Annotated in this window: 53 protein-coding genes, 1 tRNA gene, 1 pseudogene, 1 riboswitch and 1 other annotated feature; of the genes and pseudogenes, 51 read left to right on the forward strand and 4 right to left on the reverse strand. The window is 38.8% G+C overall.

Annotated elements, in window-relative coordinates; all coding sequences use genetic code 11:
• The 34 genes and pseudogenes from cpu_RS13610 to cpu_RS05655 form a co-directional block, all read left to right on the forward strand.
• Positions 1 to 181 (forward strand): flagellar basal body rod protein FlgB (locus cpu_RS13610; RefSeq protein ID WP_369688855.1); only part of this gene is annotated, 181 nt, incomplete at its 5' end.
• Positions 182 to 185: 4 nt separating this feature from the next.
• Positions 186 to 602, forward strand: coding sequence for a flagellar basal body rod protein FlgC (gene flgC / locus cpu_RS05495; protein ID WP_075859040.1), 417 nt, complete (start codon positions 186 to 188; stop codon positions 600 to 602).
• 11 nt (positions 603 to 613) lie between these two features.
• On the forward strand, positions 614 to 901 hold the full coding sequence (gene fliE, locus cpu_RS05500; protein ID WP_075859041.1) for a flagellar hook-basal body complex protein FliE: 288 nt from the start codon (positions 614 to 616) through the stop codon (positions 899 to 901).
• A gap of 24 nt (positions 902 to 925) precedes the next feature.
• Positions 926 to 2,512, forward strand: coding sequence for a flagellar basal-body MS-ring/collar protein FliF (fliF, locus tag cpu_RS05505; protein WP_075859042.1), 1,587 nt, complete (start codon positions 926 to 928; stop codon positions 2,510 to 2,512).
• 21 nt (positions 2,513 to 2,533) lie between these two features.
• Positions 2,534 to 3,551 (forward strand): annotated as a pseudogene (gene fliG / locus cpu_RS05510) (flagellar motor switch protein FliG).
• Positions 3,535 to 4,242, forward strand: a complete 708-nt coding sequence (locus cpu_RS05515) for a FliH/SctL family protein (RefSeq protein ID WP_075859043.1) — start codon at positions 3,535 to 3,537, stop codon at positions 4,240 to 4,242. Before fliG ends, cpu_RS05515 begins: the two are co-directional and overlap by 17 nt.
• A 1-nt stretch (position 4,243) precedes the next feature.
• A complete protein-coding gene (gene fliI / locus cpu_RS05520; protein ID WP_075859044.1) occupies positions 4,244 to 5,545 on the forward strand; it encodes a flagellar protein export ATPase FliI in 1,302 nt (433 codons plus the stop codon).
• Positions 5,546 to 5,548: 3 nt separating this feature from the next.
• Entirely contained in the window at positions 5,549 to 5,971 is a 423-nt protein-coding gene (locus cpu_RS05525; protein WP_075859045.1) for a flagellar export protein FliJ, read from the forward strand.
• A gap of 38 nt (positions 5,972 to 6,009) precedes the next feature.
• Positions 6,010 to 7,425, forward strand: coding sequence for a flagellar hook-length control protein FliK (locus cpu_RS05530; protein ID WP_075859046.1), 1,416 nt, complete (start codon positions 6,010 to 6,012; stop codon positions 7,423 to 7,425).
• A 12-nt stretch (positions 7,426 to 7,437) separates the two neighbouring features.
• A complete protein-coding gene (locus tag cpu_RS05535) occupies positions 7,438 to 7,839 on the forward strand; it encodes a flagellar hook capping FlgD N-terminal domain-containing protein (protein ID WP_075859047.1) in 402 nt (133 codons plus the stop codon).
• A 1-nt stretch (position 7,840) separates the two neighbouring features.
• Entirely contained in the window at positions 7,841 to 8,215 is a 375-nt protein-coding gene (locus cpu_RS05540) for a TIGR02530 family flagellar biosynthesis protein (protein WP_075859048.1), read from the forward strand.
• Positions 8,216 to 8,292: 77 nt separating this feature from the next.
• Positions 8,293 to 9,078 carry a flagellar basal-body rod protein FlgF gene (gene flgF / locus cpu_RS05545; protein WP_075859049.1) on the forward strand — a complete coding sequence of 262 codons (786 nt, stop codon included), beginning with the start codon at positions 8,293 to 8,295 and terminating at the stop codon, positions 9,076 to 9,078.
• 20 nt (positions 9,079 to 9,098) lie between these two features.
• Positions 9,099 to 9,569 carry a flagellar basal body-associated FliL family protein gene (locus cpu_RS05550; protein ID WP_075859050.1) on the forward strand — a complete coding sequence of 157 codons (471 nt, stop codon included), beginning with the start codon at positions 9,099 to 9,101 and terminating at the stop codon, positions 9,567 to 9,569.
• A 13-nt stretch (positions 9,570 to 9,582) separates the two neighbouring features.
• Complete coding sequence (locus tag cpu_RS05555; RefSeq protein WP_159433972.1) at positions 9,583 to 9,957, forward strand: FliM/FliN family flagellar motor switch protein; 375 nt, start codon at positions 9,583 to 9,585, stop codon at positions 9,955 to 9,957.
• Positions 9,950 to 10,297, forward strand: coding sequence for a flagellar biosynthetic protein FliO (locus cpu_RS05560; RefSeq protein ID WP_075859052.1), 348 nt, complete (start codon positions 9,950 to 9,952; stop codon positions 10,295 to 10,297). Before cpu_RS05555 ends, cpu_RS05560 begins: the two co-directional genes overlap by 8 nt.
• 88 nt (positions 10,298 to 10,385) lie before the next feature.
• Positions 10,386 to 11,048 carry a flagellar type III secretion system pore protein FliP gene (gene fliP / locus cpu_RS05565; RefSeq protein WP_439951471.1) on the forward strand — a complete coding sequence of 221 codons (663 nt, stop codon included), beginning with the start codon at positions 10,386 to 10,388 and terminating at the stop codon, positions 11,046 to 11,048.
• A gap of 24 nt (positions 11,049 to 11,072) precedes the next feature.
• Positions 11,073 to 11,342, forward strand: a complete 270-nt coding sequence (gene fliQ / locus cpu_RS05570; protein WP_075859054.1) for a flagellar biosynthesis protein FliQ — start codon at positions 11,073 to 11,075, stop codon at positions 11,340 to 11,342.
• A gap of 13 nt (positions 11,343 to 11,355) precedes the next feature.
• On the forward strand, positions 11,356 to 12,123 hold the full coding sequence (locus cpu_RS05575) for a flagellar biosynthetic protein FliR (protein ID WP_075859055.1): 768 nt from the start codon (positions 11,356 to 11,358) through the stop codon (positions 12,121 to 12,123).
• Positions 12,113 to 13,183 carry a flagellar biosynthesis protein FlhB gene (flhB, locus tag cpu_RS05580; protein WP_075859056.1) on the forward strand — a complete coding sequence of 357 codons (1,071 nt, stop codon included), beginning with the start codon at positions 12,113 to 12,115 and terminating at the stop codon, positions 13,181 to 13,183. The genes cpu_RS05575 and flhB overlap by 11 nt, the downstream gene beginning before the upstream one ends.
• A gap of 4 nt (positions 13,184 to 13,187) precedes the next feature.
• Positions 13,188 to 15,239 carry a flagellar biosynthesis protein FlhA gene (gene flhA / locus cpu_RS05585; RefSeq protein ID WP_075859057.1) on the forward strand — a complete coding sequence of 684 codons (2,052 nt, stop codon included), beginning with the start codon at positions 13,188 to 13,190 and terminating at the stop codon, positions 15,237 to 15,239.
• A gap of 1 nt (position 15,240) precedes the next feature.
• Positions 15,241 to 16,293 (forward strand): flagellar biosynthesis protein FlhF, encoded by a 1,053-nt coding sequence (locus cpu_RS05590; protein ID WP_075859058.1) that lies wholly within the window; start codon positions 15,241 to 15,243, stop codon positions 16,291 to 16,293.
• A 2-nt stretch (positions 16,294 to 16,295) separates the two neighbouring features.
• On the forward strand, positions 16,296 to 17,159 hold the full coding sequence (locus tag cpu_RS05595) for a MinD/ParA family protein (protein WP_075859059.1): 864 nt from the start codon (positions 16,296 to 16,298) through the stop codon (positions 17,157 to 17,159).
• 10 nt (positions 17,160 to 17,169) lie between these two features.
• Entirely contained in the window at positions 17,170 to 17,814 is a 645-nt protein-coding gene (locus cpu_RS05600) for a flagellar brake protein (RefSeq protein ID WP_075859060.1), read from the forward strand.
• Entirely contained in the window at positions 17,804 to 18,571 is a 768-nt protein-coding gene (locus tag cpu_RS05605) for a sigma-70 family RNA polymerase sigma factor (protein WP_159433973.1), read from the forward strand. The genes cpu_RS05600 and cpu_RS05605 overlap by 11 nt, the downstream gene beginning before the upstream one ends.
• Positions 18,571 to 19,305: a flagellar hook-basal body protein gene (locus cpu_RS05610; protein WP_075859061.1), complete on the forward strand. Its 735-nt coding sequence runs from the start codon at positions 18,571 to 18,573 to the stop codon at positions 19,303 to 19,305. Before cpu_RS05605 ends, cpu_RS05610 begins: the two co-directional genes overlap by 1 nt.
• A gap of 24 nt (positions 19,306 to 19,329) precedes the next feature.
• Positions 19,330 to 19,809, forward strand: coding sequence for a chemotaxis protein CheD (locus tag cpu_RS05615; protein WP_077177191.1), 480 nt, complete (start codon positions 19,330 to 19,332; stop codon positions 19,807 to 19,809).
• Positions 19,809 to 20,573, forward strand: coding sequence for a CheR family methyltransferase (locus cpu_RS05620; RefSeq protein ID WP_075859063.1), 765 nt, complete (start codon positions 19,809 to 19,811; stop codon positions 20,571 to 20,573). Before cpu_RS05615 ends, cpu_RS05620 begins: the two co-directional genes overlap by 1 nt.
• Positions 20,574 to 20,588: 15 nt before the next feature.
• Positions 20,589 to 21,191 (forward strand): chemotaxis protein CheC, encoded by a 603-nt coding sequence (locus cpu_RS05625; RefSeq protein ID WP_075859064.1) that lies wholly within the window; start codon positions 20,589 to 20,591, stop codon positions 21,189 to 21,191.
• Between the two features lie 23 nt (positions 21,192 to 21,214).
• Entirely contained in the window at positions 21,215 to 21,580 is a 366-nt protein-coding gene (locus tag cpu_RS05630; protein ID WP_075859065.1) for a response regulator, read from the forward strand.
• 19 nt (positions 21,581 to 21,599) lie between these two features.
• On the forward strand, positions 21,600 to 22,607 hold the full coding sequence (gene fliM / locus cpu_RS05635; RefSeq protein WP_075859066.1) for a flagellar motor switch protein FliM: 1,008 nt from the start codon (positions 21,600 to 21,602) through the stop codon (positions 22,605 to 22,607).
• Positions 22,600 to 23,646 carry a flagellar motor switch phosphatase FliY gene (fliY, locus tag cpu_RS05640; protein WP_075859067.1) on the forward strand — a complete coding sequence of 349 codons (1,047 nt, stop codon included), beginning with the start codon at positions 22,600 to 22,602 and terminating at the stop codon, positions 23,644 to 23,646. The genes fliM and fliY overlap by 8 nt, the downstream gene beginning before the upstream one ends.
• 7 nt (positions 23,647 to 23,653) lie before the next feature.
• A riboswitch (cyclic di-GMP riboswitch) is annotated at positions 23,654 to 23,741 on the forward strand.
• A gap of 60 nt (positions 23,742 to 23,801) precedes the next feature.
• A complete protein-coding gene (locus cpu_RS05645; RefSeq protein WP_159433974.1) occupies positions 23,802 to 25,328 on the forward strand; it encodes a FapA family protein in 1,527 nt (508 codons plus the stop codon).
• A gap of 19 nt (positions 25,329 to 25,347) precedes the next feature.
• Positions 25,348 to 26,007 carry a DUF2225 domain-containing protein gene (locus tag cpu_RS05650; RefSeq protein ID WP_075859069.1) on the forward strand — a complete coding sequence of 220 codons (660 nt, stop codon included), beginning with the start codon at positions 25,348 to 25,350 and terminating at the stop codon, positions 26,005 to 26,007.
• Positions 26,008 to 26,068: 61 nt separating this feature from the next.
• Positions 26,069 to 27,928 (forward strand): methyl-accepting chemotaxis protein, encoded by a 1,860-nt coding sequence (locus cpu_RS05655; protein WP_075859070.1) that lies wholly within the window; start codon positions 26,069 to 26,071, stop codon positions 27,926 to 27,928.
• A 536-nt stretch (positions 27,929 to 28,464) separates the two neighbouring features.
• Here cpu_RS05655 and cpu_RS05660 read toward each other — a convergent pair.
• Positions 28,465 to 28,540: transfer RNA gene (locus cpu_RS05660), tRNA-Ala, on the reverse strand.
• A gap of 140 nt (positions 28,541 to 28,680) precedes the next feature.
• Positions 28,681 to 29,007 (forward strand) — a binding site (T-box leader).
• 36 nt (positions 29,008 to 29,043) lie between these two features.
• On the opposite strand from cpu_RS05660, the gene cpu_RS05665 reads away from it, so the two are divergent.
• The 4 genes from cpu_RS05665 to cpu_RS05680 all read left to right on the forward strand — a co-directional run bounded on the left by cpu_RS05665 (position 29,044) and on the right by cpu_RS05680 (position 31,613).
• Positions 29,044 to 29,475, forward strand: a complete 432-nt coding sequence (locus cpu_RS05665; RefSeq protein WP_439951470.1) for a hypothetical protein — start codon at positions 29,044 to 29,046, stop codon at positions 29,473 to 29,475.
• An 11-nt stretch (positions 29,476 to 29,486) separates the two neighbouring features.
• Positions 29,487 to 30,023, forward strand: a complete 537-nt coding sequence (locus cpu_RS05670; protein ID WP_075859071.1) for a prephenate dehydratase domain-containing protein — start codon at positions 29,487 to 29,489, stop codon at positions 30,021 to 30,023.
• 92 nt (positions 30,024 to 30,115) lie between these two features.
• Positions 30,116 to 31,201: a fructose-1,6-bisphosphate aldolase/phosphatase gene (gene fbp / locus cpu_RS05675; protein WP_075859072.1), complete on the forward strand. Its 1,086-nt coding sequence runs from the start codon at positions 30,116 to 30,118 to the stop codon at positions 31,199 to 31,201.
• A gap of 79 nt (positions 31,202 to 31,280) precedes the next feature.
• On the forward strand, positions 31,281 to 31,613 hold the full coding sequence (locus tag cpu_RS05680; RefSeq protein ID WP_077177190.1) for a helix-turn-helix transcriptional regulator: 333 nt from the start codon (positions 31,281 to 31,283) through the stop codon (positions 31,611 to 31,613).
• Here the strand turns inward: cpu_RS05680 and cpu_RS05685 are convergent, their stop codons facing one another.
• Positions 31,614 to 32,744: a glycosyltransferase family 4 protein gene (locus cpu_RS05685; protein WP_075859073.1), complete on the reverse strand. Its 1,131-nt coding sequence runs from the start codon at positions 32,742 to 32,744 to the stop codon at positions 31,614 to 31,616.
• Positions 32,719 to 33,435, reverse strand: a complete 717-nt coding sequence (locus cpu_RS05690; RefSeq protein ID WP_075859074.1) for a 2-phosphosulfolactate phosphatase — start codon at positions 33,433 to 33,435, stop codon at positions 32,719 to 32,721. The genes cpu_RS05685 and cpu_RS05690 overlap by 26 nt, the downstream gene beginning before the upstream one ends.
• Before the next feature lie 86 nt (positions 33,436 to 33,521).
• On the opposite strand from cpu_RS05690, the gene cpu_RS05695 reads away from it, so the two are divergent.
• From cpu_RS05695 to cpu_RS05705, 3 genes are all read left to right on the forward strand, one after another.
• Positions 33,522 to 34,625: an MGDG synthase family glycosyltransferase gene (locus tag cpu_RS05695; RefSeq protein ID WP_075859075.1), complete on the forward strand. Its 1,104-nt coding sequence runs from the start codon at positions 33,522 to 33,524 to the stop codon at positions 34,623 to 34,625.
• A 1-nt stretch (position 34,626) separates the two neighbouring features.
• Positions 34,627 to 34,773, forward strand: coding sequence for a DUF1540 domain-containing protein (locus tag cpu_RS05700; RefSeq protein WP_075859076.1), 147 nt, complete (start codon positions 34,627 to 34,629; stop codon positions 34,771 to 34,773).
• A 136-nt stretch (positions 34,774 to 34,909) separates the two neighbouring features.
• Positions 34,910 to 35,728 carry a methyl-accepting chemotaxis protein gene (locus tag cpu_RS05705; RefSeq protein WP_075859077.1) on the forward strand — a complete coding sequence of 273 codons (819 nt, stop codon included), beginning with the start codon at positions 34,910 to 34,912 and terminating at the stop codon, positions 35,726 to 35,728.
• On the opposite strand, the gene pabB is transcribed toward cpu_RS05705, so the two are convergent.
• Positions 35,711 to 37,072, reverse strand: coding sequence for an aminodeoxychorismate synthase component I (gene pabB / locus cpu_RS05710; RefSeq protein WP_075859078.1), 1,362 nt, complete (start codon positions 37,070 to 37,072; stop codon positions 35,711 to 35,713). The two genes, cpu_RS05705 and pabB, sit on opposite strands and share 18 nt — an antisense overlap.
• A 210-nt stretch (positions 37,073 to 37,282) precedes the next feature.
• Between pabB and cpu_RS05715 the strand changes: the two genes are divergently transcribed.
• The 10 genes from cpu_RS05715 to cpu_RS05760 all read left to right on the forward strand — a co-directional run bounded on the left by cpu_RS05715 (position 37,283) and on the right by cpu_RS05760 (position 47,802).
• Positions 37,283 to 37,663 carry a hypothetical protein gene (locus cpu_RS05715; protein WP_075859079.1) on the forward strand — a complete coding sequence of 127 codons (381 nt, stop codon included), beginning with the start codon at positions 37,283 to 37,285 and terminating at the stop codon, positions 37,661 to 37,663.
• A 453-nt stretch (positions 37,664 to 38,116) separates the two neighbouring features.
• The gene (locus cpu_RS05720; protein ID WP_075859080.1) at positions 38,117 to 39,154 is read left to right on the forward strand and encodes a glycosyltransferase family protein; all 1,038 of its coding nucleotides are present in this window, start codon (positions 38,117 to 38,119) and stop codon (positions 39,152 to 39,154) included.
• A gap of 22 nt (positions 39,155 to 39,176) precedes the next feature.
• On the forward strand, positions 39,177 to 39,950 hold the full coding sequence (gene rfbF / locus cpu_RS05725) for a glucose-1-phosphate cytidylyltransferase (protein WP_075859081.1): 774 nt from the start codon (positions 39,177 to 39,179) through the stop codon (positions 39,948 to 39,950).
• 25 nt (positions 39,951 to 39,975) lie between these two features.
• On the forward strand, positions 39,976 to 41,064 hold the full coding sequence (gene rfbG / locus cpu_RS05730) for a CDP-glucose 4,6-dehydratase (RefSeq protein ID WP_075859082.1): 1,089 nt from the start codon (positions 39,976 to 39,978) through the stop codon (positions 41,062 to 41,064).
• Positions 41,051 to 42,385 (forward strand): lipopolysaccharide biosynthesis protein RfbH, encoded by a 1,335-nt coding sequence (gene rfbH, locus cpu_RS05735; RefSeq protein ID WP_075859083.1) that lies wholly within the window; start codon positions 41,051 to 41,053, stop codon positions 42,383 to 42,385. Before rfbG ends, rfbH begins: the two co-directional genes overlap by 14 nt.
• A 68-nt stretch (positions 42,386 to 42,453) precedes the next feature.
• A complete protein-coding gene (locus cpu_RS05740; protein ID WP_075859084.1) occupies positions 42,454 to 44,250 on the forward strand; it encodes a thiamine pyrophosphate-binding protein in 1,797 nt (598 codons plus the stop codon).
• 47 nt (positions 44,251 to 44,297) lie between these two features.
• The gene (locus tag cpu_RS05745; RefSeq protein ID WP_075859085.1) at positions 44,298 to 45,113 is read left to right on the forward strand and encodes an aldolase/citrate lyase family protein; all 816 of its coding nucleotides are present in this window, start codon (positions 44,298 to 44,300) and stop codon (positions 45,111 to 45,113) included.
• A gap of 14 nt (positions 45,114 to 45,127) precedes the next feature.
• On the forward strand, positions 45,128 to 46,006 hold the full coding sequence (locus cpu_RS05750) for an NAD-dependent epimerase/dehydratase family protein (protein ID WP_075859086.1): 879 nt from the start codon (positions 45,128 to 45,130) through the stop codon (positions 46,004 to 46,006).
• A gap of 17 nt (positions 46,007 to 46,023) precedes the next feature.
• Positions 46,024 to 46,806 (forward strand): HAD-IIA family hydrolase, encoded by a 783-nt coding sequence (locus cpu_RS05755; protein WP_075859087.1) that lies wholly within the window; start codon positions 46,024 to 46,026, stop codon positions 46,804 to 46,806.
• A gap of 15 nt (positions 46,807 to 46,821) precedes the next feature.
• Positions 46,822 to 47,802, forward strand: a complete 981-nt coding sequence (locus cpu_RS05760; protein ID WP_075859088.1) for a glycosyltransferase family 2 protein — start codon at positions 46,822 to 46,824, stop codon at positions 47,800 to 47,802.
• Positions 47,803 to 49,002 lie beyond the last annotated feature (1,200 nt).

Raw genomic sequence — 49,002 nt, forward strand, 5'->3', positions numbered from 1 at the left:
ACCGGTGGCGGAAGTTACGCGCGAAAGTTCTACAGCCCTGAGAATCGATCAAAACAACGTTGATATCGAAACCGAAATGGTAGATTTAGCCTATAATCAACTTTATTATGAAACGGCTGTGGAGCGGCTAAAAGGAACCTTTGCTTCATTAGAAACGGTAATAACCGGTGGAAGGAGGTAAATAAATGGCATTTTTTAGTTCCTTTCAAATTACTGCTTCCGCTCTTACCGCCCACCGTTTATGGCTGGATACCATTGTCGATAATATGGCCAATGTCAATACTACCCGGACCCCAGCCGGCGGTACCTACAATCGCCGGGAAGTGGTATTTGAAGAAATCTTGGATGCTAAAACCGGGTTTACCGGGGCCGGGGTTAGGGTTAGCCGGATAATTGAAGATACCAAGACTCCCTATCGCTACGTTTTTAACCCCAATCACCCCGATGCCGATCCTAATACTGGGTTGGTAAAGTATCCCAATGTTAATATCAACGATGAGATTGTTAATTTACTTGCGGCCCAAAGGGCTTATGAAGCAAATGTAACGGTATTTAATACGGCAAAAGCAATGTACGCTAAAGCTCTTGAGCTTAGCCGTTAGGAGGGGTAAAAGTGGAAATTACCGGTATCTCTTTACCAAATACTATTTTACTTAATAATTCGGAACAAACTGCAAAAACTTTAGATTTTGAAAAGAAACTTGCTGAGGCTTTAGATAAAGTTAATGAAAAACAGTTGAATTCCGAGCAAGTAACCCAGGATTTTTTAGCAGGGAAAGTGGATGATATTCATCAGGTTTTAATTTTAGCTCAAGAAGCGAAGTTAAGTTTAGAATTAGCAGTGGAGGTACGCAACAAAATAGTTGAAGCTTACCAGGAAATTAGCCGGATGCAGATTTAAATGGCTTAGGATAGGAGGAATTAAATGGATTTTCAAAGCCTCCTGGCAAACTTAAAACAACGTTATAAAAATTTAAACAGTTTTCAAAAAAGAGTATACGGAATTTTACTGTTTACGGCAGTATTGACGTTAATTTTAAGCTATATTTTTTTTGGTCGACCCAGCTACACACCTCTTGCGACCGGTTTGGATGCCAAAGAAGCCGGCGCGATTGTTGAAAAATTAAAAGAATGGAAGATAAGTTATAAACTCGGGGATGAGGGAACAACGATTTTGGTCCCTAAAAACCAGGTTTATGAAGCTCGGATTAAACTCGCCAGCGCCGGGGTTTTAGAAACTAACAGCGGCATTGGTTTTGAACTTTTTGATCAGACCAAACTGGGGGCCAGCGATTTCGAGAACCAGGTCAATTACCAGCGGGCGTTACAGGAAGAGTTAAGAAGAACCATTGTGCAGTTAGAGGCGGTAGAAGATGCCCGGGTCCACTTGGTTCTTCCGGAAAAAAGCGTATTTATTTCCGAAGAAAAGCCAGCAACTGCCAGCATATTACTTAAATTAAAACCTCTTAAAAAATTAACACCCGAAGAGATAAAAGGTATTATTTATCTGGTAGCCAATAGTGTAGAAGGTTTAAAACCGGAAAATGTTCAAGTGGTAGATACATACGGGAATGTGCTTTCCGATCAGGTGGATTTAAGCTCAAGTTTATCGGCGCAATCCGGACGTCAGCAAGAAATGAAAAGGCAGTTTGAAACGGAGTTAACAAATCGAATTAATAACCTGCTCACCACTATTTTAGGTCCGGGGAAGGCAGTGGTGAGTATTAATGCCGATCTGGATTTTAACCAGGAGGAAAGTACTACTCAGGTGGCACTTCCCGGACCGCTGGTCAGCGAGCAGGGGAGCAAAGAAGTGGTTTACGGTAGTCCGGGGGCTTCGGGAGTGGTAGGAAGTGGACCCAATACTAATCCAAATTACACCTACATAACTGGCAATGTGTACGGAGAAGTGCAGTCGAAAGAAGATTTTACCCGCAACTATCAGGTTGGACAAACAGTCTATAAATTGGTCAAGGCACCGGGAGCGGTGAAGCGGTTATCCGCAGCTATTGCTATCGACTCGGGAGTGCCGGCAACGGACGTAAATAAAATTCGGGATATTGTAGCTGCAGCCATGGGTTACGATCAAAATCGCGGCGACCAAATTGTAATAAACACTATTACTTTTGACAAATCTCTTGAAAAACAAATGGCTGCTCAACAGGCTCAACTACAAAAAGAGCAACAGTTAAGGCAAAACCTTTATAAATGGATTGCAATAGGCGTTGGAGCCCTGCTAGTGTTAAGTATGTTGGTGTTTTTAGGAGTGCGCAAATTTCGGAAAAAACCGGCAGAGATGTTGGGGGTTGCTCCTAAAACCCCCATGGAGCTTAGTAAATTAGAAGCAGCGGTGGCCGCTGAAGGAAGACCGGGAATCAAAATTCAAGAATTACCAGAGGAAGACCTTGCGGTCAATAAAGTTCAATTAGAAATTGAAACAATCAAATCGTTGGTAGAGCAAAGACCCGATGAGGTAGCCATGGTTTTGCGTGCCTGGATGTCGGAAGAGTAGGATAGATGAGGGGGGGCGGCAATGGCCCGGGAAGAAACGAGAAAAAAAAATATCAATAAAATAGCCAAGTTGTTAATTGCTTTAGGACCAGAACATTCAGCAAAGATTTTGGCAAAACATTTTACCGAGGAAGAAATTGAAAAAATATCGATGGCTGTTGCCACTATAGGCCAGATCTCTCCTGAGGAACGCCAAAAGGTAGTGGAAGAATTTTTGGAACTTTACCGGGCTCAGGAATTTATTACCACAGGCGGCGTAAGCTATGCCAAAGAGATGTTAGAAAAAGCTTTAGGACCGCAAAAAGCTAACGAAATTATCAAAAAACTAATAAATATTACGGCCAAAATGCCCTTTCAGATGCTACGCAAAGCAGATGCCAAGCAGTTGGTGAATTTTATCCAAAATGAACATCCGCAAACCATTGCTTTAGTGCTATCATATCTTTTGCCCGAGCAGGCAGCTATGATTTTATCTTCAATGCCGGAAGAAATGCAAAGTGATATTATTAAGAGAATTGCTACTATGGAGCGAACTTCCCCGGAAGTTATCCATGAAATTGAAGCAATTTTAGAAAAAAAAAGTTTCATCGGTGTTTGAGCAAAATTATACCAAGGCCGGTGGTATTGAGACGGTTGTGGAGATTTTAAACAGGGTAGACCGTTCTACCGAAAAGAATATTCTCGAGGATTTAGAACAGGAAAACCAGGAGTTAGTAGAAGAGATCAGAAAGCGGATGTTTGTCTTTGAAGATATTGTCACTTTGGACGATATGGCAATCCAGCGGGTATTACGGGAAGTGGAAAGCCGGGATTTGGCCTTTGCTCTCAAAGGTTCTACCGAAGAAGTCAAACAGCGGATCATGAAGAACCTCTCCAAGCGGGCAGCGGAAATGTTAAACGACGAATTAGCCTATATGGGGCCTGTGCGGCTAAGAGATGTGGAGCAGGCTCAGCAGAAGATTGTGGCCATTATCCGTCGCTTAGAAGAAGCGGGAGAAATTATAATTTCCCGAGGTGGAGAAGATGCCCTGGTTATTTAAAAGTAGCTTAATTGCCAAAGAGATAACTCAGCAAGAGGCAAAAGCCGCCAAAGTTCCGGTAAGGAAAATCCAGCTAACGTTTGGGCGGGAAAGTGTCGAAGAGCATAGTGAGACCAATGAAATGCTTGGAAAAGCAAAGGAAGAAGCCCGGAGGATAATTGACCGGGCACAACAAGAGGGAGAGGCCATTAAAGAAAAAGCCCGCTTAGAAGGTTTTAATCAGGGCTATGCTGACGGGCAACAGAAAGCCCAAAAGGAGTACGAAAAGTTAGCGACAAAGTTGCAGGCAGTATTTAAAAAACTAACAAAACAACGTATTTTGGAGATCCAGCAGGAAAGGCAAAAGATTTTAGCCGAGTTGGAACCGCAAATCTTTAATTTTGTTGAAACAGCGTTGCAAAAACTTTTAGGGGAATTACCGGAAGCTACCACATTATTTTATCGTAAATGGCTGGGAGAAGCCCTTAATCGTTTTAAGGAAAAAAAACTTGCAACAATATTTGTAAACCCTGAGGAATACGGAATGATTAAAAATATTTTAGAGCAAAATGGAGCCTTTAATGAAATTATTTTACTAACTGAACCGGAAATCGCGGTCGGTACTGTACTCTTAAAAGGGGAAGAAAATTATGTAGTTTCTTTGAAGGTTTTTACCGAAGAAATTCTTCAAAAGCTTAGAGACGGAGTCTAAGATGATAGGGCAAAAACTTACTGTTTTAAATCAAGAAATTGACCGGCACGAGTTTTTAAAACCCTGGGGTGTTGTGCACAAGGTTATTGGGCTAACGGTGGAAGCGGTTGGACTTAAAGTTTCGATTGGTGAGACCGTTGAAATATTTACCGGCGGTGACAAAGTATTAGCGGAAGTAGTTGGTTTTAAAGAGGATAATGCTGTGTTGATGCCTTTAGGTGATATTACCGGGGTAAGCCTTGGAAGCTTGGTCCGCCCGTTAGGAAGACCTCTTCAAATTACCGTAGGACCTTCTCTTTTAGGAAAAATTTTAGATGGGCTGGGTCGTCCGTTAAATGAACAGAAAGTTTATGGGCGAAGGTATCCCATTGACCGCATGCCGCCAAACCCGCTAACGCGTAAGCGGATTTCTGCAAAGTTTGCTACTGGAATTAAGGCAATCGATGGGCTTTTAACCTGCGGCGAAGGGCAAAGATTGGGTATCTTTGCGGGAAGCGGTGTAGGAAAAAGTACCCTTCTGGGGATGATCGCCCGTTATGCCGAAGCTGATGTTAACGTAATTGCGCTGATTGGTGAACGGGGGCGGGAAGTTCTAGACTTTATAGAAAAAGATTTGGGTGAAGGGCTTAAAAAGTCAGTTCTGGTGGTGGCAACTTCCGAGCAGCCTGCTTTATTTCGTTTAAAAGGAGCTTTTGTGGCTACAGCTATTGCTGAATATTTTAGAGATCAGGGAAAAAAAGTTCTTTTAATGATGGACTCCCTTACCCGTTTTGCTATGGCCCAAAGAGAGGTGGGGCTTGCAGCCGGTGAACCGCCTTCATCACGGGGATATACCCCGTCGGTATTTGCTCTCCTTCCCAAACTGGTAGAAAGAGCGGGAAACGATGCCAAAGGCTCTATCACCGCCTTTTACACAGTTCTGGTTGAAGGGGATGATTTTAATGAACCAATTGCTGATGCGGTAAGGGGCCTTTTGGATGGCCATATAGTTTTAAGCCGCCAGTTAGCGGGAAAGGGACATTTTCCGGCAATTGACATTTTAGCCAGTAACAGCCGTTTAATGCCGGATTTGGTAAGTGGCGAACACTGGCAACAAGCCTTGCGGATAAGAGAACTTCTTGACGTTTACCGGCAAAATGAAGATTTAATCTTAATTGGTGCTTATAAACCTGGGACTAATCCAACTTTAGACCAGGCAATAAAATTAATGCCGACCCTTAATGCTTTTCTCAGGCAAAGACAGGATGAAGGGGTAAGTTTTGAAAAAACCAAGGAAGAACTTAGTAATTTTGCGGAGGTATAAACGATGCCGAAGTTTTCTTTCCGTATGGCAAAGGTTGAAAAAGTGCGCGCCATAGAAGCTGATGAGCATAAGCGAATTTTTCAGGAAAAAATCCAGGCGGTAAAACGTCAGGAAGAAAAAATTAAAAATATCGATGCCGCTATTTCCCATGAATTAAAAATAAATGACCTTTTATTTAGGGAACACCAGTTAGAGCGTTTGGAATACCTTGCTACAGAAAAATGGTTTTTAGAAAAAGAAAAAGATAGACTTCTTTTTGAACAGGAAAAAGCTAAGGAACAGTATATCGCCAAAAAAATTGAACATAAAAAGTTAGAAATCCTGCGGGATAAAGCCTTTGCATTATATCGGGAAGAGGTTGGCCGCAAAACTCAAGCTGTTTTAGATGAATTGTCCTTAATAAGTTTTCAAAGAAGGAAAAATTAGAATTTTAAGACCATTAACTTAGAAAGGAGGTGAGAAGGGTGAAAGTAAATGGGGTTGCTTTGGCACCAGACCAAAAGTCAATTCCGGATTCTCTAATGGATATTTTAACTGTTATAGATGATACCTTTGAAAAGGTTTTTTCTGAAATTCTTTTAAAAGGCAATGCATTTACTGCTGATTTTTCTTTAAAAATGAGTGAGCCAGAGAATAATGTTATAAAGCCTCAAGAGGATCAGCAAAAAACCGTAGAGCAAGAAGTTGAGTCACTCGCAACGGAATTAAATTTTGTGCTTCCTTGGTTTGGTTCTTACTTAATACCAAAAACTGTTGATGGAGTAGTGGGTAGAGAACTTGCAGGAAATGATGGTGGGAAGGAAATTTCTCAAGATGTGGTTGTTGCAGCAGCGAGAGTAATTGAAGAGAAAAATAGCAGGTATTTGGATAAGATTAGCATATCTCTGGTAGCGGAAAGAAAAGAGCCAGAAAAAGAGATAAACTTAACTAAAAACATTCCTAAAGAAGTCATGCCAGAAAATGGTGCAAACATTCTCCAAAAGACCCCGGAAGCGGCAAAAGCATTGGCCAGTAACAATCCGGTGAAGGGAAATATTTCCGGGGTAGAACCAGCGGAGTTAACTTTGAAGGTGTCAAAGATTGGTACATCTCTGGTAGCGGAAAGAGAAGAGCCAGAAAAAGAGATAAACTTAACTAAAAACATTCCCAAGGAAGTCATGCCAGAAAATGGTGCAAACATTCTCCAAAAGATCCCGATAGCGGCAAAAGCATTGGCCAGTAACAATCCGGTGAAGGGAAATATTTCCGGGGTAGAACCAGCGGAGTTAACTTTGAAGGTGTCAAAGATTGGTACATCTCTGGTAGCGGAAAGAAAAGAGCCAGAAAAAGAGATAAACGTAGCTAAAAACATTCCCAAGGAAGTTACACAAGCTGCGCCAACTGAAACTACACAATCTTATGTTTTTATTAAAGAACCGCTGGATTTTGCTAAAAATTTTAACCAATGCCAGAATCAAAATAAAATTGATTATCCGGCTTTTTCCGAAAAAATCGTGGCACTTGTACAAAAAACCGTACAAACCAAAGAAAAGACCGCGGCTGTTTTAAAGCTTTATCCGGAAGAATTTGGGGAAGTAAAAGTAGAAGTAAAGCTTTTGGCAAACAATGTGGATATAGCTTTAAAAGTTACATCAAGCGATGCAGCAAACTATCTCCAAAATTTAGCTAAAGACTTAGCTACAGCTTTACAAAAACATAATTTAGAGCTAACAGGTTACGTTGTTGGCTTTGAACAGCAAAGTTCAAAAGGAAACCCTGGCAATTCTCAGCACCAAAGAGTTCCTCTTAAACCTTCCCGTTTTCAAAACGTAATAGACGAGCCTATATTTGAGATAGCGGGATGGCAGGAAAGAGTTACAGGTTTAAACTACTTAATTTAAGGAGGTGTTTGGGTGATTGGTGAAGTTTCAAGTGTAACCTCTCAAGTGGCAACTACAAATTCTTCAACTTCTAAGCTTAATATGGATAAAGATGCATTTTTAAAAATTTTCCTGGCGCAGCTTCAGTATCAGGATCCTTTAAATCCGGCTAACGGTACTGAGTTTATTGCCGAGCTTGCTCAATTTGGTATGCTCGAACAGCTAGCAAACCTAGCCGATGCGTTAAATCAATTGCTGCAGTTTGAACAAAAAGCCCAGGCAGCAAGCTTAATTGGTAAAACAGTGAAAATTGCTGGAAATGGAAACAGCCTGGTGGAAGGGTTGGTTAGCGCAGTACGTTGGTCTGGGGGACGGGTGACCTTGGTGGTCAATGATCAAGAATATGACCCGGCTGCGGTTATTGAGGTGAAGTAAGATGAGTCAAGTTGGGAAGATTCAGGAGTTAATAACGGTAACGTCTCAGCCTAATTCTAATATCAAGCCAGCAACAACTGTGACACTAAGCTTTGAACAGCTTTTGCAGAAGACTGAGAAAAAGTTAAAGTTATCGGCTCACGCGGAAAAACGTTTAAGCGAACGGGGTATAAACTTGAGTCAGGAGGACTTACAAAAAATATCCCGGGCATTAGACCAGGCAAAAAGCAAAGGGGCTAAAAACAGTTTGGTTGTTTACGGTGATTTAGCGATCATAGCGTCGGCTGTTAATAAAACAGTAATTACCGTTTCTAAAACTACCCAGTTAGATGAACAAATAGTAACTAATATTGATAGTGCTATTTTACTTAAGTAAAAGGGCTGGACCGCAAGGAGGCCCTCACCGCTGAACGACGGAGGCGGAAAATAACTAAAACTTTAGGGGGTATAAAAATGATTCGGTCTCTTTATTCAGGGGTTTCGGGATTAAGAAGCCACCAAACCAGAATGGATGTAATTGCAAATAACATTTCCAATGTGAATACTATTGGCTTTAAATCTAATCGGGTGAACTTTGAAGATTTATTATATCAAAAAGCTGGTCAAACAGGTGTATATCCGGCGTATGTGGGTCTTGGAGTTGCTGTTTCTGGTATTGACACAATTTTTACCCAGGGGGGACTAAAGGCTACAGGGCGTCCTTTAGATGTTGCGATCCAAGGTAATGGCTTTTTTGTTTTAAAAGATCCTACTACTAATATGACCTATTATTCCCGGGAAGGTGTTTTCTATATTGATAAAAATGGCTATTTAATTAATAGTCATGGCTACCGGGTTCAGAAGGTTAATGGCGGTGATATCCAAATAAACAATCCCGATCAAGTGGTAACCTTGAATATTAAAAACGATGGTACCATTGAATTGATTTATGCCAATGGGACGACAGATACTTCTAATCAGATTGGTTTAATGAACTTTAAAAATCCTGAAACTTTAGAACGAGTGGGTCAAAATGTTTACAGAACAACAACTAATACTTCAAGCTCATTTGCTCAACCTCAAGCTCCGGGGCAATCTGGACTTGGTACACTCGCTTCCGGTTTTTTAGAAATGTCCAACGTGGACTTGGCCAGTGAATTTACGGAAATGATCGTTACCCAAAGGGGGTATCAAGCCAATGCCCGGGTGATAACTACCTCCGACCAAATGTTACAGGAACTTTTAGATATTAAGCGCTAAGATTTGAGGTGAAAATAAAAGTGGCCAAGGGGAAAACAATTTTGCTAATTGTCATCGTAGCGATAGTTGCGGTGTTAGCGGGTTTAGGTGGAGCTTACTTTTTATTTGGTAAAAATTCCGGGGCGGCGGCCAAAGAGCCGCCCCCGACCCCAACAGTTATTGCTAAGTTAGGGGACATAGTGGTGAATTTGGCAGACGAAGATACTCCGCGGTATTTACGGGTTGGAGTTAATGTAGAAATTGAAGGGCAAGGGGAATCGGCTACAAAAGTTTTTGATGAAAAAAGTGTCGTCTTTAAAGACAGGGTGATATCTTTTTTAAGAAGTAAAAAATCTACAGATTTAATTGGTGATAATTCCAGCGATAAGTTAAAAGGGGAAATGTTAAAAGTTTTACAGGATACTGCTGCAGAACTCAACAAAAAGGTACAGAAAAAAGCTGATAAAATTACCATTGTTAATGTGTATTTTAGTGATTTCATTATTCAATAGGGGAGGTAGTTTTTTGGGTATCCGCGATGTGGACGAATTTATAAAAAAAATTTCCGAAGATGTTCCTACCTACCGTAAACCCGAATTTTTACCCTTAGAACCGGCGGTAGTAAGGCGGGCAAAATTACCCATAACCGTTTTAAATGATATTAAAATGGATATCGTCGCCCGTATGGGTACTACTGAACTGACCGTGCGCCAGCTATTGGCTTTAAAAGAAGGAGATGTGTTAGAGTTAGATAAAAGTATTGGCGATTTAATCGATCTTTTTATTGACGACCGTAGATTTGCGGTGGGGGAAGTGGTGGTTATAAATGAAATGTACGGGGTGAGGATAACCGGGTATTCTGAAGAAGATGCCGGGAAAGAGGCGAAAAAAATTGGATAGTTATTTTGGACAGGCTTTATGGTCGCTTTTGGTACTGTTTATAATAATTGCCGGTTTGTTTTTTTTAGCTCGTTACGTAAAAAACTACCGTATTGGTTATAAAAGCCGTTATATTGAGATCTTAGATCGCTTGTTGCTTTCGCCGAAATCAGGAGTTGTTCTTTTAAAAGTTAACGGGAAATATTATTTGGCAGGATTTGGTGAGGAAAACGTTTCCCTTATTGATGTTTATGATAAAGAGCCCGAAGAAATTCCCGGAATAGCCGGTACTTTTGATATACACTTAAGCAAAAAAATAAATGAAGTTGTGGGGCAGATAAAAAGTGGCAGAAAAAATTAAAAAGTTGGGACTAATTGGGTTTTTATTACTAATTCTAATCAGTTTCTTAACTTCCAGTGCTTGGGCAGAACCGCTTACTATCCCCAATATCCAACTTAATATTAACGGTCAGGGTTCACCCCAGGAAGTGGTGAATTCTGTAAAGCTATTGGTACTACTGACGATCTTAGCTTTAGTTCCGGCCTTTTTGCTTCTGATGACTTCCTTTACCCGGATTGTGGTGGTGCTGTCACTACTGAGAAATGCCTTAGGAACGCAGCAAGCGCCACCTAATCAGGTTTTAATTGGACTTGCAGTGTTTTTAACAATTTTTATAATGTCTCCGGTGATAAATCAGATTAACCAGCAGGCAATCCAGCCTTATTTAAACAACAAAATTTCCCAGGAACAAGCTATTCGGGCGGCGGAAGCTCCTCTTAAAGATTTTATGTTAAAACAAACCCGGGAAAAAGATTTAGCCCTTTTTATCGACTTGGCCAAATTGCCACGTCCCCGAACCAAAGATGATGTACCGTTTACCGTGGTGGTTCCGGCGTTTATCATCAGTGAACTAAAAACAGCTTTTCAAATGGGATTTATGCTATTTATCCCTTTTTTAATAATAGACATGGTTGTCGCCAGTATTTTAATGTCGATGGGAATGTTTATGATTCCGCCAATGCTGGTAGCTTTACCGTTTAAACTTTTACTTTTTGTTTTGGCTGATGGTTGGTATTTAGTTGTTAAAAGCTTGGTGACTAGTTTTTCGTAAAACCGGCAGGAAAGAAGGGAAAGGATGGCATCATCGTATTTTATCCATTTAGCCCAAAAAAGCTTTACGGTTTTAATGCTTTTGGTTGGCCCACCTTTAATTGTTTCGTTAGTGGTAGGTCTTGTTATAGGAATTTTTCAAGCGGCAACGCAAATTCAAGAACAAACTTTAACTTTTGTTCCTAAATTAATTGCCGTGTTTTTAACGCTTTTACTCTTAAGCGGCTGGATGCTAAATTTAATGGTGGATTTTACAGGACAGATGTTTCAAGAAATGGCTAAAGTTCGTTTTTAGGAGTTAGCTTTCGATGAAACAATGGCTTATTTTACTTATAATTACTGCAAGATTAGCAGGTTTTATTGGCATATCCCCATTAATATTTCCGTTACGGGGATTACCAGCGGCAGTGAAAGCCTTTTTTACTTTGATTTTGGCATATCTACTATTACCGGTGCTTTATGGAAAGTTTGCTACAATTAATGTTCAAGCAAATTTTTTCCCTCTACTTATATCTGAAAGCTTGATTGGGCTGTTGCTTGGATTTATTACTTTGTTATTTGCTAATTTGTACCTTACTGCTGGACAATATCTGGATCTAACCTCCGGATTAAGTGCAGCAACACTATTTGACCCTTTTACCCAAATAAATGCTGGTTTGCTGGCAAATTTTTTGTACTTATACGGAATATTAAATTATTTAATAGCCAATGGCCACCATCGGCTTCTCACTTTTTTAGCGATAAGTTATCAGTTTATTCCACCTGGGAAATTTATACCGGATGTGAGTTTAGCCGAGTTTCTCCTTAAAATCTTTGCTTTAGTTATGTTAGTGGCTTTGGAAGTAGCGATTCCTTTTATAATGGTGATGGTTATTTCTGATTTAGCTTTAGGGATATTGGCGCGAACGGCTCCGCAAATGAATGTGTTTATGTTAAGTTTTGGTTTAAAAATTCTCTTAGCCCTTTTTACCTTATGGCTTTTGCTTCCGGGAATTTCTTATTTTACCGGAATTTTTTTAGAATTAACTGAGAAAAATCTTTTGCAATTCGTAAGGGGAATAGGCTATGGCGGATGAACAGAAAGACCAGCGTACGGAAGAAGCAACTCCCCGCCGGATAGCCGAGGCCAGGCGCCGTGGACAGGTTTTTAAAAGCCAGGAACTAAATTTTGCCGTAATGTTTTTAATTACCTTTTTACTCTTACTTTTGTTAGGACCAAATCTTTATCAACAGTTTTACCTGCTAAGCCGCAGCATTTTTGGTAATCTGTTTTTAAATCTAACCCCTACTTCTACTCGAAGATTATTGCTGGATTATTTTCTCTGGAGTTTTAAAATTGTTTTACCGTTTTTCCTTTTGGCGCTGATAGTGGGAATAGTTTTAAATTTAGTGCAAGTGGGATTTATCTTGACTTCGGAGCCGTTAAAGCCAAGTTGGGAAAGAATAAATCCGGTCGCTGGTATTGGTAGGATTTTTAGTCGGAGAAATTTAGTTGAACTTGCCAAAAACTTTTTCAAATTTAGCCTTTTAGTGGTGGTTATATTCTTGCGGGTTAAAAATAATTTGCCGCTTATCTTTCAAACTATCGGGCAAGCGCCGGCAGAATATTTTAATGGCTATTTTAGTTTAACAAAAAAAATGGCCCTTGATACGCTCCTGGTGCTGTTTTTGTTTGGAATAGCCGACTACTGGTATCAACGACGGGAATATTATCAATCTCTAAAAATGACTAAACAAGAAGTAAAAGAGGAATACCGCCAAACTGAAGGGGATCCCTTAATTAAAGCCCGGCTGCGCGAGCGCCAGCGTCAAATTGCCTTAAACCAAATAGCCCGGGAGGTCCCTAAAGCCACCGTTGTCATTACAAACCCGGTGCATTTGGCCGTTGCTTTAAAATACGAACGAGGCAAAATGGCGGCTCCTAAAGTGGTAGCTAAAGGAGCCGGTTTTTTGGCGGAAAAGATTAAGGAAATAGCCCGGGCCCATCAGGTGGAAATTGTGGAAAACGTTGAGGTTGCCCGGTTTTTATATAAAAACTGTGAAGTAGGCGAGGAAATTCCCGTAGAGCTTTACAATGCTGTGGCGGAAATCATAGCTTTAGTCTACCGTAAAAAAAAGAAACGGATAAGTTGGTGAGATAATGGCTCCTACTTCTAAAGGAAATTCTTTTTTACGAAATAATTATGATTTAGTAGTGGCGGGGTTTGTAATCTTAACTTTGGTCTTAATTATTATCCCTTTACCTCCCTTTATGTTGGATATTTTATTGGTTTTTAGCATTACTTTTTCCTTGGTAATTTTACTTATAACTTTGTTTACCACCGAACCGCTCCAGTTTTCTATTTTCCCCACACTATTGCTCGTGATGACGTTATATCGCCTGGCATTAAACATTTCTTCCACTCGCCTTATTTTAAGCCAGGCGGCAGCCGGACAGGTAATTCAGGCTTTTGGCAGCTTTGTGGTAGGTGGTAGCTATGTGGTTGGTTTTGTGGTTTTCTTAATTATTACGGTTATTCAATTTGTAGTCATAACCAACGGCTCTGGCCGGGTGGCGGAAGTGGCGGCTCGTTTTACTTTAGATGCCATGCCGGGTAAGCAAATGGCCATTGATGCGGAATTTAACGCAGGGTTAATCACCGAACAGGAAGCCCGGCAAAAACGGCGTAAGCTCCAGCGGGAAGCGGATTTTTTTGGTGCTATGGATGGTGCCAGCAAATTTGTGCGCGGAGATGCTATTGCGGGGATAGTTATTTTATTGATAAACATCATAGGTGGTTTTATTATTGGTGTTTTGCAGTTAAAAATGTCAGTATTACAAGCCCTGCAAACCTATACTGTGCTTACCATTGGTGATGGTCTGGTAAGCCAAATACCGGCTTTGTTAATTTCTACGGCTACCGGTATCTTAGTGACCAGGGCTTCGGCAGAAGAAAATTTCGGCCGCGAATTTACCAAGCAAATTGGGGGTTTTCCTAAGGTCCTGATCATGGCTGCGTTCATCATCTTTTTCTTAGGGTTAATCCCTGCGATGCCGAATTTTTTGTTTATTTCGTTAGCGGGGATTTTAGGTTACGGGGGCTACCTGGCGGTTCGTTATACCGGACAGGTAAAAGAGAAAGCTCTGCAACCGGTGGAAGTACCAAAGAAACGGGAACCGGAAAATGTTCTAAGCTATTTTAATATAGATCCTCTGGAAATCGAAATTGGTTATAACTTAATTACCTTAACCGATGAAACCCAGGGGGGAGATTTGTTAGGAAGGCTTGCTGCTGTACGAAGACAGCTAGCGATTGAAATGGGGCTTTACGTTCGGCCTATTAGAATTCGGGATAATTTGCAACTACCGCCCAATCAATACGTTTTTAAACTGCGAGGGGCAGAAGCTGAAAAAGGAGAGTTGCTACCGGGGTATGTGTTAGTTTTAGACCCTACGGGAGAAAAAACTCCTGAACAGGGTATTCCTACTAAAGAGCCGGCGTTTGGTTTAGAGGCCTGGTGGGTACGAGAAAATCAAAAAGCAAACTTAGAGCTGGAAGGATTTACCGTCATTGAACCTTCAGCGGTATTGGTAACCCACCTTACCGAATTTATTAAGAAAAATGCTGCGGATATTTTAGGACGTCAGGAGGTAAAAGAACTTTTAGATACCTTAAAACAATCGCAACCGGCAGTGGTTGATGAGGTTTATCCAGAACTTTTGAGCATTGGCGAAATCCAAAAAGTGCTGCAAAGCCTTTTAAAAGAAAATGTTTCTATCCGGGATTTAACCAGTATTTTAGAAGCTTTAGCCGATGCTGTTCGCCAGAATCGGGATCCCGACTATTTAATTGAACAAGTTCGGCAAAAGATTCGTCGGCAAATTGTACGTCAATATTTACGTGATGGCAAGCTTTACGCTGTGACCCTAACTCCCCACTGGGAACAGCAAATTGCCGAGAGCTTGCAACCAACTTCTCTGGGGATTTACCCTTTAATGGATACTGCAAAAACTGAACAGTTTATTGAAAAAGTAAAACAAAATTTAACTGAAATTGCACGGAAGGGATTAAACCCGATAATCATTACTTCTAGCAGGGTGCGGTTACCTTTGCGGCGCTTGCTGGATCGTTTTTATCCCCAGGCGGTTTTACTTAGCATCAATGAAATTCCACCGGATATTGATGTGGAAATCGTAGGGACGGTGAGTTAAGATGAAAATTAAAAAGTACACGGCAAAGGATATGGCGGAAGCACTTCAGATGATAAAGTTTGATTTAGGGCCGGAGGCAATAATTTTAGAAAGCCGAACGGTGCGACAACCGGGAATCCTCGGCTTTTTTAAACCACCGGTTTTTGAAGTGCTGGCAGCAGTTGATGAAACCCCAAAACCCAAGGGGGAGGGGCTTAAAGAATCCTTTGAAGTTAAAAAAGACCTGGCAGAGTTAAAGTTACTGGTGAAAGATTTAGCAAGGGTTACCGGAACTGAGGCCGGTAATTTTGCCCTTTGGCGGGAACGTTTATTAAAACTTGAGCTTGCTCCGGATATTGTGGAACAAATTTTACTGGAGCTACAAGATGTTTTAGAGGAAGTATCTCCCGATGAGGCAGAAGGCGAAGAAATGGTAAGACAGTATTTGCTAAAATTACTTAAACCGTATTACAGCGACTTCAAAGATTTTCCCTTAAAAGCATTAATAGGACCCACGGGTGTTGGCAAAACCACAACTTTAGCCAAAATTGCCGGGCGTTTAGCAATCCATGAAGAAAAACCTGTCCGTTTTATTACTTTAGACACTTTTCGGGTAGGTGCGGTAGAGCAACTGAAAATTTACGGCAAATACCTGGGCTCGACGGTGAAAGTAGCAAGTTCTCCTATGGAACTCTGGCGGGCAGTGCAGAAACAAAATGAAGGTGAAACAATATTTATTGATACCGCCGGCCGTCCTTCCAAAAAACAAAGTCAAATCCAAGAGTTGGCCGCCTTTTTAGAAGCAGTAAAAAAGGATAAAGATATTTATCTGGTAATCAGTGCCACATCAAAGCCGGAAGATGCGGAAAAAATTGCCAAAGATTTTTCCCCTTGTGGCTTTAATAAATTTATTATTACAAAGCTTGATGAAACCGAACGGTTTGGGGTATTAATCAATTTAATCGTCAAATTTCAAAAACCGATTGCTTATTTAGGTGTTGGGCAAAATGTTCCCGATGATTTAATAGTTGCTACCCCTGAGCTTATCGTGGAACAGGTGTGGAAGGGGTGGTAGAAATGTATCAGCAAGCTTTTGGTTTAATTAAAAATAAGAGCGAAAACGGGTTAAACGCTTCTTCCCAGAGGATTATTGCGGTAACCAGTGGCAAGGGAGGGGTGGGAAAGTCCAATTTTGTAGCAAACTTAGCTTTGGCCTTGGCAGACCTTGCTAAAAAAGTCTTAATTTTAGATGCGGACTTGGGTCTTGCTAATGTGGAACTTCTTTTTGGAGTAACTCCCCAATGCACTTTGCTTGACTATTTAAATAGCGAAAAAGAGGTTAATGATTTAATTACTCCTTTAAAATCTAATGTCGATTTAATATCTGGCGGTGCCGGACTTTTGGAGTTAACAACGTTAACTGTCAAACAAAGGAAAAAAATTATCCAGCTAATTGAAAATCTTCCCCAAAATTATGATATAATCTTAATTGATACTGGAGCTGGAATTAATAAGGAAGTAATGAGTTTTGTAGCAGCGGCTAGAGAGGTAATTTTAATAATTACGCCGGAACCAACTTCCATTACCGACGCCTACACTATGCTTAAAATGCTGGCCCGCCATCAGCTTAACCAAAAAATTTATTTAGTTGTAAACCGAGTCAGAGATGAAAAAGAAGGAGAAAAAATTGCCGAACGAATTTTGCTCGCAGCCAATAAATATTTAAATCTTCACCCGGAAAAACTTGGCTTTCTTGTGGAAGACCGAAATCTTCCCGAAGCTGTAAGGCAGATGAAGCCGTGTTATTGGAAATTTCCCAATAGTTTGGTGACCAAGAATCTCAAAGGGATCGCCCGTAAACTTACTACTGAAACCTTGACTGAACAGAAAAATGATAACTTTGCGGGTTTTTTTACCAAGCTTTTAAGAATATTCGGATAGGTGGTATATGTTGCACGAATTTTTAAAGCTTGAACTTTATCCCAACCTAGCGGTAAAAAAAAGTTTTCCTGCTCAGGTTCAGGAAGTTAAAGAACAAAGCTTCTTGATTCTTGGCCCTTTTGACCGGGGTACCCTACTTTTTCTTTATCCCGAGCAGGAAGTTTTAATTGAATATGTTGAGGAAGGGTGTCGTTACCAGTTTGCAACGCGTATTATCCGCAGATTGCAAAAGCCTTTTTTTGGCTATGAATTGTTGCTACCAACGCCGGAGAGCATTCACAGGATTCAACTGCGCCGTTTTGTTCGCCATAAAAAAGTCCTGGATGTTTGTTATGCGCTCTTGAATAACAATGGGGAGTTAAATTGGAAAAAAGCAAAGTCTGTAGACTTAAGTAGTGGCGGAATGAAAATAGCAACTTCTGAACTTTTGCCGGTTAATTCTTTACTTAAGTTACAGTTTTACGTTGAATTAAAAGGGAAAATTATTGAATTTTTATTAGATGGGGAGATTAAACGCGTAGAAAAGATACCGAGCGGTATTTATCATTATGGGATTGAGTTCAAAAATATTACCCGGCAGGAACAAGATACCCTCTTTGCTTATGTATTTCAAGAAATGCAGAAAAGTAGAAGAACTATGGCCGATGGGAAGTGAGAGCTTGGATGTGGCCGTTTTATGGACCGAATACTTCCAGCATAAATCATTGCAACAGAGAAATGAATTGGTGGAGTATTATTTACCGTTAGTCCGGAAAGTGGCGGCGGCAATGAGTTTAAAACTTCCTGCCCACCTCTACAGAGAAGACATTGAAGGTTACGGTATTATTGGCTTAATCGAAGCGGTAGAAACCTTTGACCAGAGCCGCGGTGTAAAGTTTGAATCGTATGCTTCCTTAAAGATTCGGGCAGCGATTATCGATGAATTGCGAAAACAGAACTTTTTGCCGCGCTCGGTGTGGGATAAGATAAAAAAAGTAACAACCAGCGAAGAAATGCTGATGAATACAAACATTGGTGAAGAGGTGCCGGCCGAAAAAATAGCAGAGCAGCTTGGAATAAGCGTCAGCGATGTTTTAAAAATAAAAACCTTGATGGCTTTAAAAAATCACCTATCTTTAGATGAGATGGTTGATCCGGAGAGTTCTCTTGACCGTTTTTCCCTGCTTGCGGATGATGAAAAATATTCGCCGGAAAATATGTATTTACAAAAAGTTGAATTTGAGGAACTGCGGGAAGCGATTAAACGGTTAAACGAAAGGGAACAACTGATTTTACAGTTATTTTATGTTGAAGAATTATCTTTAAAAGAAATCGCTGCCATACTGGATATCTCCGTGTCCCGGGTTTCCCAAATTGCTTCCAAAGCGTTAGAAAAGCTGCGGAAATTATTAAATGAAGGGGTTGGCGTTTAATGCTTAGGGGAATTTATATTTCTGCTACCGGCCTGAAAGCGGGCATTAAACAGTTGGACACGATTGCCAATAATATCGCCAACATCAATACCGTCGGGTATCGGGCCGATGAAGTGGTGAATTCTGGTTTTGAGGAAAAGGTTATTAATTATGCGGGTAGCGCTATTGGTAGCCTTGAGTACGGTGTTAATCCCGATTTAAATTATTTGGACTTTTCTTCTGGGAAGTTTGTCTCAACAGGTCGGAACTTAGATTTTGCCCTTTTCGGTAACGGTTTTTTTGTGGTGGAAACGCGGGGAGGTTTGAGATATACTCGGGCCGGGGACTTCCAGGTAAACAAAAATGGTTATCTATGCTTGCCTGACGGAAGTTTGCTTTTAGGAGAAAAAGGGCCTATAAAAATCGATGCGGAAGAGCTTTATGTAGAAAAAGACGGACGAATTTATAATAAGGAGCGTACCCGTTATTTTGGCCGTCTTAGGATTGCCGAACCTATAAACCCTGCTTTATTAGAAAAAGAAGGTCATAATTTTTTTGTAACAGCCGCAAACAACTTACGTCCGGGAAATGCTTTGGTTTTACAGGGCTTTTTAGAACAAAGCAACGTTGACCCCAATCGAGAATATCCTGCGCTTTTAGAGAGCTTGCGGTATCTACAAAGCAACGTTCGGGGGCTTAAAGTACAGGATGAGCTGCTGAGCAAAGCGGTTAATGAACTTGGCAAAGTGAGATAAGTTAGGTAAAGAATGAAAAGTACCATGGAACTACAAGTAGGAATTGCCGATTACAAGCTCGGCAGCAGTCCGGTTAAAATAGTAACCTATGGTTTGGGGTCGTGTGTTGGTGTAAGCTTTTTTGATCCGCGCTTAAAATTGGGGGCACTTTTACATGTAATGCTTCCGGACAGTTCGCAGTTTAGCGGGCAAATAAAACCGGAGAAATTTGCGGATACCGGGATTCCTTTGGTGGTAAGGGAAATGGAAAAGCATGGAACTAAAAAAAGCTCTTTAGAGGTAAAAATGGTAGGTGGCGCTCAGATGTTTTCTGGTCCCGGGGCGCAAACGATTATGAACATTGGTGAGCGCAACATTGCTATGTGTAAAAAGGTAATTAACCGACTTGGCCTTAAACTTGTAGCAGAAGAAGTGGGTGGAAATAAGGGCCGGACGATGATATTAGATACCTCTACCGGAAATGTTACTGTAAAAATAATTGGAAATATAATAAAGGTGATTTAATGAATTTCGCGGAATTTAAACTCCAGGTATATAAAAGATATGGTTTGGATTTGAACCAGTATAAGGAAAACCAGGTGCAGAGGCGGCTCACCCTTTTTTTAGAAAAATCTGGCCTTGGGGATTTTAACAATCTTCTTGTGGCTATGGACAAAGATGCCAAAATGTTTGAAAAATTTATTGATACTCTTACCATAAATGTTACTGAATTTTTTCGAGATCCCAAAATTTTTTTTAAATTGTACGAAAAATACTTACCGGAATTGCGTGGGAAAACTTCGATAAAAATTTGGAGCGCTGGCTGTTCTACGGGAGCCGAGCCGTATTCTGTGGCAATCTTTTTAGAAGAATTAGGCTTGAAAAACTATAAACTGGATGCTACCGATTTGGACGAAAACATCTTAAAAGCTGCCAGGGAAGGAAAATTTGGCCAGGATGCTTTAAAAAATGTGCCTGAGCCCTGGCGCATTAAATATTTTGATAAAATAGGTGACCAGTATCAGGTGAAATTAAATCTACGGCGCAAAGTAAATTTTAAGCAGCAAAATCTTTTAAAGGACAGCTTTGATCATGATTATAACGTGATTCTTTGTCGTAACGTTATCATTTATTTTACCAGGGAAGCTCAGGACAATTTATACCGCAAATTTTCCGATAGCTTGGTAGCAAAGGGGATCCTTTTTATTGGGGGGAGTGAAGTAATTTTTAATCCTGAAAAATACAGGTTAATGCGGATGGAACCGTGTTACTACAGGAAAATATTGTAAGAAAGGAGGAGGTTGATGGCTAATGAAAAGGATAATTTAAAACTGGATGCCCTAAAAGAAATAGGCAATATTGGCATAGCAAATGCGGCTACAGCCTTAGCGGAGTTTCTGGCGCGCAGGATTGACATGGATGTGCCGGAGGCCGTGGTTATTAGTTTTGATGAAATTATCCAGCGTATTGGCAGTCCTGAAGAGCTGGTTTCCTGTATTTTCCTTGGCATCAAGGGAGATGCCCCGGGGGACATTCTTTTTATTTTTAATCAGGAAAGTACCAACAAGCTCTTAAAACTTTTAACCGGTGTTGAAGCCAGCGGTTATGAGCTGGATGAATTTTCCGCTTCTGCCTTAAAAGAAATTTGCAACATCTTAGCCGGTTCTTTTGCGCAGGCTATTGGCAGTTTAACCGGGTTAAATTTTATATCGGAAGTACCGCTTTTTAGCTATGATATGCTGGCCGCAACCCTTACCACCGGGCTTATAGCCTCGGGAGTTTTTGATGAACAGGTTTTGGTAATAGATACCAATTTAATTGAAAAGGGTGAAAAAATCAAGGGTCATTTTTTCTATGTACCCAAACCAGGTTCATTGCAAAAAATTTTTTCAGCTTTAGGGATTTAACTTAAAAATCAGGAGGGAAAGGAATGTCGGCAAAAGTGTTAATTGTGGATGATGCGGCTTTTATGCGGATGATGATTAAAAATATCCTGGTAAAAAACGGTTATGAGATTGTGGGTGAGGCTGAAAATGGTGCTCAGGCTGTGGAAATGTACAAGCAGCTTAAGCCTGATGTCGTAACCATGGACATTACCATGCCTGAAATGGATGGTATCCAGGCTGTCCGCGAAATTAAAAAAATTGATCCTAACGCCAAAATCATCATGTGTAGCGCTATGGGGCAGCAAGCCTTAGTTATGGAGGCAATTCAAGCCGGGGCGATGGATTTTATTGTAAAGCCTTTTCAGCAAGATCGAATTCTGCAAGCTTTTGAAAAAACTTTAAAGAGATAAGGCGAAAGGCGGGATTCAGTTGCCTGAGCTAAATGAGAGCAAAGAAGTTTTGTCCCAGGAGGAGATAGATTCTTTAATTGCGGCCCTGGCTTCCGGGAATATTGAAAAAATTACCCAAGAAAAAAAGGAAGAGGTGCGGTACCGAAAGTACGATTTTCGAAGACCCAATAAATTTTCCAAGGAAAACCTGCGGACTTTACACCTAATCCATGATAACTATGCCCGGCTTATATCTAACTTTCTTACCGGGTATCTTCGCACAAACATATCGGTTAAGGTTGCCTCGGTAGACCAGGCCACGTATGAAGATTTTTTGGTTTCAGTGCCGACCCCGACTTTAATTACAACTTTTCGCCTGCATCCTTTAAAGGGAAGTATGGTGATGGAAACCAATCTACAATTTATTTTTCCCATTATCAGCCTTTTATTTGGTGGCAGCGGCGATATGCCGCCAGAGATACGGGAACTTACGGATATCGAACTAGCAGTGGTGAAAAAATTAAACTATCGTTTATTGGAAAATTTGACCCAGTCTTGGATGGACATTATCCAGGTAGAGCCAGAGATTGAATCGATGGAAAACAACCCGCGGCTTCACCAGGTTTTATCTCCTAACGAAATAGTAGCAATAATAACCTTTACCACGGAAATCTTAAACAACAAAGGGCTTATAAACTTGTGCCTGCCCTTTGAAGTTCTTGACCCACTTTTAGCGAAGTTATCTGCCAGTTACTGGTTTTCGCATGCAGCTGATGCGGACCGGGAAGCCTTTGCCCGGCATATGGAAAACTTTTTAGCTCAAAGCGAGCTTATGATTACTGCTGTTTTAGGCGAAACGGATCTTAGAGTGCGGGATTTTTTAAAGGTTGAGCCAGGAGATATTATTGTTTTAAATAAAAGGTTGGATGAAGAATTAGAGCTTTTGATTGAGGACCAAGCGTTATTTAAAGTTCAGCCTGGCCGTTTGGACGATAAGCTTTGCTGCCAGATTACCAGGATTACAGAAAGGGATGAAGCCGATGGATAACCAATTTTTAAGCCAAGAAGAGATTGATGCGCTACTTAAGGGAACTGTGGGCGAGTCCCAGGAAAGTGAAAGTCAAGGCAGTGCCGAGGTTTTAACGGCGGAAGAAAAAGATGCTTTAGGCGAAGTAGGAAATATTTCCATGGGCTCAGCGGCTACTTCCCTGTCTCAGCTGGTAGGGCGTAAAGTAACCATTACCAGTCCAAGAGTGGAGGTTAGTAACGAAAAGGAGTTTTTTGCTAATTTTCTCGAGCCGTACATGGTTATTGAAGTAGAATTTACCGAAGGCCTTACTGGAAAAAATATTTTAATCATTAAAGAGCATGAAGTGGGAGTAATTGCCAATTTGATGATGGGGGGCGATGGTACCCAGACCGGGGAAATAACTGAACTAGAACAAAGTGCAGCAAGAGAAGCTATGAACCAAATGATTGCCAGCAGTGCCACCGCCCTTTCGGAGATTTTCAAGCGTAAAATTAACATTTCCCCTCCAAAATCGCAAATGGTAAATTCTCGGGAAAGGGATATTTACGAGCCCTTTGGCGGTAAGGAAATAGTAGTTATCTATTTTAAAATGCAAATTGAGGATTTAATTGATACCGAAATAATGCAGATTATGGAGCCGGCAACTGCCAAAGAAGTGGCCAAAATGCTGTTAGATAAGCTTTATGGGGGTATGGAGCCCGAACCGACCGTTGAGTATCGTGAGTCGGTTAAAGAATCAAAAGAAAGGGTGGAAGGGAAAGATAAGCACGGGAACGAGGAGTACCTTAATTTGCCTTCCGATGAAAAATTAGAATTAATTTTAGATATTCCACTCAAAGTGGAAGTAGTGCTAGGACGCACTCGACGGCCAATTAAAGAAATTTTAAGCTTAGGGCCGGGGGCAATTATCGACTTAGACCGGCTGTTGGATGAAGATGTAGAAGTTTTGGTAAACGGTACTCTTGTAGCGCGGGGAGAAATAGTGGTAGTAGGGGAGAATTTTGGCGTAAGAATAAACCAAATTCTTTCACCCAGGGAACGTTTAAGTAAAATTTAAAGGGAGAAAAAGTTAAAGGCAAACCCGGCGAAAGCCGGGGGCGCAAAGCTAAAGGGGCTAAAGCAGGTTGTCTGCCATGCTAGCCAGCTGCCAAAGGATATAGACCTCCTCTGGCAGGAGGTTTTTTAATTTCTCTTAAAAAAGGGGTGGGGGCGGTGACTGACTCCAGCACCGGAAGTTATTGGGAGGTAAAGGTTTCCAACAATAATCTGGAAGCGTATTTAAAATTTTCACCTCTTACGCAGACGGAGGAGGGAGCATTTCCTTCGCTGGAAGAGTTAAAAGAATTTTTAAAAGCAAAAGGAATAATTTATGGTATAATTGAAGAAAATTTACCTCTTGTTTTAGACCATCCGGGAGAATTTATTCTTGTTGCCCGGGGGATTGAGCCAGTGCCTCCAGTTCCTGATGAGTTGATCACCTACTTTGAAAGCGATGATGTCAAGTACTCCATGGATAAGCTCGGGCACCGGGTATATTATTTTAAATCGCTTCCGCAAGTAACAAAAGGGCAGGTCTTAGCGGAAGTGAGAAGGGGAAAACCGGGGAAAAATGGGGTTGATATTTTCGGTAAGCCAATAAAAGCCCCAGCGTATGTTCCGCTGAAATTAAAGGTGCATAAGGGAGCGGAGATAAAAGACGATAAAGTAATTGCGACTATAAATGGCTTACCGGTGCGTATAGGTAACGCTGGCTTTGATGTACAGAATTTACTTCAGTTAGATGGCGACCTTTTTTATAAAACTGGTAACTACCAGTTTATTGGTAGTATCAAGGTTAACGGCAATGTCCGGGAAAATGTGTTAATTAAAGCTGAAGGGTCGGTCGAGGTTTTCGGTTCGGTAGAATCGGCCAAAATTTATGCTGGTGAGTCGTTTATCGCCCGGAAAAATATTATCAATTCGGAAATAACGGTCGGTCTAAGACCGATGTTAGCTTCAAAAGTAAATGCAGTCGTGAGCGACCTGGTTGAAAATTTAAACCCATTAATCCTTTTAATCGCTCAGCTTTTACCAAATCTCAAAGATACTCCGGTTACTTTATTTAGGATTTTACAACTACTTTATAAAAAACCAGATGAGTTAAGATTACAGCTGGAAAAACTTAAAAAGGCTTACCAGAGATTAGTTGAGTGTAAGCCGGAAATGGAAGCATTTTGGAGCGAAGGATTGGAAAAGGTTACTACAATTGAGAAAATTGTTAGTGCTTTGTTACGGACCATTTCCGAAACCGTACCGGCGCATATTTTACAGCAAAAAATAAATCTCTGGTGGCATGTTCTCACCGAAGGCGGTAAATATTTTCAAACGGAAGAAAAGATGTTTGCTTCTACTCCCTATAAGCTTACTGTGTATTCCGGCCAGAACGCCAGATTTAACGTTTATGGAGATTTTATTTTAAACGGTAAATCCCTTTATCAGTGCGTGGTTAATGCTTCCGGAGTAGTTTTTGGTGAAAGCGGGACTTCAGTAGTAGGAGGAGTACTAACGGCTGGCAAAGCAGTGGCGCTTGATGAAGTGGGTGCACCTATTGGTACAGGGATGGAAATTATTGTTGGCAAAAACGGTACGGTTAAGCTTAAAAAAGTCTACCCTGGGGTTGTAGTAAAGATTGGTAGATTCCAAAAAATATTTAAAGAGACTGAATATCAAGTATTTTTAACAGGAGAAAAGGATTTGTAAAAGAAGTGGAGTGATAGCATTGACGCAGGGTCTTTATGCCAAAACCATTCAATGTCCGCTTTGTGGCAGTGAATATAAAACTTTGAAGGTGATGACTTCGGCGTTACGTCCGGCGGGCATGGATGCTGATTTATGTATGCGCTACACTGGATTAAACCCGCTTTATTACAAAGTTAATATTTGTCCCCAATGTTTTTATGCGTTTACCGAAGAATTTAAAGCGGTCCGGAAAAATGAACAGGAGGAATTAAAAAAAGAACTGGCCAAAAATCTTCTACCGGATAACTTTTGGGGGGAGAGGGATTTTACCTTAGCAGTAAAATCCTATGGCCAAGCTTTAAAATGTGCCTTATTTAAAAAAGAAAAAGATAGCACTTTAGGCCGTCTTTGCCATAATCTTGCCTGTGTGTATCGCCTAAATGGCGAGCAAGAAAATGAGGAAAAATATTTACGTTATGCTGTAAACTATTATGAAAAAGCTTTTACCACCGAATTGAACTCAACCGAAAGCTTTACCTTAGCTTATTTAATTGCGGAATTAAGTCGAAGGTTAAAAGATTATGAAAAGGCAGCGAAATGGTTTAGTTATTTAATACAAAATAAAAATTTGTTACCCAAAAAATTAGTAAATTTAGTGCAGGAACAATGGCAGGTTTTGCGGGAAGAGAAAAAGATGTAATAATCCGGGCATGATTGAAATTGCCTAAAAATGTTAAACATTTAGAACCGGGGGGAAGAGTATGCGTTTAAACTCCTTAAAGGTAAAAATTTTTCTCATACTTCTTTTAATGGTAGCCGTACCGTTACTGGTGACGACAGCATTTAATTACTGGGAAGCGCAAAGGGTCTTGTTTAATAAATTAAAAAATACGGCCATGGATACGGCAAAACTTGGCGATGTGGCGATTGATCATTTTCTGGAAGGAATCCAGCGGACTGTGGAAACTTTAGCCCAGGAAGACAATGCCGAAAATTTCTACGATATACCGGGATGTGCCCAATGGTTTGGTAAGACACTAGAAAATACTTTAAAAAATAATCCGGCTATAATGTCAATTTACATAGGTACGGTGCGCGGTGAAATTTACCTTTATCCCAAGCAGCAGTTACCGCCGGGATATGATCCCAGAAAGCGTCCGTGGTATCAACAGGCGCTATCTTCTCCTGGAAAAGCTATTTGGACCGAGCCGTATCAAGACGCTTTTACCGGAAAGACGGTGGTTACCGTAGCCCGGTTGGTTGAAAAAAATGGAAAACCGGTAGGCGTAGTAGCAGCCGATATTTCCTTGGACCACTTTAATAATTCCATTAAGGAGATAAAAGTGGGTAAGACCGGATACCTTTTTGCCATTGACCAAAAGGGTACGGTGATAGCTCATAAAGATCCGAAATTGCTGGGACAATCCTTTGCCAAATATGATTTTGCGCAGAAAATGCTTAAAGAGAATTCTGGATTTTTTAAATATAAATATAATGGCGTTGATAAATACATAGCCTTTTTTACCTCACCGCGTACAGGCTGGAAAATGGCAGCAAATTTTGAAGCAGCGGAAGTTGGCGCTGATACAAAAACTATCTTAAAGGCGGATTTACTTATCTTAATTTTAACCCTTGTGATATTAGCAGTTGTAGCCTTGTATGTAAGCCGTTTTATTAGTAATCCTATTGGACATGTGGTCGAGAAACTTAAACTCATTAGGGATGGAGTACTGACAGTAGCGATTGAAGGAACCGAGCGCGGTGATGAGCTCGGCGTTTTAGCAAAAAGCCTGCAGGATACGGTCGCTGGAGTGGCAGTATTAGTTCAAAAAATCCGGGAAATTGCCTCATCGGTTGCTGCCGCGGCTCAGGAAATTTCGGCCAGCACCCAGCAAATTGCTACGGGTAGTCAGAACCAGACAAGCGAAATTAATGCTATAGCTTTGGAAATGGAATCTTTTGCCGAAAAAGCTTCTAAAGCTGCCGCCTCTGTTACAGAAATGTTAAAACTTGCTGAAGAAACTGTCGCTGCGGCTACTCAAGGTGAAAAAGCCTTAAAAGAAAATTTTAACGGTTTAGAAGAAATAAAAGCAAAGGTTTCCGATTTAGAAAGAAGTGCCCAGGCGATTAACGGGATGTTGGAAATTATTAATGAAATTGCCGAGCAAACCAATCTTTTGGCCTTAAACGCTGCCATAGAAGCGGCCAGGGCTGGCGAACATGGTCGCGGTTTTGCGGTGGTTGCGGAAGAAGTAAGGAAGCTTGCGGAACGTTCTGCTCAGTCTACCGATGAAATCTCTGGAGTGGTCCGGGAAATTGCTGCAGGTATGCAGGTAGCCTTAAAAGCTGTCAATGAAGGTGATCGCCTTGGCAGAGTTGCTTTGGAAAGCTTTAAAGAAATCTTTGGGAAAATTGAGGCTTTAAACGAGCGGATTCGCGAGATTAGCACCATTGCCCAGCAACAATCGGAAGGTAGTGAAAAGGTTGCCAGATCCTTGCAAAACATTTCGGCCATTACCGAAGAAGTTTCCGCCACCATTGAAGAAAACAGTGCGGCTACTGAAGAACTGGCGGCTTCAGCCCAGGAATTGGTGGCTAACGTGGAGAAATTTAAGGTTTAGTAAAACGTTAAATATGGGGAAAATAAAAACCTTGCTTTAACGGTAGGCTTTTTGTGGTGGCAGGTTGGCAGTTTTTAAAGTACCTGGAATTAAAATTTCCCGAGGATGGTTGAGCTTCTAAAGAAGGAAGGCAACTGGTGGGAATTTAAGGAGATAAAAAGTTAGATTAAGTTAAAAAGCATTTACCTAAAAATATCTTGCAAAAATTTGGGATTTAGGTATATAATAAAGCTGAACAAAAAAGTCGGAGAGCCCCTGCCGTAAAAGTGGGGAGCTAAAAAAGTCCATAGGGTAGCAACTGCTACCCTATTTTATTATTTATTACTGGAGGAAAAATATGTTAAATAGTGAAATGTCAAGTAATTCAAATAATATTTACATATGTATTTAAGCGTTGCTGTAACTATAAATTTTTAGAACTAAAATGTGCCGCCTATATTGAAGCAAAACAAGTAATAGTAGAAGCGGCAGCAGGGGATGAAAATAAAAAATAAAAGTAAAAAAACCCGCAAAATTGCGGGTTTTATACTTAGAAATGGTGGACGCGAAGGGACTCGAACCCTCGACCTCCTGAGTGCGAACCAGGTGCTCTCCCAGCTGAGCTACGCGCCCAATGTCTTGATAACTTTTCTGGGCAAATCATATGATATACCGTATTTGTTGTTTTGTCAAGAACTTTGCTTTGGCTGCTGACAAATTCGACTGAAAATGCTTGACATTAATCCTGTCTTGATGTTAAAATTCATGACAAGTAAAAAGCTTTGAAGGGGAAAAGTAGGGTTTTTTAGCTCCAAAAGCGAGCCGGGGAGGGTGGAAGCCCGGCGGTTGCGGAAAATCTGAAGTTCTCCCTGGAGCTGGACGCTGAACCAAGAAGTAGGCGCTCCCGGAGAGTTCCACCGTTAAAAGGAACGGGGTATCGGAAGTTTCCTGTACTCTTAGGGTGGTAAATAAGCCTTTGGTTCCCTAAGCCAAAGGTTTTTTTGTACCTTTTGAGGGAAATTTCCCGTACCTTTAGAGGGGGCAAGTTTTTGCCAAGAAGGGTGGTACCGCGGAAGACGACCCGGTCTTTCGTCCCTTGGGGATGAAGGACCGGGTTTAATTTATTTATGGAGGTGTTGGAATATGGGGTTTTATCAGAACTTAAGAAGGACTGGTGGGAACAACTAACAGGTCAAAAAAGGTTTATGATTTTTGCCGGGCCGTTTAAAGCCGAGGGTAACCGGCAAATATTGCTATGCGAACGGGGGATAAGGACATTTGAAACTATGACCAGAAACACCCTGGATATAAGTGCTGTGCCCCTTTTAAAAAAGCTTACCCCTTATCCGGTGCTGATCGATCCCAGCCATGCGGCCGGGCGCACTGACATAATTCCGGCTCTGGCTAAAGCAGCTGTGGCTGCAGGAGCCGATGGGCTTTTAATTGAAGTGCATCCCGAACCCCAAAAAGCTTTAAGCGACGGTAAACAGTCCCTGGATCTTACTTCTTTTAGCAAGTTTTTGGAAGATTTAAGGCCCTGGCTTTTAGCAGCGGGTAGAAGGCTTTAAGGGGGATGGCGATGCGTACTGGTTATTTAGGTCCACCGGGAACTTTTTCGGAAAAAGCTTTGGCCCTATTAAAACATCCGGTTACCCAGAAAGTCTGGTACCGATCCTTTCAGGATATTGTTAAAGCTTTATTAAAAGGGGACATAGAAAGTGCCCTATTCCCCCTGGAAAACAGCATTTCCGGAAAAGTGGTAGAAGTTGACGACCTCTTAACGACCTTAAAAAATAAACTTATCCTGCTAGAAGAAGTGTTTTTACCCATTACTCCGGGACTTTTTTCTTATACAGCCCGAAACCTGGAAGAGGTAAAGGTGGTTTTATCGCGTCCGGAACTCTGGGAGCAATGCCGGGAGTATTTTCAAGGAAAGCCCGGGCTGAAATTCCTTCCAGCCTTAAGCAGCAGTCAAGCAGCTTTTAAAGCCAAAAAAATCAAAGGGGCAGCATTTATCGCTGATTTAGAATACCGCCAGAAGGCCAGGGTTTTAGGGCTTTTAGTAAATGATCACCGCCCATCCATTACCCGGTTTGGCTTATTTAAAATAATGTAACATAATTTAAGAAAAAGAAGGAATTTTTCGTTTGACAGAGAAATATAGTATAGCATAATAAAAAAATATACTATTCTAAATGGGGGGATTGGATGGGTAAAATCACTGTTACCGTCATTAAAGCGGATGTAGGAGGGTTTGTAGGGCACTCCAGCGTGCACGAGGAGCTATTAGCAACTGCCCGGGAACAGCTGGCTAAAAGTTCCCTTTTGGTGGATTACCACGTAACCCACGTTGGCGATGACATTAATTTAATCATGACCCACCGCCAGGGGGTGGATTCGGAGGAAATCCATAAGTTAGCCTGGGATACTTTTGTCGCCTGTACGGAAGTAGCGAAGAAACTTAAACTTTACGGGGCAGGACAGGACCTTTTGGCGGATGCTTTTTCCGGTAATGTGAAAGGTTTAGGTCCGGGGATTGCGGAAATGGAGTTTACGGAAAGAACCAGTGAACCAATTATTGTTTTTGCTGCCGATAAGACCGAGCCCGGAGCCTGGAACATGCCTTTATATAAAATGTTTGCTGACCCCTTTAATACCATAGGTCTTGTCATCGACCCTAAAATGCATGACGGCTTTAAATTTGAGGTTTTGGATTTAATAGAAAACAAAAAAATTATTTTTAGCACACCGGAAGACTTGTATGATCTACTGGTCTTTATAGGTGCTCCCGGACGTTACTGCATTAAAAGTGTGTATAGCAAATCCGGAGAAATTGCTGCCACTTCCAGTACCCAGCGCTTAAATCTTATGGCCGGCCGGTATATCGGGAAAGATGACCCGGTGTTAATTGTCCGTTGTCAGAGTGGGCTTCCGGCGGTAGGGGAAGCGTTAGAACCGTTTGCCCGGCCGCATTTGGTATCCGGCTGGATGCGCGGTTCCCATTCGGGACCGCTGATGCCGGTGTCGGTGGCCGATGCGACTCCTTCCCGGTTTGACGGGCCACCCCGGGTGATAGCCCTTGGCTTCCAGCTGGCCGAAGGCAAGCTAATTGGCCCGCAGGATTTCTTTGCCGATAGAGCTTACGACCGGGCGCGGGAGATAGCTTTAAGAATTGCTGATTATATGCGTAGCCTTGGCCCCTTTGAACCCCACCGCCTGCACTTAGAAGAAATGGAGTACACCACATTACCCCTGGTCTTAGAAAAATTAAAAGACCGGTTTGAAAAAATCTAAGAAAAAAGTATAAAACCCTTTCCGGTTTGGGAAACTATCCCCAGGAAAGGGTTTTTTATCTAAGAAGGAGGAAAATATTATGGATTTTCACAATCGCGATAATGCTATTGAGGAAAAAATGGGCAGTGCTACTCACTGGTATTTAAACACCAGATCTCCTTATTTTGAAGAGGCCTGGGAAATTGCGGCCGATGGTTTTACCGCCAAGGGCGCTCCCTTTAGCTTTGATCTGGGTTTTAAAGATAAATGCGATGAAATTGGAGTGCCCTGGGAAGCTTTTATCGACCAATTAAAAGCTGGCAAAAGCGATACCGAAATAGCCGAAGAATTAGGCATTACCGAAAAGCTTGCGGAAAACTTGCGCTACCAGTTTGAAAAGTATGGGATTACTGGCGTAACCGGCCAGGATTAACTATTTTAAAAGACTTTGGTACAGTTCAAACATCAGCTTTGCGGTATATTCTTTACTAAAATTTTGGGCGTTTTGCAGAGCCTTTTGAGAAAAATCCTTTCTTACCTCTTCCTGCTCTAATAAAAAGATAACTTTTTCTGCATATTCCTGAAGATTTAAGGAGGTAAGAAAACCATCAACACCTTCAAACACCATTGATTTAGAGCCAAAAGCTTTTACACCCACTGTCGGAAGGCCAGCGGCTTTGGCCTCGGCAAAAACCAGCCCTTGGGTTTCGGTAACCGAAGGAAAAAGAAAAAGGTCGGCGCCGGCATAAAAAAGGGAGACCTCTTCGGGAGCAACCGGTCCAAAAAATATCACTTTATCTTTAAGGCCAAGTTCTTCGGCCTTTTTTTGGTAATGGGGTAATTCCGGCCCTCCGCCAACTATCACGAGAACTACCTCATTTAACTTTAAAGCCACAATTTTAAAACTTTCCAGGAGAAAATCGACGTTTTTTTCCCGGGCAACTCTACCTACAAACAAACAAACTTTTTTGGATACTAAGCCTAGTTTTTCTTTGAGCCAGCGGCGATCGGCTTTAGCAAAAGGCTCAAGGTCAATGCCGGTCGGGATTACAGCACTTCGCGCCTGTAGCCCCTTTTCTTGAAGATACTCCTTTATCGCTTCGGTAGGACAAATTACAGCACTGCATTTATTGGCAAAATCCAGAGTATACCAGGAAGTAACCCATTTGGCTGCTTTCCTGGCTAGCGGAAAATAGTGCACGTATTCTTCATACAAAGTATGATAGGTAAATACTACAGGAATATTTAATTGTCTTCCCGCCTTTTGTCCCAGTCTTCCTAAAAGAAACGGACTATGGACGTGGATTAAATCAACCTTTTCTTCTCTTAACGTTTTATAAATTTTAGGTGAAAAGGGAAGAGCTAAATGAAACTCTTTATTAGTGGGAGCCGGTATGGAATAAAAACGGTAAACGCCCTTTTCTTTTTGATGATTACCGTAGGCAGGGATGAAAAAAATAAATTCAACTCCGCGCTTAACAAGTTCCTCTTGAAATAAATCAATGGAGCGTACCACCCCGCTGACATAAGGATGGTAACTATCGGAAAAGACGGCTACTTTCAATAACAAGCCTCCCTTCGCTGACTCTCCCTACCGGCACCACATCTAAAAGATTTAGACTGGCACAGTACTCTACATCTTTTTGAAAGCCAAGGTTAATAAGTCTTTGACCGTGAAAGGAACGGGTTAAAACTTCCTCCGGTGAATTATTTTGGGCAAGCTTAAGACTAACAAAAGCCTGATCGGAGAGGTATATCTTTTTTTGCTGGGCTAAAAGTGATATGATATAACCGGCTCCAGCAAAATCTTCCAGAGAAAACTGAAAGTCGGTGCCAGAAGGCAGGAAAATTACATCGAGGTTAAGCCTGCCAAGATAATTGGCGACCGCTTTGGCATTAATAATGCTCCCGGCAATAAGATTTTTGGCTTGAGAGGCTTTAGTTAAAGCCTTGGTACCGTTGGTGGAAGAAAGAATAATTGTTTTCCCGCTTAAGTTTTGATATTCCAGGGGAGAGTTACCGAGATCAAAGCCCGGGACTTTAATTCCGCCCCGCTCTCCTCCTACTAATGCTCCGGGAATTTTCTTTTTCAGAGAGAATGCTTCCCTAATGGAGGAAACAGGATAAACCTCTTTGGCTCCCGCAGCAAGGGCGGTGGCAATAGTAGTGGTAGCCCGGAGAACATCTAAAACCACAACAACTTTATCTTCAACGTTTTTTAACTTTTCGGGATAAAATAAAACATCAATTTTCATTTAAGCCTATGCTCCTTTTCCTTTATTTATTATATTTTTAATCTCTTTAACATCACTTATTATACAACATATTGCGGGAGGTTTTTATGAAAATTTTGCTATTAGCCGAGCGATTTGGCCACGGCCATTTAAAAGCTGCCCAAAATTTGCAAAAAGCTTTCAAAGCAATTGACCCGCCCATAGAAGTAGAAGTCCTGACAGCTTTAAGTTTAATAGGTCCCAAAATTGAAGAGCTGGCTTCAGGAATTTATCTTAAAATCCTGGCCCATATCCCGAAAATTTGGGGCTATATTTATGAAAAAGGGCACGATAAAGAAAAAGACCGGCTGCGCTGGCTGGTAGCTTTATTATATAAAAAGCGGCTTTCGGAAATAATTGAAGAATTTAAACCGGATGGGATAATCAACACTCACGCTTTTCCGGCGATAGCGTTAGATTTTCTTGGCTTAAATAATTATGCCACGGTGATTACAGACTACGACTACCACGCCTTTTGGTTGACGGAAAGAGCCCGGTTTTATTATGTGGCGGCGGAAGAAATTGCAGATAAATTGGTAGCCAGAGGTTATTCCAGGAATAGGGTTTACGCCTTTGGACCACCAATTGATCCGTTGTTTGGCGAGGAGATAAGTAGGCAAGAGGTCAGAAGAAAGCTCCAAATAAACGAAAACAGTAAAGTTATTTTATTGATGGGCGGCGGACTTGGTCTTGGTCCCATGGCGGATGCTGTAAAAATACTGATGGGAACTAAAAAAGAATGGGTAATTATTGTCTTATGCGGACACAATCAAAGACTGTATAAGGAATTACTGGCTTTAAAACACCCAAACTTAGTACCGGTGCCCTTTACCCCAAAGGTACCGGAGTTTTTGGCGGCAGCCGATTTGGTGGTGACCAAGCCTGGAGGGCTTTCTACCGCTGAGGCTTTAGCGTTAGGAAAACCATTAATAATTATAAATCCCTTGCCTGGCCAGGAAAAAAGAAACGCAGAATTTTTACAGAAAAAAGGGGCAGCTATCTTTATTAAAGATTTAGCGGAACTAATTCCGGCAGTAACCTCTTCTTTACTAACGCCTGCCTACCAACGACTAACCCAAAATGCTGCCAAACTTGGGAAAAAAGACGCTTCGCTTAATATCGCCAGGCATTATTTACGAAATATCGGGCAAAATATATCCGGAGGTGATTAAGATGGCACAAATTTCTTGCCGGGTAGAAGAATGCCGTTATTGGGAAAATGATGTTTGTACCGCGAACTCCATTCAGGTTCGTTCTTCCGGAACCCGCAAAGTCAGTACCAGCGATGATACTGCCTGTGAAACCTTCATAAGCAAATAATACCTTTTAAGGACGGTTCTAAGAAAGCTATTAATAGAACCGTCCTTTTTATTAATATATCCCCCCACTATAATTGTTGAAATATTTGCAAAAATGTGAGAGTATAAAAGAAAAAGAGGAAAAATGGGGGGCAAAAATGAGACTTTTAGATGCTTACTTAAAAGTTGCGGAAAATTTAAAGGAGCTATTGGGGGATGAGGTGCTGGTAGTGATTGCCGATTTAGAAAATTATATTTGGTACAGGCCAGCGGTGGATATTGATTTAAACATTTATCCCGGAATGCCGGTGCCATCCACCTCCGTTTCCCGGAGGGTGATGGACACCAGGAAAAGGGTGGAAACGTACGTTCCGCTGGAAAAGAGCGCTTTTGGGAAGCCGTATGTAGCTAAAGCCATGCCCATTATCGAAGATGGGGTGTTACAGGGAGCAATTGCCCTGGTTACCAGCACCGAAAAGCGGGATTTAGTCCAAAGGGCGATTGGGGAATTAGAAAGCAGTATCAAAGAAATTAACAAGGCTGCGGAAGAATTATCCAGCTCCGCCACCAATTTTTCCGGCGAATTTGCAGCCCTTGCCCAAAGGGCTGGGGTGATCAGTAACGATGCTAACGAAATCCGGCAGCTGGTGGATTTAATTAATAGCATTGCCGATAAAACCCATATCCTCGGGTTAAATGCGGCGATTGAAGCAGCCCGGGTGGGTAACCAGGGTAAGGGGTTTGCGGTGGTGGCTGAAGAAATTAGAAAGCTTGCCCAGCAATCCAAGTTTGCGGTCAAAGATATTGCCGGGAAAATTGAGAAAATTTTAGGAGAAATTCTTGCACTGGCTCAATCTATTGAAGAATTTTCCGGATTGAGCGAAGAGCAGACGGCAATTTCGGAAGAACTGCACTCTACTTTAAACAATTTAGAACAAATGGCAAGGGAGCTTTCAAGATTAGCCGAGAAATTTTAACGCTTTCATCAAGGCATAAGCTTTATCCAGGGTTTCCAAATATTCTGCGGTGGGGTCTGAGTCCACCGTTATTCCTCCGCCTACGCCAAAGTAGGCTTTTTTGTTTTTTACCAGAATTGTTCTAATAACGATATTTAAATCCATATCGCCGTTTACGTCAATATAACCGATGCAGCCGGTGTAAATTCCCCGCCGAAGACCTTCCAGCTCCTCGATAATTTCCATGGCCCGGATTTTAGGCGCTCCGGTAATGGAGCCTCCCGGAAAGGTTGCAGCCAAGAGGTCGATAGCGTATTTATCTTCGGCAAGCTCGGCGGTAACGGTGGAAACCAGATGGTAAACGGTAGCGTACTGTTCGAGGACGTACAGTTCCGGTACCTTTACCGTGCCTACTTTGGCTACTTTGCCCAGATCGTTGCGCTCCAGGTCTACAATCATGGTTAACTCCGCCCGGTCTTTTTGGCTATTGTACAGTTCATCTCGAAAAGCTAAGTCTTCAGCAATGGTCTTCCCACGCGGGCGGGTACCTTTAATCGGTCTGGTCTGCACTTTACCGTTTCTAAGTTCTAAAAACCGCTCCGGCGAAGAACTGAGGACGGAGAACTCCGGGTAATGGAGATAGGCTGCAAAAGGAGCGGGATTAATCTTTCTTAAATACTTATAAAGCTCCCAGGGGTCTCCTGTAAAGTCAGCGGTAAAGCGCTGGGAGAGGTTTACCACAAAAATATCACCGGCTTTAATGTATTCAATTGCTTGCCGGACAATTTCTTCGTAACTTTCCCGGGTGAAATTAGAATAAAATTCTCCCGCCGGAGGATAAAACGGAAGTTTAACTTCGAAATCCCGGGATTTTTCGATGTATTCTACGAGCTCTTTTAATTTATCTTCCCGGTAGCTTACGGCGTAGTACCGGCCGTTTATGTGGTCGACTGCTACGAAGGTATCGTAGTAACCGAGGTAAAAGTCATAAAGATTTAAATCATCGATGGCGGTGCTGGGTAAAACTTCGAGCATCCGACCCAGGTCATAGGCAAAATACCCCACAAGCCCGCCTTTAAAGGGAAGCGGCAGGCTTAAAGCGGGTTTTTTTATTTCGGCTAATAAGGACTTTAGAAAAGAAAAGGGATGGGTATGTAACTTTTCTTCCCGGTTGTCATAGGACTTAATTATAAGATTTCCCAGACTTTTAACGGTAAACTCCGGATTAAAGCCCAGGAACGAGTAACGACCATAGGTACTGGGGGAAAGGGCTGAATCGAGAAAAAACCACTCTTTTTTGGGAAAAACCTCAGCTAATGCTATAAGATCAAATTTTGGAACTTCAATTATCTGAAAATCTGTCATATTATTCACCGCTTTCCCAAAGATTGGGGGAATTTATGGGATAACCATAATTATTTAGCCTTTTTTCAGGGAATTTGTCAAGCAAAAATCCGGATAACAGCAATAATTTTAAGAGGAATTTACCGGGAAAAGCAGAAATAGATTAAATAACAAATTGTGGTAATGGTGATAAATAATGAGATTTAACTTTTTAAAATGAGGGGGAATAGGATGATCTGGATAGTGGTGAATAATTACCTTCATGATTTGGCTACCGGGCTTTTACTAACGGCGGTCTTTACCCTTTACCTCGCCCGTCGGCTCTGGTGCGACTGCATCTTAACCTTTTCCCAATACCGAATATTTTTCCGCTATTTAAGCCGGGTTTTTTTTATAGCTGCCGGGTTTGTTATCTTGGCAGGCATCCCAAGGGCCCTTTATTTTCGTGATGTAGAACTTATTCCGATGATTAAGAAGGACATGGTCTTACTGTTATGGGTCAAACATGGCTTACTTCTTTTAGCGGTAATCGGTAGTGTCGTCATGTGGTATCGGCTAAGTAGAGATTTCTACGTGGCGCTGGAGAATCGGTGGTTGAATATAAAGATGTAGTTGGAATATTACGTCTTTGGCGAAAATCTACGATATCTGTCGAAAACTCCTGCTTTTTTGTTAGCAGGAGTTTTTGGTTTTTTTGTCGAATTGTTATTTTTAGTGTTGAGGGAATTATTTACATGTTTTAGTTAACATATTTAGTTGTTAATATACTTTTTTAACTTTATTTTTACCATCAAATATCATTTTGGTTTTTTTATATGAGATACACTCAATTTTATGGATGATTATTCTTTCAAAGATTGATTTAAGTTTAGCTTATCCCATGCTGTCTTTTGGGCTTATATTGGTTATGGTGATTTCGTAATTACTTCATTATGAGGCTGTTTCCCTTCAGAGGTGGATTGGGTTTGTTTTAATTTGTGGGTGAATAGTAATAATAATGCTAGTTAGGAAGGAGTAAGACTTTTTTAATTGTAAGTGATGACTGAAAATTATGAGGGATAAAAAATGAATAAAATATATGCTAATTTAAAATTTACAATTCTTACATCAACGATTAATAGCAAAGAATTCAATGCTAGATGGAATGATGATAAATTTTATTTATTTAAAAAAGCTAAAACAGTATTAAAAAATAATACGATTAGGACACTTATTAGGAAGATGATAGAAAAAAAGGTTTTTAAACTCGGGGGACATAGTGCGGTTACAAGAAGTTTATTAGACGGATTATCAAAAATAAATAATATCAGTTTTAACTATAATCCAAAGTCTGTTAATGAATTAAATGAAATATTAGTTGTGTTAAGTGGAGTAGATGCATTAAAGCAAGGTATTTATTTTAAAGAAAAAGGTTTTGTAAAATTTTTAATTGCTGGTCCTAATATTGTTGTAAGAAGCAATGATTATGCAAGTGTTTTAGGTAATGAAAACGTTGATTTATGTTTGGTTCCATCAGAATGGGTAAAAGATTTTTATATTGAAGATTTACCATCATTAAAAGAAAAAATTGAAATATGGTATGCAGGTGTTGATGAAGAATTTTGGAACCCAAATATTTTTAAAAGTAAAGTTAAAGATAGAGTACTTATTTATATAAAAAATTATGAAAAAGATTTAATTAGTGAAATAGAAAAGATATTAAAAAAATCTAATTTTAAATATCAAAAAATAATCTATGGGTATTATGATAAAAAGCAATATCGTAATTTATTAAGTAAAAGTTTATTTATAATTTTTATAAGTAAAAGTGAAAGTCAGGGAATTGCATTAGCCGAAGCTTGGGCTATGAATGTTCCAACATTGGTTTGGAATCCTGGTCAAAATATAATTGGTGGCAAACCTATATTTACCAGTTCCAGCCCTTATATTACTTCCCAAACAGGTTTAGTTTTTCGTAATATTGAAGAATTTGAACAAATAATACAGAATATATTACTAAAATTAAATGAATTTTCACCAAGAGACTGGGTTTTAAAAAATATGACAGATAAAAAATCTGCAGAGCTATTTATAAGCATCATTAAACAATATTTAAACAAATAATGTATTTGGGGGATTAAAAGTCATGAAAGTAGTAATTTTAGCTGGAGGATTTGGTACGCGAATAAGTGAGGAGTCTCATCTAAAACCAAAACCAATGATTGAAATTGGTGGAATGCCTATTTTGTGGCATATAATGAAAATATACTCTTACTATGGTTTTAACGATTTTATTATTTGTCTTGGCTATAAGGGCTATTATATTAAAGAATATTTTGCGCATTATTACTTGCATGGATCGAATGTTACTTTTGATTTTAGATATAGTAACCAGATGATAATTCACGACCATAAGGTAGAACCCTGGAAAGTAACGTTGGTGGATACGGGAATTGATACCATGACTGGTGGAAGAATTAAAAGAATTCAACCTTATATTGGTAATGAGACTTTTATGTTGACGTACGGCGATGGAGTTGCAGATGTTGATATTAACAAATTAATTCAATTTCATCGAAAACATAAAAAAATTGCTACTGTTACTGCGGCGCAACCAAGTGGCCGTTTTGGAGCATTAAATATTGAAAATGATGAAGTAATTAGCTTTATAGAAAAACCCCAAGGAGATGGAGGCTGGGTTAATGCTGGGTTTTTTGTATTAGAGCCAGAAGTATTTAATTATATAGAAGGAGATCAAACTATTTGGGAAAAAGAGCCTCTTGAGACTCTAGCGAAAAATGGTCAGCTTATGGCTTATAAACATTATGGATTTTGGCAGCCAATGGATACTATGCGGGATAAAAATTTATTAGAAGAACTTTGGAAAAGTGGCAAAGCACCCTGGAAGCTTTGGGAATAAATATCTTTAAAGAGGAGTAGCAAAAATGATAGATAAGAATTTCTGGAGGGGCAAAAAGGTTTTCATAACAGGTCATACAGGATTTAAAGGCTCCTGGTTAACGATCTGGTTATTAAAACTTGGAGCTGAAGTTACGGGATATGCTTTAAAACCTCCGACAGACCCCGCGATGTTCGAAATTTGTAATTTGGGGACAAGATGCAATTCAATTTTGGGGGATATTCGTGATTATCGTTTTTTAAATGAAACTATCAAAGAAATCGAACCTGAAATTATTTTTCATTTAGCAGCACAACCTATTGTCCGTGAGGCGTATTACAATCCCCTTGAAACTTATGAAGTAAATGTAATGGGAACTGCAAATTTACTTGAAGCAGTTAGAAATAACCCGTCAATTAAAGTTTTAGTAAATGTTACTACTGATAAAGTTTATGAAAACAAAGAATGGCCTTGGGGTTACAGGGAAACTGATACTATTTGTGGTGTTGATCCATACTCAAATAGTAAAAGCTGCTCTGAATTGGTAACTTTTGCTTACCGAAAAACTTATTTTGAGTATCCTAAAATTAAAAAATATATTGCGACTGCTCGAGCAGGAAATGTAATTGGTGGCGGGGATTTTGCTAAAGATCGTATTGTACCAGATTGTATAAAAGCACTTTTTACAAATAAAAAAGTGATTATCAGAAATCCTAATGCTATTCGGCCGTGGCAACATGTTTTAGATCCTCTTTATGGCTATCTGTTGCTTGCGGAAAAATTATATAAAGAAGGCGATAAATTTTCAGGAGCTTGGAATTTTGGCCCTGAGGAAAAAGATGCCAAAACGGTTGAATTTCTTACCAAAACTATATGTAAAAAATTAGGAAAAGAAAATTTTTATGAGTATGATAACAAAAAAAATCCACCTGAATCAATATTATTAAAGCTCGACATATCTAAGGCAAAGCATTATTTAAAATGGCAACCAGTTTGGGATTTTAATGTAGCTCTAGAAAAAACACTGGAATGGTATATAGCGTTTTATAAAAAAGAAGAAATGTATTCCTTTACCCTCAAGCAAATCAATGAATTTGAAAAAGATTTAATGGAGGTAGGTTATGACGATAAGTAATGAAGAAAATAAATTAAAAGAAGAAATATTTCATCTGGTTAGAAGGTATTATCAAATAAAACATCGCATAAAAAGTTTTGAGCCTGGAGATTATATTCCATTTGCCGGAAGAGTTTTTGATGAAAATGAAATTATTAATGCTGTTGATGCTGCGTTAGAATTTTGGTTAACTGCCGGTAAATATTCCCAGCTATTTGAAGAAAAGTTATCAAAGTTTTTGGGAGTGAAGTATGTTTCGCTTACAAACTCTGGTTCGTCTGCAAATTTGCTTGCATTTATGGCTTTAACTTCTCCCAAATTGGGGGAAAGAAGAATTAAACCAGGAGATGAGGTTATTACGGTTGCCGCAAGTTTTCCCACAACCGTAAATCCGATTATTCAATATGGGGCGGTTCCTGTATTTGTTGATATTTCAATTCCTACTTATAATATTGATGTGGAGCAAATGAAAAAAGCACTTTCTAAAAAAACTAAAGCTGTAATGGTAGCCCATACTTTAGGAAATCCTTTCGATTTAAAGGAAGTAAAACAATTTTGTGATGATAATGGTTTATGGTTAATTGAAGATAATTGTGATGCTCTTGGCTCCAAATATTTCCTGGATGGTGAATGGAAATATACCGGAACTATTGGTGATTTAGGTACATTGAGCTTTTATCCTGCTCATCATATTACTACTGGAGAAGGTGGTGCGGTTATTACTAATAATATTACATTGAAAAGAATTGTTGACTCGTTCAGGGATTGGGGTAGAGATTGCTGGTGTGCACCGGGAAAGGATAATTCCTGTGGAAAACGTTTTAGTCAGCAACACGGAGATTTACCCTTTGGGTATGACCATAAATATGTTTATTCTCACCTCGGCTATAACTTAAAAATGACTGATTTACAAGCTGCAATTGGTGTGGCTCAAATGGATAAACTTGATTATTTTATTCAAAAGAGGAAAGAAAATTGGAAGTTATTAAAGGAAGGTCTGAATGATTTAGAAGAATATTTTGTTTTACCAGAACCAACAGAAAATTCCGATCCAAGCTGGTTTGGGTTTATGATTACAATTAGAGATAAGAAAAAATTAACGCGAAAATATTTAGTTGAAAAGTTAGAAAATTGTGGTATACAAACCCGTATGTTATTTGGAGGAAATTTGTTACGGCAACCTTGTTTTATAGAATTAAAAGTAGAAAAAGAGTATAAAGTGGTTGGAGACTTAGTAAATACTAACTATGTAATGAATAATTCTTTTTGGATAGGAGTTTATCCAGGGATTACGGAAGAAATGATTAAATATATTGTTCAGCAAATCAAAAAAATAATTTAAGTAGCTATAGATATATAGATGTTGTAAAAATTGCTCTAAAGGTCAATTATAACTAGGGAGGTAAAAAAATGATAAAGGTTTCCGATTTTGTAATTAAAAAATTATATGAACATGGAATAGAAAATGTTTTTTTAATTTCAGGCGGCGGGGCAATGCATTTAGTTGATTCTGTTGGGAAAAACAAAAAAATTAAATATATTTGCTGTCATCATGAGCAAGCGTGTGCAATGGCTGCAGAAGGCTATTTTCGAGCTTCGGGGAAAATGGCTGCTGTTATTGTTACAACGGGGCCAGGCGGGACAAATACTATTACGGGTTTAATTGGTGAGTGGTTGGATTCGATACCGGTTCTCTACATTTCTGGTCAAGTAAAAACTGAAACTACAATTAAAAAATATAGTGGAATTGGGTTAAGACAACTTGGGGATCAGGAAATAAATATAATTGATATAGTAAAACCTGTTACTAAGTATGCTGTGATGATAGAAAAACCTGAAGAAATAAAATATCACTTAGATAAAGCAATATTCATTGCGAAAGAAGGAAGGCCTGGACCTGTATGGATTGATATTCCTTTAGATATACAAGGAAGTTATTTAAATGAAGAAAAATTAATTAATTATGAGCCGCCAAAAGTAAATATTAATATAAGTGAAATAAATTCGAAAGTGGAAAGAATAATTAACGAATTATTGCAGGCAAAAAAACCGGTTATTATTGGTGGTCATGGCGTTCGTTTAGCAAATGCACAACAAGAGTATTTAGATTTGATAAAAATATTAAAAGCACCTGTTTTATCTACTTTTAATGGTTTTGACCTTGTACCATCAAATCATCCATTTTATGTTGGACAAATTGGGACTATTGGTTCCAGGGCAGGAAATATAGCATTACAAAACGCTGACTTTGCTCTCTTTATTGGTACACGTAATAATATACGTCAAGTTGGTTTTAATTGGAAAGATTTTGCAAGGAGAGCGAAAAAAATTGTGATTGATATAGATGAGGCAGAACTAAAAAAACCAACAATTGTTCCTGATATTGCTTTATTATCTGATGCAAAAGTATTTTTGCAAATTATTTTAGAAAAAATAAAAAATTATAATATTCCTGATTGGAGCAAATGGCTAGCATGGTGTCTTGAAAAGAAAAATAAATATCCAAATGTTTTAGAGGAATATAAAAATATTAAAAAATTTATTCACCCATATTATTTTATAAACACATTAAGTAAAGTATTAAAAAATGATGAAATAGTAGTAACGGGGAATGGAACTGCTTGTGTCGTATATTTTCAAGCTGCGGAAGTAAAAAATGGGCAGAGAATATTCTGGAATTCTGGCTGTGCTTCAATGGGTTATGATTTACCTGCGGCGATAGGTGCTGCGATTGCAAATCCGAGAAAAAGAATTATCTGTTTAGCTGGTGATGGAAGTATACAAATGAATATTCAGGAGCTTGAAACAATACGGTATTATAATCTTCCAATAAAAATATTTGTCCTTAATAATAATGGTTACCATTCTATAAGACAAACTCAAGATAATTATTTTAATGGTCATTATGTAGCCTGTGACCCTAAAACAGGAGTAGGATTGCCCGACATAAGAAAAATTGGAAGGGCGTATGGCTTAAAAACACATCTACTTTCAAACCACAGGGGTTTGAAAGAAAAGTTAACAAAAATACTTAACGAAAAAGGAGGTAGTTTGACTGAAGTTAAATTGACAGACAATTATATATTTGCTCCAAAACAATCTTCAGTTAAGTTAGAGGATGGACGTATCATTTCAAAACCACTTGAAGATATGTATCCTTTTTTAGATCTTGATGAAATGAAAAAAAATATTTTTAATTTAGATTAAAATAAAAAGTACTATGTTTTAAATTTTTTCAGAAAGAGGGGTAAATAATGAATAGTTTGGAGAAAAGAATGGTTGATGTTTTAAAGGATTTAAAAGAAAATCATTATGTAGTTGGTGTAAAAGCTGAATTTGAAGCTGAAGGGACAAGACTTGAAGAAGCTTTAAGATTAAAAGAAGTAGTAACGAAAGCTGGTTTGGAATTAACTATTAAAATTGGTGGATGTGAAGCTTTAAGGGATTTATATGAAGCTCGAGTAATAGGAGTGAATAGAATAGTTGCTCCTATGATCGAATCGGCCTATGCCTTAAGTAAATTTTTAAAAGCTGTTGAGTTAGCATTTCCGCAAGATGAAATAAATGATGTTTCATTTTTAGTAAATATTGAAACGATAGATGGTTATAGAAGATTTAATGAAATGTTACAATTGCCTAATATCCATAAATTAAGTGGAATTGTTCTGGGGAGAGTTGATATGACAGGTTCGTTAGGTTTATCACGTGAGGATGTTAATTCGGAAAAAATTCTAAATATTGCTCAAGAGCTTTTTACCATGGCAAAAAGTAAAGGCTTAGAATGTGTAATAGGGGGTGGAGTTTCAAAAGAGACTATTGATTTTATTAAGAAATTACCTGCAGGGCTTGTTGACCGTTATGAAACACGAAAGGTAATTTTTCAGTGTCCTGGAGCTTTAAATGAAAATGCTGATAAAGGAATTTTAAAAGCTGTAGGCTTCGAATTGATGTGGCTAAAAAATAAACGTGATTATTATGGTTTAATTTATCAAGAAGATGAAGATAGGATTAAAATGTTACAAGCTCGTTATGAAAAATTAATTATTGAAGCTGGAGGGTATTACGAATAAGGAGAGAGCTTGCAATGAAAATATTCATCACAGGTGGAACTGGATTTATTGGAAGGAATTTAGTTGAAAAGCTTTCAAAAACATACTTTGTATATGCACCCTCAAGAAAAGAATTGGATTTAACGGATGAGGAAAAAACTCGTAAATTCATAAAAGAGAATAAATTTGATGTAATAGTTCATTGTGCAACGAAACCAGGACATAGAAATGCAAAAGATCCAACTAATATTTTTTATACGAATGTGTTAATGTTTTTAAATATTTTAAAAAACCATGAATATTTTGGAAAATTAATATTTTTAAGTTCAGGTGCAATTTATGATCAACGCTTTTATAAACCTAAAATGACTGAAGAATATTTTGGAGAACATATTCCGGTAGACGAAACAGGTTTAAGCAAATATGTTTGTGCGAAATTATTGGAAAATTTACCAAATTCAGTTGAATTACGGCCTTTTGGTGTGTTTGGTAAATATGAAGATTATGCAATTAGGTTTATTTCAAATGCAATTTGTAAAGCAATTTTTGACCTACCAATTACTATTAAGAAGAATAGAAAATTTGATTACATATTTATTGATGATTTAGTAAATATAATAGAATATTTTATTTTAAACAACTCTAAATATAAAGCATATAATGTAACTCCTGATAATTCGGTGGAACTTTTAGAGATTGCACGTAAAATTTTACAAATTTCAAAAAAGAGTTTGCCAATTATAATTAAAGAAAACGGTATGGGTATTGAGTATAGTGGAAATAACGAAAGATTAAAAAAGGAAATACCTGATTTAAAATTTACTGAAATCGATATGGCTTTAGAAAAACTTTATTATTGGTACTTGGAAAATAAAGATAAGATTGATTACAATTTACTGTTGGTTGACAAATAAGATTGCGTGGTGTAAGAATGAATAATAAAATTAAAGCATTAGTTTTTGATATTGATGGGACAGTATCTTATGGCAATAAAATAATTGATGGATCATTGGAAGTTTTTAATTGGTGTAAAAAAAAAGGATTGAAAGTTTTATTTTTATCAAATAGCTCAAAAAATTCTAGAAACAGCATATATAAAAAACTAATAAATATGGGTTTTGAGGTTCAAGAGCATGAAGTAATGAATTGTTCATTAGCAGCGGTTTATTATTTTCAAAGAAAAAAAATTAACAAAGTATTTGTTTTTGGTAGTGATGAGTTAAAAATGGAACTTCTGAAAAATGGTATACAGGTTTTAGAAAACCTTAATTTGACAAAGTATATTTTATTGGGGTATATGGAAGATTATACTTTTAAAGATATTATTACGATTTCAGATGAAATTTATTTAGGAAAAAGAGTTATTGCTTGTAATAAGGATAGAAATTATCCAACAGAGGAAGGTATCTTAAAGCCGGCGTTAGGGGCTGTAGTTTCTGCAATTGAGTTTTCTACCGATAAAAAGATAAAATATATAGGAAAACCAAATAAATTTATTTTAGAGATATTATTAAAAGAAAATAATTTAAATTTTAATGATGTAATGATTGTAGGTGATTGTTTTGAAAGTGATATAAAGCTTGCAGTAAATATTAACGTACCTGCAATATTTATCAGTAATAATTGTGAAAAATCAAAAATAAATTATAATTTAAATAATGTTATATGTTCAAATAGCATCACAGAAATTATAAATATTTTAAAAGAGTATTAAAAACTGGTGATTATAATGTTAAAAATAGATGATATAAAATTAGAAATATTTGTATTGACTTATAATAGGGCTAAATATTTAGATGCGACATTAAAAAGTATTGTTAATCAATCTTACAAAAAATTTAATATAATAGTTTTAGATAATAATAGTACGGATGAAACCGAGTTAATAGTAAAGAAATACCAAAATTTACATGACATAAAATATATTCGAAATGATTTAAATATAGGTGTTGTTGGAAATTTTTTAAAAGCAAAAGAACTGGCTTCAAAAGAATTTGCCATGATTTTTCATGATGATGATATTATGCATCCTGAATATGTGGAAACAGCTTTAAAATTATTAGAGCAAAATAATGATTCAGTTTTTCTTGGAGCTGCAATGAGTTTTGAGTTAGAACCAGATTTTGAATTTCAAAAAAATAATGCTAAAGCAAAAATTTTATCTCAAAAAGATTTTGCTTCGTTATTGTATAGAGGTTTTCCTTATCATTATGCTTCAACTGTATTTCGGACAAAATTTTTAAAAAAAGCAAAAGTGGAGTTTAAAAAATATGGAAAATTATCTGATCGTCCTGTTTTAATAAACCTGTTGCAATATGGAAAAGCTATTGTATTATTAGAACCTTATATAAAATATAGATTGCACCCTGAACAGGATAGCCAAACTAAAAGTTCGGGGCCATTTTTAAGTGAAATTATTGAATTAAATAAATTGTATAAAAGTATATTAGGTGACAGTGTTTTTAACAAATATGGTAGATCCTTTTTACTTGCCAATTATATTTATATTAATCAAAGCTTTAAAGAATTATATCAAACAAAAAAACTCAAAACAAAAATTGATTATCTCAATACTTTTATTAAAAATGAAGCATCTTCTTTAAAAGCAATTTTAATTGGATATTTTATTGAAGCATTACCTTATAGGGTGTATAAAATAATAAAAAATGTAAAGAAGAGAAAGCAAAAAGTTAATTTCATAATTTTATAATTCAATTTTCGTACCTTGAAAATAATAACATTATTAAAGAAAATTTAGTGATATTAATAGAAAAAACCTTTCTGTTTGGTAAAAAGGAGGTGCCCAAACTAACCATAAAACCTAAACAGAAAGGTGCATCTATAAGTTACAACACAATTTTCTGCCTGAGAAGTGTGCAAAAAGAATTTTTAAGATTTTTTAATCTTAAAGATTGGGCAACTATTAAGAGATGATTGAATACGAAAAACTTTGTGTACTTCTTGTTTGGCAATTTTTCAATTAATTTTCTAATTATTATTGGACGCATTGTTTGTGTTTTTTAAATATTACTAACTCTTGGCTGGTCAGATGGCTATAGTTTTGTATCTATTGATTTTACTTTGTTACGTTCTGTTAAAAATGATAACCGCTTATGTGAAAAACGTTAGGGTATAGATAAATATAAAAATGGTTATTAGTGTTGAGTAAAAGACTTAACTCCTAAATTGATGTAGTTATTCAAATGTTTGATAGAGCTTTACTTACTGAGTTTTTCGCGGATTCTGCGTTTATGGATAGTAGATCACTCGTGTTCCAGTGCTTTGGGCATTAAAAGCCTGGGGTTTTTACATTATTGGTATGGTGAAGCATCTAAAACAATCTTATATTTTCTAAACACTTTGACCTTGCAAAGAAATATATGCTAAAGAGTCTTAGAATCCCAAAGCTAATATTTTGGGTTCGGTCTTAGTTTACACAACCTGTGGACTGCCCCTTAAGATAGTTTTTGTTCAAAATCGGAACAAACGCCTGGAGTAGCTTGCTATTTTTAAGACTGACGATCCTTAGTTTAGATAATACAGAAATTGTATGTATTTATAGTATGCGTTGGAATGTAAAGAATTTCTGTAAAACATCAAAGTCTTTTCTGAAGCTTGGTCAAGAATTTTAAGGATGCTCGTTCGATATGCTCGTTAGACACCATTTTCGTTTTTATTCGCCTAATTATTCCTAGAATGGGAACGTAGACAAAATAATGATAATCGTTCGCATGGTGCCTTGTTATTTCTTTCTGGCGATGAAGTAAAGATATGGATTATTTATAAAATTGTTTTATGGTTGCTAATATCTCATTTTTTGGGAATGTAAATAGTTTTGTGTAAATGGTTTTTACCTAACTAAAATGGCAATACTTTAAATAGCTTTACCTGCCAGGAGGATAGGGCAATG

It is taken from the genome of Carboxydothermus pertinax, from assembly GCF_001950255.1.
GTDB lineage: Bacteria > Bacillota > Z-2901 > Carboxydothermales > Carboxydothermaceae > Carboxydothermus > Carboxydothermus pertinax.

Bases quoted from the DNA above. Each gene is read 5' to 3' on its own strand.
- cpu_RS05575 (WP_075859055.1), top strand. From the start codon at position 11,356: ATGAAACAATGGCTTATTTTACTTATAATTACTGCAAGATTAGCAGGT.
- cpu_RS05595 (WP_075859059.1), top strand. From the start codon at position 16,296: ATGTATCAGCAAGCTTTTGGTTTAATTAAAAATAAGAGCGAAAACGGG.
- fliQ (WP_075859054.1), top strand. From the start codon at position 11,073: ATGGCATCATCGTATTTTATCCATTTAGCCCAAAAAAGCTTTACGGTT.
- cpu_RS05525 (WP_075859045.1), top strand. From the start codon at position 5,549: ATGCCGAAGTTTTCTTTCCGTATGGCAAAGGTTGAAAAAGTGCGCGCC.
- fliY (WP_075859067.1), top strand. From the start codon at position 22,600: ATGGATAACCAATTTTTAAGCCAAGAAGAGATTGATGCGCTACTTAAG.
- cpu_RS05620 (WP_075859063.1), top strand. From the start codon at position 19,809: ATGAATTTCGCGGAATTTAAACTCCAGGTATATAAAAGATATGGTTTG.
- cpu_RS05690 (WP_075859074.1), bottom strand. From the start codon at position 33,435: ATGAAAATTGATGTTTTATTTTATCCCGAAAAGTTAAAAAACGTTGAA.
- rfbH (WP_075859083.1), top strand. From the start codon at position 41,051: ATGACGATAAGTAATGAAGAAAATAAATTAAAAGAAGAAATATTTCAT.
- flhB (WP_075859056.1), top strand. From the start codon at position 12,113: ATGGCGGATGAACAGAAAGACCAGCGTACGGAAGAAGCAACTCCCCGC.
- cpu_RS05540 (WP_075859048.1), top strand. From the start codon at position 7,841: ATGAGTCAAGTTGGGAAGATTCAGGAGTTAATAACGGTAACGTCTCAG.
- cpu_RS05610 (WP_075859061.1), top strand. From the start codon at position 18,571: ATGCTTAGGGGAATTTATATTTCTGCTACCGGCCTGAAAGCGGGCATT.
- flhA (WP_075859057.1), top strand. From the start codon at position 13,188: ATGGCTCCTACTTCTAAAGGAAATTCTTTTTTACGAAATAATTATGAT.
- cpu_RS05615 (WP_077177191.1), top strand. From the start codon at position 19,330: ATGGAACTACAAGTAGGAATTGCCGATTACAAGCTCGGCAGCAGTCCG.
- rfbG (WP_075859082.1), top strand. From the start codon at position 39,976: ATGATAGATAAGAATTTCTGGAGGGGCAAAAAGGTTTTCATAACAGGT.
- cpu_RS05720 (WP_075859080.1), top strand. From the start codon at position 38,117: ATGAATAAAATATATGCTAATTTAAAATTTACAATTCTTACATCAACG.
- cpu_RS05755 (WP_075859087.1), top strand. From the start codon at position 46,024: ATGAATAATAAAATTAAAGCATTAGTTTTTGATATTGATGGGACAGTA.
- pabB (WP_075859078.1), bottom strand. From the start codon at position 37,072: ATGACAGATTTTCAGATAATTGAAGTTCCAAAATTTGATCTTATAGCA.
- cpu_RS05740 (WP_075859084.1), top strand. From the start codon at position 42,454: ATGATAAAGGTTTCCGATTTTGTAATTAAAAAATTATATGAACATGGA.
- flgF (WP_075859049.1), top strand. From the start codon at position 8,293: ATGATTCGGTCTCTTTATTCAGGGGTTTCGGGATTAAGAAGCCACCAA.
- cpu_RS05670 (WP_075859071.1), top strand. From the start codon at position 29,487: ATGCGTACTGGTTATTTAGGTCCACCGGGAACTTTTTCGGAAAAAGCT.
- cpu_RS05625 (WP_075859064.1), top strand. From the start codon at position 20,589: ATGGCTAATGAAAAGGATAATTTAAAACTGGATGCCCTAAAAGAAATA.
- cpu_RS05605 (WP_159433973.1), top strand. From the start codon at position 17,804: ATGGGAAGTGAGAGCTTGGATGTGGCCGTTTTATGGACCGAATACTTC.
- cpu_RS05655 (WP_075859070.1), top strand. From the start codon at position 26,069: ATGCGTTTAAACTCCTTAAAGGTAAAAATTTTTCTCATACTTCTTTTA.
- cpu_RS05705 (WP_075859077.1), top strand. From the start codon at position 34,910: ATGAGACTTTTAGATGCTTACTTAAAAGTTGCGGAAAATTTAAAGGAG.
- cpu_RS05715 (WP_075859079.1), top strand. From the start codon at position 37,283: ATGATCTGGATAGTGGTGAATAATTACCTTCATGATTTGGCTACCGGG.
- rfbF (WP_075859081.1), top strand. From the start codon at position 39,177: ATGAAAGTAGTAATTTTAGCTGGAGGATTTGGTACGCGAATAAGTGAG.
- cpu_RS05590 (WP_075859058.1), top strand. From the start codon at position 15,241: ATGAAAATTAAAAAGTACACGGCAAAGGATATGGCGGAAGCACTTCAG.
- cpu_RS05515 (WP_075859043.1), top strand. From the start codon at position 3,535: ATGCCCTGGTTATTTAAAAGTAGCTTAATTGCCAAAGAGATAACTCAG.
- fliF (WP_075859042.1), top strand. From the start codon at position 926: ATGGATTTTCAAAGCCTCCTGGCAAACTTAAAACAACGTTATAAAAAT.
- fbp (WP_075859072.1), top strand. From the start codon at position 30,116: ATGGGTAAAATCACTGTTACCGTCATTAAAGCGGATGTAGGAGGGTTT.
- cpu_RS05700 (WP_075859076.1), top strand. From the start codon at position 34,627: ATGGCACAAATTTCTTGCCGGGTAGAAGAATGCCGTTATTGGGAAAAT.
- cpu_RS05695 (WP_075859075.1), top strand. From the start codon at position 33,522: ATGAAAATTTTGCTATTAGCCGAGCGATTTGGCCACGGCCATTTAAAA.
- cpu_RS05680 (WP_077177190.1), top strand. From the start codon at position 31,281: ATGGATTTTCACAATCGCGATAATGCTATTGAGGAAAAAATGGGCAGT.
- fliI (WP_075859044.1), top strand. From the start codon at position 4,244: ATGATAGGGCAAAAACTTACTGTTTTAAATCAAGAAATTGACCGGCAC.
- flgC (WP_075859040.1), top strand. From the start codon at position 186: ATGGCATTTTTTAGTTCCTTTCAAATTACTGCTTCCGCTCTTACCGCC.
- cpu_RS05750 (WP_075859086.1), top strand. From the start codon at position 45,128: ATGAAAATATTCATCACAGGTGGAACTGGATTTATTGGAAGGAATTTA.
- cpu_RS05760 (WP_075859088.1), top strand. From the start codon at position 46,822: ATGTTAAAAATAGATGATATAAAATTAGAAATATTTGTATTGACTTAT.
- cpu_RS05630 (WP_075859065.1), top strand. From the start codon at position 21,215: ATGTCGGCAAAAGTGTTAATTGTGGATGATGCGGCTTTTATGCGGATG.
- cpu_RS05745 (WP_075859085.1), top strand. From the start codon at position 44,298: ATGAATAGTTTGGAGAAAAGAATGGTTGATGTTTTAAAGGATTTAAAA.